We start from the raw sequence: 57,324 nt of genomic DNA on the forward strand, positions 1-57,324 counted from the left end.
GCTATCGCCGCCTGACCGAGTTCGGCGCCATCCGAAATCCCGAAGGCATCCAGACCATCGGCGAATTCCCCAACCTGACCGCCGCGATGCAGCGGGCCGGCTGGAGCGAGGTGCACATTCGGAAAATTCTGGGTGAGAACTGGCTGCGCGTGTTCGGCGAAGTCTGGCCGGGCCAGGCAGCATCAAAATAAGGAGCCTGCGATGAATCCCCAGCTGCCTATCGACGTCAACGAACAGACCGGCGTCTGGAGCACCGACGGGCTACCGATGCTGTATGTGCCGCGCCACTTCTTCATCAACAACCATCTGGCGGCCGAACGCGCGCTGGGCCGCGACACATACGCGCGCATCCTGTACGACGCGGGCCATCAATCCGCCTATTACTGGTGCGACAAGGAATCCCAGGAACACCGGCTCGCCGGCCTTGCCGTGTACGAGCACTACCTGATGCGGCTGTCTCAGCGCGGATGGGGCTTGTTCCGGCTGACCGACGCCGACCCGGCGGCGATGACGGCGCGTATTGAATTGCGCCATTCCGCGTTCGTCCTTGCCCAACCCCAGGCCAGCGGGAAGCTGTGCCATATGTTCTCGGGCTGGTTCGCGGGCGCGATGGACTGGGTGGCTGACCAGCACGGGGGCGTCACACGCGCGCAGTGCGTGGAAAGCCGCTGCGCAGGAGAGGGGCACGCCCACTGCGAATTCACCGTTCGCCCTGTCGCTGCCTGAGGCCGGCCATGCGCTATCCCCACTTGTTTGCGCCCCTGACGCTGAACCGCGTGGTGCTGCGCAACCGTATCGTCAGCACGGCGCATGCCGAGGTCCACGCCGAGCCCGGCGGCCTGCCGGGCGACCGCTACATCGCCTACTACGAAGAAAAGGCCAAGGGCGGGCTGGGGCTGGCCATCTGTGGCGGTTCCAGCCCCGTGTCGCTGGATAGCCCGCAAGGGTGGTGGCGGTCGGTCAACCTGACGACCGACCGCGTCATCGAACCACTGGCCCGGCTCAGCGAAGCCATGCACCGCCATGGCGCCAAGGTCATGATTCAGGCCACGCACATGGGCAGGCGCTCGGCCTGGCATGGCGAGCATTGGCCGCACCTGCTGACGCCGTCCGGCGTGCGCGAACCCGTTCACCGGGGCAACGCCAAGACGATCGAGGTGGAAGACATCGCACGCATCATCCGCGACTTTGCCGCGGCGGCCAGACGCGTGCAGCAGGCGGGCATGGACGGCATCGAAATATCGGCCGCGCACCAGCACCTGATTGACCAGTTCTGGAGCCCCCGCACGAACTTTCGCGACGATGCCTATGGCGGCAGCCTTGAGAACCGCCTGCGTTTTGGCATCGACGTCTTGAAAGCGGTGCGCGAGGCCGTAGGGCCGGACTTCTGTGTGGGGCTGCGCATGTGCGGGGATGAGTTCCACGAAGATGGGCTCGATCACGACGCGCTACGCGAGATTGCGCAAGCCATGGCCGAGACGGGCTTGATCGATTACCTGGGCGTGATCGGGTCAGGGGCCGACACGCACAACACGCTGGCCAACTGTATGCCGCCGATGGCGCTGCCGCCCGAACCCTTTGCGTATCTGGCGGCCAGTATCAAGTCGGCCGTGCATATTCCCGTGATGCATGCGCAGAGCATCCGCGACGCCGTGCAGGCCGAGCGGCTGCTGGCCGCGGGCCATGCGGACCTGGTCGGCATGACTCGCGCGCACATTGCTGACCCGCATCTGGTCATGAAGATCCGCGATGACCGCGAGGACGAGATCAAGCAGTGCGTGGGCGCCAACTACTGCATCGACCGGCAGTACGACGGCCTTGATGTGCTGTGCATCCAAAACGCGGCGACGGCCCGGGAAGTGTCCATGCCGCATATCGTTCCCCGGTCGCGCGGGCCCAGGCGAAAGGTGGTGGTGGTGGGCGCCGGCCCCGCGGGCATGGAGGCCGCGCGCGTCTGTGCCGAACGTGGGCACGATGTCGTCCTGTTCGAACGCAACGCCGCCATCGGTGGCCAGATATTGCTGGCCGCCAAAGCGCCCCAGCGCGAGCAGATGGATGGCATCGTCCGCTGGTTTGATCTGGAGCTCAAACGGCTGCGGGTCGACTGCCGGATGGGCACGCTCGCCACTCAGGAAGGCATCATGGCGGAACAGCCCGACATCGTGGTGCTGGCGACGGGCGGCCTAAGCCACGTGTACGAGCAGGTGTCATGGGGCGTTGCAAGCGGGCTGGCCGTGAGCGCCTGGGACATTCTTTCAGGCAAGAAACAGCCCGCGCGTAATGTGCTGGTCTACGACGGCATCGGTACGCACGCGGGCGCTGGTGTGGCGGATTTCATGGCAAGCCGGGGTTCATTGGTTGAAGTCGTCACCCCCGACCCCAAAGTGGCCGACGATGTGGGTGGCACCACGTTCCCGATTTTCTACCGCCGCCTGACTGCACAAGACGTCGTGTTCACGCCCAACTACTGGCTGGAACGCGTCAGTACCGAAGGCGACAAGACCATCGCCTTGCTGCGCAATGAATACACCGATGCGCGCGAAGAACGCGTGGTGGATCAGGTGGTGATCGAAAACGGCATCGTGCCTAACGACGCGCTGTACTGGATGCTCAAGCCCCAGTCGGTCAACTTGGGGCAAACCGATGTGCAGGCGCTATACGCCGCCGAACCGCAGCCGGCGCTTTCCGAAACGCTCGGCGACGGCCGCTATCTGCTGTTCCGCGTTGGCGATTGCATTTCGATGCACAACATCCATGCGTCCATCTACGACGCCTTGCGCCTGTGTAAGGACTTCTGATCATGGCACCCTTCGCCGCCGTCATTACGGGCCTGTTCTGGTTGTCGGTGTTGGGCGTCGCCGCGGGCGGGCTACGCCGTGCGGCGCTATGGCGCACCGGGCGCACGGCGCCCGTGCGCTGGCGGGATCTGCTTGCGGCACCCAAGCGCTACTTCGTAGACCTGCACCGGGTGGTGGCGCGCGACCCCTACATCGCTCGCACGCACATTGCGACGGCGGGCGCCGCCGTGGCGGCCATGGCGCTGGTGGCCGTGAACTACGGATTGGCGCTCTATTCGCCCGCGCTGGACCTGGCCATTGCGTTGGCGGCGCTGATCATGCTGGGCGGGGTAGGTTTTGTCTGGCACCGCCGCCGCACCCCGCCCGCCAGATTGTCACGCGGCATGTGGGACAGGCTGCCATGGATGCTGGGCGCGTTGGCGCTGGGCTTGTTGCTGCTGGGCGGCATTCCCACGCCGTTGTTGTCGGGGGCGGCAGGGTTGGCCACCGTCGCGCTGCTGGCGGTGGGCGCGTGGGAATTGACGGCGGGCATGGCGCGTGGCGGCCCGATGAAGCATGCGTTCGCGGGCTTGCTGCATCTGGCGTTCCATCCACGCCCCGAACGTTTCGGCCGAACATCGGCCGGGCAAAGGGCGGCGCTACGTCCCTTGGCGCTGGGCGGTGAACCCGGCGCTGAACGGCTGGGCGCGGGCCAGCCTTCTGCCTTTGCCTGGAACCAGCTGCTGAGCTTTGACGCCTGCGTGCAGTGCGGCAAGTGTGAAGCCGCCTGTCCCGCCTATGCGGCCGGCCAGCCGCTGAATCCTAAAAAGCTGATCCAGGATCTGGTCACGGGGATGGCGGGCGCGGCCACGCAACCCATCGTTCCCGGCCTGATCGCACCAGATTCGCTATGGGCCTGCACCACCTGCCGGGCGTGTGTGCACGAATGCCCCATGCTGATCGAACACGTCGACGCCGTGATCGACATGCGCCGCCAGCAAACGCTTGAGCATGGCGCCGCGCCGGGCAAGGCGCCTGCCGTGCTGGACAATCTGCGCGAGACCGCAAGCGCAGGCGGCTTCGACCTGAGCGCGCGCTTTCACTGGGCGGCCGATCTGGTCGTGGCCCAAATTCAACCCGGCAAGTCCGTGGATGTGTTGCTGATCGTGGGCGAGGGCGCGTTCGGCATGCGGTACCAACGTAGCCTGCGGGCGCTGGTGAAAGCGATGCAAGCGGGAGGGGTCGACTTCGCGGTGCTGGGCGTTCTGGAAACGGATACCGGCGACGTCGCCCGGCGGCTGGGCGACGAGGCCACCTTCCAGACCTTGGCCCATCGCCTGATCCGGACGCTGTCGGCGTTGACGTTCGACCGCATCGTCACGGCAGACCCCCACATTTTGCACAGCCTGCGCAACGAATATCCCGCGCTCGGCGGGCACTATCGGGTGTTGCATCACACCAGTCTGCTGTCGGCGCTGTTCAAGGCGGGCCGTCTTAGAGTCAAGCTGGCCGACCCGCCTCGGGCGCTGACCTATCACGACCCTTGCTATCTGGCCCGCTACAACGGCGAAACCGAGGCGCCGCGCGAGCTATTGCGTCATTTGGGGTTTCCCATCAAAGAGATGATGCGCCACGGGCTGAACGGGCGTTGCTGCGGAGGCGGAGGCGGCGCGGCGTTGACGGACATCCCCGGCAAGCAGCGCATTCCCGATCTGCGCATTCAGGATGCGCGCGATGCGGGCGCCGAGACCGTGGCGGTCGCCTGCCCAAACTGCACGGTCATGCTGGAAGGGGTGGTAGGCCCGCGGCCAGATGTGCGGGATATCGCCGAACTTGTCGCCGACGCCTTGGAGCCATGATGAACGCCATCCGCAGACTTCCCGCCCGCCGGCCGCATACGCTGACCGCGGCTGGCATCAAGCGCATTGTGCTGGAACGCGCTCAGCCTGACGGCATGCGCGCCAAGCCCGCGGCCGCGAACAAGCCCTTGCGCACGGACGGGTTTGCGTTGCGCGCCGTGTTGGCCGTTGCCCATAGCGATCGTGGCCAGCTGGATGCACACGCGCGCCAGGCCATCGCCGCCGCCGCTTTGCTGGCGCAAGCGGACACCGCCGTCCATCTGCTTGTGTTCGGCGAGCTGGACGCGGACGCCGCGCACTTGGGCGTGGACGCGCTGACACTCGTGCCGTCCAACACGGTTACCTCGGCTACCTCGTCCACCACTGCTACCTCAGCTACCTCGGCCACCCCGTCCACCCCGTCCACCCCGTCCACCCCGTCCACCCCGGCCATTCCGGCTACCTTGGCTCCGCCGGCCTATGCGCCTGACGTCGAACTGGCCATCTTGCTGACCCTGATCGACCGCATTCGTCCCATGCACATCTTCCTGCCCGACAACGGACTGCCGGATGGCGACCTTGGCCGTCGTCTGGCGGCGGCGACCCGCGACACGGTCGCCACGCACGTCGTGGCCTTGACCCACGAGGGCGCGGCAAGTGCGTACTCAGGCAACACTCGCATGCAATGGCGGGCGCTGTCTCGGGGCGTGCCGCGCATTGTGCTGCTGGCGCCCGATGTCGTCGACGAGCGCTTGCCGTTCATCGGGCATGGCAAGCGGGCGCAGCTCGCGCCGCTGCGAGCCAGCTCCGCCTATCGGGATCACGGCACCCGTTCGTTACCGGCCACGGAAGTCGACCTTCAAGAAGCTGACCTGATCGTCGGCGCGGGTAACGGCGTGCGGGATCTGACCGGGTTTCAGGGCTTGGCTGACGCGCTGGGGGCGGCGGTCGGCGCCAGCCGCGTGGCGGTCGATGACGGCCGCTTTCCGCGCAGCCAGCAAATCGGCGCCACGGGCAAGACGGTCAGCGCCAGCGCCTATCTGGCATTCGGCATTTCGGGGGCGGTGCAGCATCTGCAAGGCATCAAGAACTGCCGTCACGTGATCGCCGTGAATCTGGACGCCAGCGCGCCGCTTGTCAGACGCGCCGACCTGAGCATCATCGATGACACACAAAGCGTGGCCCAGGCGCTGCTGGCCGAGGTTCAGCGTGCGCGGGCCGCGCACCCCGCCCAGCAGGTGAATCATGACTAAGCTGCGCATCGCCGTGCTCGTTTCCGTCGGCGTCCACCCGGTCAGCGGCGCGGCGCGCTGGAGCCGTAATGACGCGCTCGCGCTATCCCTGGCGCAGGAGATGGTGAGGAGGGCGGCAGGCGAACCTGCGGCAGGCGACCCTGCGGCGGGCGGTCCTGCGGCAGGCGAACCTGCGGCAGGCGGTCCTGCGGCAGGCGGTTCTGCGACAGAGACGCCTGCGGCCGCCGACATCGATGTCATCCATGCCGGCGATCCCGCCGAGCCCGCATTGCGCGACTATCTGGCGCTGGGCGCGGCCTGCGTCGACGCCATCGAGGTGCCGTGCGGGCGCGACGTATTGGGCGCGCTGGTCGACCGCGTGCGCGGCTACAGCGTCGTGCTGTGCGGGACGCGGGCGGAAGGCGGTGAAGGCAGTGGCCTGCTGCCGTATTTATTGGCGCAGGCCTTGCATGTCCCGTTGTTGCCGGCGGTGCTGACCGCGCAGCTGCACGCGGACAGCGTCGTCACGCAGCAGTTCCTGCCTAAAGGCAGGCGGCGCGAAGTCGCCTCGTCATTGCCGGCCGTGCTGGCGGTGCATCCGCTGGCGCCGTTCGACGCACGCCATGTCTATGCCCGCCAACGCGCTGGCCACGTTGCCGCACGCGTCGCGCGCGTGGTGGGCGCGCCCTTGCCGCCGGCGCGGGTTGAACCGGCCGTGGTGCCGCCCGTCAAGCTGGCCGCGCGGGAGTCACGGTCGGGGCGGACGCGGCTGCTGGCCGCCACCACCATGCAAAGCCGCGGCGGCGCGGTGATCACCCAGGGCACCCCCGCTGAAAAGGCGCAGGCAGTCATTGCCTATCTGCGCCGTCACAGCCTGATCGACTATTGAGGTGGACGATGAATGCCTTCAAACAGATTCCCGTCGTTCCTGCGCGGGCGGACGATGCCATCCGCGCCCTGATCGCCAATCGGCGGCCGGGCTACAGCCTGGATGCCGATTTCTATCTGAGTCCGGCCGTCTTCGATCTCGACATGGAAGAAATCTTCGGCCGCCATTGGATCTTTGTGGCGGTCGAACCCGACATCCCCGAGCCGGGCGACTACATCACAGTGGATGTCGGCCGGCAGCCGGTGGTGATCTTGCGTGACGACGATGATCAGTTGCGCGCCTTTCATAACGTGTGCCGTCACCGGGGGTCGCGCTTGTGTTCGCAGGCCCAGGGGTCGGTGGGCAACCTGGTGTGCCCCTATCACCAATGGACGTACCGCCTGAACGGCAATCTGGCCTATGCCGAGCACATGGGTGAAGACTTTGACAAAAGCCAGCACAGCTTGAAGCCCGTGCGTATCGAGAGCTTGAGCGGCTTGATCTTCATCTGCCTGGACCCCGACGCACCCGAAGACTTTCAAGCCTTTCGCGAGCAGGTCGAACCCTATCTGCGCCCGCATCGAATTCGGGACTGCAAGGTCGCGGCGCAGGTGGACATCGTGGAAGACTGCAACTGGAAGCTCACGATGGAGAACAACCGCGAGTGCTATCACTGCGCCGCCAACCACCCTGAGCTGACCGTGTCGGTCTTCGAATTCGGCTTCGGCTACCAGCCGTCCCCCGCCAATGCCCGGCAGCTGGAACACTTTGCGCAAATATCGGCGCAACGCTGCCTGGAGTGGGAAGCGGCCGGCCTGCCCTCCGAAGAACGCGACGCGCTGGATGACCGCGTCACCGGCTATCGCGTGCGGCGTTTGCCTTTGGACCTGAGCGGGGAATCCCAAACGCTGGACGGCAATGCCGCATCGCGCAAATTGCTGGGCGATCTGGCGCGACCCGACCTGGGCGGGCTGTCGCTGTGGACGCAGCCCAACGGCTGGTTCCATTTCATGAGCGACCACATCGTGGCGTTCTCGGTGCTGCCGCTGGGGCCTGAGAAAACGCTGGTTCGCACCCGCTGGCTCGTGCACAAGGACGCGGAAGAGCACCGGGATTACGACATTGATCACCTGACTGCCGTGTGGCGGGCGACCAATGCGCAAGACCGTACGCTGGTGGAACTTTCGCAGCAAGGGGTGCGCAGCGCGGCCTATCAGCCCGGCCCCTATTCGCCGCATACGGAGGCGCTGGTGGAAAAGTTCTGCAACTGGTACATCGGCCGCCTGTCGGCGCGCTATCTGGATTGAGGTCTCGCCATGCCGCACGCGCTTCGACGCATCCATCAACCCGAGTTCTGGCGGCGCCTGCCATCGCTTTGGGACAGCGATGTCGAGGAATCCCTGCAATGCTGCCAGGTCAGGCAAGAGACGCACGATGTGAAGAGCTTCTTCTTCCGGTCGTTGGCCGGGCATGCGTTTCAGTTTTCACCCGGCCAGTTCCTGACCTTGGAGCTGGAAGTCGATGGCCAGCGCGTGAACCGTTGCTACACGATCTCGTCACCGCCGACCCGGCCGCACACCCTGTCGATCACGGTCAAGCGTGTGCCGGGCGGCACGGTGTCGAACTGGCTGCATGACCATCTGGAAGTGGGCGATTCGGTGCGCGTGCTGGGACCGGCCGGGGCTTTTTCGTCAGCGCTGCATCCGGCAGAGCGCTATCTATTTTTGTCGGCGGGTTCCGGCGTTACGCCGTTGATGTCGATGGCGCGCACGCACCGGGACTTATGCGATGACCGCGATACCGTATTCGTGCATAGCGCCCGAACGCCAGACGACATCATCTTCGGACGCGAACTGGCCTTGCTGGCGGCCAGCCAGCAGCGGTTTCGGGCGCATTTCATTTGCGAAGGGCTGGGTGAGCAGGGGGGCTGGCATGGCCTGACGGGCCGCATCACGCTGCCGCTGTTGCAGTTGATGGCGCCTGACTTCATGAAGCGCGAGATCTTTGTCTGCGGGCCAGCACCGTATATGCAGGCCGTCAGAGCGATGCTGCACGAAGCCGGCTTCGACATGGCGCGGCATCATGAAGAGAGTTTCTCGTTCGGCGCCTTGCCCGCGGCGCAACCAGCGCCGGGCGTGACGGAATGGTCCGCGCGAGCAGCTAACCCGGATTCCAACCCGGATTCACAGCCGGATTCACAGCCGGATTCAAAGCCGAATGCCAACCCGAATGCCAACGCCGCACCCGCCATCGCGTTCAGCATTGTTTTCCAGAAAAGCCAGCGCACCATTGAATGCGGTGCAGCCCAAGCCTTGCTGGACGCCGCGCGGGATGCGGGCTTGCGCCTGCCCGCGTCGTGTACGCAGGGCATGTGCGGCACATGCAAGGTGCGCCTGCTGGATGGCAAAGTCGACATGCGCCACCAGGGCGGGATACGCCAGCGCGAAATTGACCAAGGCATGGTGTTGTTATGTTGCAGTGTGCCCTTGAGCGATTTGCGCATCGACAAATGATGTTGGCCGATACTCATGCCTATGCAACATGCCCTCGTCCCTCTGCCTTCTGATACCTGCCCGCCGTTCGGTTCGCCTGCCACGGACTCCTGCGCGCTGCACTTCTGTTTTCTGCTGCTGCCGAAGTTCTCGATGATCGCGTTTGCCGGCGCCGTGGAAACGCTGCGCATGGCCAACTACGTCAGCCGGCGTGAGCTGTATCGGTGGTCTGTGATGACTCTGGACGGCACGGTGGTGCAGGCAAGCAATAACCTGCGGATATCGCCCGTGGCGACCCCGGCGCCCGATAGCGCCTTTGATGCCGTCTTCGTCTGCGGCGGTCTGCAGGTGCAGGACTACGTGTCCGATGCCTTGATCAAGCTGCTTAATAGCTGGGCGCGGCGGGGTGTCGCGCTGGGCGGGCTTTGCACCGGTAGTTATGCGCTGGTGAAGGCGGGGCTGATGTCGGGCTATCGCTGCGCGGTGCACTGGGAAAACCTGTTCGCCGTCCGCGAAGAGTTTCCCGCCGCTGAGCTGACCGAAGCCCTCTACGTCATTGACCGCGACCGCATGACCAGTTCGGGCGGCACCGCACCCATCGACCTGATGCTGCGCATCACCACGAAGCGGTTCGGGGCGGAGCTGGCTGACGCGGTGTCGGAGCAGTTCATTCTGGATCGAATCCGGCTGGCCACCGAGCGGCAGCACATTCCGATGGCGGCCCGTGTGGGCTTTAACCGCCAGGGGCTGGTCAAGGTCGGGCAGTTGATGGAAGCGCATATTGAAGACCCGCTGCCGTTCGAGGACATCGCCAGCCAGGTTGGGTTGTCGCAGCGCCAGTTGCAGCGCATGTTCAAGTACTACCTGGGCATGTCGCCGATGCGGTACTACCTGTGGTTAAGGCTGCTGCGCGCGCGCGAACTGTTGCTGCAAACCCGGATGTCCATCATGGGGGTAACGGTGGCGTGCGGGTTTCAGTCCCCCTGCCACTTCAGCAAGGCGTATCGCGCGCGCTTTGGCCATTCACCCACCAGCGAACGGCGGCTGATGCGCGGGTAACCACCGGCCGGGGCCGGCGGCGCGGCGCGGGGCGGGTCAGCGGGCGAGCATGGCGTGCGGATCAATCACGAACTTCTTGGGCGCGCCCGCATCGAACGCCGCATAGCCTTCGGGCGCGGCATCCAGTGAAATGACTTGAACGCCCACCACTTCGGCGATGTTGATGCGGTCCCAAAGAATGGCCTGCATCAGTGCGCGGTTGTACTTGATGACCGGCGTCTGGCCGGTATGGAAGCTGTGCGCTTTTGCCCAGCCCAGCCCGAAGCGAACCGACAAGCTGCCGCGCTGGGCGGCGGCGTCGGCCGCGCCGGGGTCGTCGGTGACATACAGCCCCGGGATGCCGATGCGGCCCGCCACGCGCGTCACTTCCATCAATGCGTTCAAGACGGCGGCGGGCGCTTCGGCCTGCGAACCGGCGGCGCCGTGGCCGCGCGCTTCGAAGCCGACGGCATCGATTGCGCAATCGACTTCGGGCGTGCCGAGCAATGCCGCGATCTGCTCGCCCAACGTGGCGTCCAACGACAAGTCGGCCGTCTCGAAGCCGACCTTGCGCGCATGCGCCAGCCGCAAGGGATTCATATCGCCGACGATGACTACCGCCGCGCCCAGCAGGCGGGCCGACGCCGCCGCCGCCATGCCGACCGGCCCCGCGCCTGCGACATAGACGGTGCTGCCGGGGCCAACGCCCGCGCGGACCGCGCCGTGATAGCCCGTGGGTAGAATGTCTGACAGACAGGTCAGGTCACGGATCTTCGCCAAGGCCTGGTCGCGGTCAGGAAAGCGCAGCAGGTTGAAGTCGGCGTAGGGCACCATGACATATTCCGCCTGGCCGCCGATCCAGTCGCCCATGTCGACGTAGCCATAGGCTCCGCCGGGGCGCGCCGGGTTCACCGTCAGGCACACGCCCGTGTCCTGTTCCTTGCAGGTGCGGCAGCGTCCGCAGGCCACGTTGAACGGCACGGACACCAGATCACCCGATCTCAGGGTTTCGACATCGCGGCCCACTTCGATGACTTCGCCCGTGATTTCATGGCCCAGCACCAGCCCCTTCTGAGCCGTGGTGCGGCCGCGCACCATGTGCTGATCTGACCCGCAGATGTTGGTGGACACCACCTTCAATATCACGCCGTGCTCGATGTTGCGGCCGCGCGGGTCCACCAGCTTGGGAAAGCTGATCGACTGCACCTCGACACGCCCGTCGCCAACGTAAACCACGCCCCTGTTCGCTGCCATGTCTGCGTCTCCTTACCTGGCCGGTTCAATGCGGGCGGGTGCCCGTCAATGTTCGATTTTGGCAAGCAGGCGGTCGCACAACCTGTCTGCAGGCGACACGAAGCGGCGGGTAGGCGACAGCGCATGCCAGGAGCCAGCCGGTGTCGCAATCAGGCAAGTTACCGTCCGGCGCGGCAAGGAGCGCCCCGCGCCTTCAGAGAAAAATGGATGCGTCGCGCATCGGTTGTTGCTGGCGCCGGATCTCCTCGTTTTCTCAAGGAACCACCATGAGCCGCTATTCCCTCTTCAGCCTGATCCGCAACGGGCTGTCGAACCATGAACGCTGGCCGCGCGCGTGGCGCAGCCCCGAGCCCCAGCCGGAGTATGACGTGGTGGTGGTCGGCGGCGGCGGGCATGGGCTGGCCACGGCGTATTACCTGGCGAAGGAACACGGCGTGAAACGCGTGGCCGTGTTGGAAAAGGGCTGGGTGGGTGGCGGCAACACCGCGCGCAACACCACCATCGTTCGCTCAAACTATCTGTGGGACGAGTCCTCGCAGCTCTATGAAAAGGCGATGCAGCTGTGGGAAGGGTTGTCGCAGACGTTGAACTACAACGTCATGTTCAGCCAGCGCGGCGTCATGAATCTGGCGCACACGCTGCAAGACGTGCGCGACACACAACGCCGCATCAGCGCCAACCGCTATAACGGCGTCGACGGCGAATGGCTCACCCCCGCACAGGTCAAGGAAATCGTCCCCTACATCAATCTAGATTGCCGCTATCCGGTGCTGGGCGCGTCGTTCCAACGGCGCGGCGGCGTGGCCCGGCATGACGCCGTCGCCTGGGGATACGCGCGCGCGGCCGACCGGCTGGGCGTAGACATCATCGAAAACTGTCCGGTGACCGGCATCCGCCGCGAAGACGGCCAGGTGCTGGGCGTGGAAACCGGCAAGGGCTATATCAAGGCGGCCAAGGTGGCGGTGGTGGCCGCGGGCCACTCCAGCGTCATCGCCGACATGGCGGGCATCCGCTTGCCGCTGGAAAGTCATCCGCTGCAAGCGCTGGTCTCTGAACCGCTGAAACCGGTCCTGGACACCGTCGTGATGTCGAACGCAGTCCACGCGTATATCAGCCAGTCCGACAAGGGCGACCTTGTTATTGGCGCGGGCATCGACCAGTACGTGGGCTACGCGCAGCGGGGCAGCTTTCATCTGATCGAAAGCACCTTGCAGGCGATCGTCGAAATGTTCCCCATCTTCAGCCGGGTGCGGATGAACCGGCAGTGGGGCGGCATTGTGGACGTGTCTCCCGACGCCTGTCCGATCATTTCCACCACGCCCATCAAGGGGCTGTACTTCAACTGCGGATGGGGCACGGGCGGTTTCAAGGCCACGCCCGGCTCGGGCTGGGTCTTCGCCTACACCGTGGCCAACAACGCGCCGCACCGGCTGAACGCCCCGTTCTCCCTTACCCGCTTCGAAACCGGCCATTTGATCGACGAACACGGCGCTGCCGCTGTGGCGCACTGACGACGGAGCTTGAGCATGCTGATGCTGACTTGTCCGTATTGCGGCCCCCGGGCCGAAACGGAATTCACCTGCGGCGGCGAAGCCGACATCGTCCGCCCACAAGATTGCGACACCCTGACCGACGCCCAATGGGCCGACTATGCGTTCATGCGCAAGAACGTGCGCGGCCGTGCGCGCGAGCAATGGCAGCACGCCCACGGCTGCCGCCGTTGGTTCCTGGCCGAGCGCGACACCGTCAGCCACGAGTTCCACGGGTTCCATACGTTTGAGCAGGCGGCGGGAGAGCGCAGATGACGCAGACGCATCGGCTGTCGAACCGCGGGCGGATTGACCCGTCCAAATCGGTCGAATTCACGTTCAATGGACGCACCTATTTTGGTTGCCAGGGCGACACCCTGGCCTCGGCGCTGCTGGCCAATGGTGAACATTTCGTGGCGCGCAGCTGGAAGTACCACCGGCCGCGCGGCATCATGACGGCCGGTGTTGACGAGCCGAACGCGCTGGTGCAACTCGAGACCGGCGCGCACACGGTGCCGAACCCCTGCGCGACCACCGTCGAACTCTATGAAGGCCTGCGCGCCAGCAGCGTCAATGCCGCACCCGACCTTGAACGCGACCGCATGGCCGTCTTCCAGCGTCTGGGGCGCTTCATCCCCGCAGGGTTCTACTACAAGACGTTCATGTGGCCGCAACGCTGGTGGCCGCGTTATGAACGGTGGATACGCAAGGCCGGCGGGTTGGGCCAGGCGCCGGCGCTGCCAGACCCCGATCACTACGACAAGCGCTACGCCCATTGCGATGTGCTGGTGGTGGGCGGCGGCCCGGCGGGCTTGGCCGCCGCCATGGCGGCCGGACTGGCCGGCGCGCGCGTGATCCTGGTCGACAACCAGCCCGAGCTCGGCGGCAGTCTGCTGGCCCTGCCGTCATTGATCAATGGCGCAGCCAACTCCGAATGGATTCAACGGATGCATGCCGAACTCCAGGGCATGAAGGAAGTCAGGATTCTGACGCGCAGCACGGCGTTCGGCTATCACGACCAGAACCTGCTGACGGTCTGTGAGCAACTGACCGACCACCTGCCGCCCGAGCAACGGCAGGGCGTGCGCCAACGCTTATGGAAGGTACGCGCCAAACAGGTGGTGCTGGCCACCGGGGCGCATGAGCGGCCCCTGCTGTTTGGCAACAATGACCTGCCCGGCGTCATGCTGGCGTCGGCGGTATCGACGTACTTGCGGCGCTACTGTGTCTTGCCCGGCCAGCGCGTGGTGCTCTACACCAATAACGATGGTGCCTACCGCACGGCGCTCGACTTGCGCGAGCACGGGGCCAACATCACGGTGATCGATCCCCGGCCAGCGGGGCGGGGCGCCTGGCCCGATGCCGTGCGCAGCGCCGGCATCGAGGTCCGCAACGAAACGGTCGTGCTGCAGGCGCGCGGTAAACGCCATGTGAAGGGCGTCGTTGTCGCCGCCTTCGCGCAAGGGCGTGCCGGTCCGGGCAACGAAAAGCTGGCTTGTGACCTGATCGCGGTGTCGGGCGGGTGGAATCCGGTATTGCATCTGCACGCGCAGTCCGGGGGAAAGACGCGTTGGGACGAGGCGCTGGCGTGCTTTGTGCCGGATGGGGCCACGCAGGCGCAGACAAGCGCCGGCGCAGCGAATGGCGAATTCCGGCTCTCGCAGGCGCTGCATGGCGGCGGCGTGGCGGGTGCGCAAGCGGCCATGCGGGCGGGCTTCGATACGGTTAGCCAGTTGTCCTGGCGCACGGTCGACATCTATCAAGACCCGTTGTTGCCGCTTTGGCAGGTGGCCGGGCCGGCGCTTGCGGCTCGGCGCGGCTTGCGGCGCAGCGCGACACAGTTCGTCGACTACCAAAATGACGTGACGGTGGCCGACATCCATCTGGCCGTGCGCGAAGGCTATCACTCGGTCGAGCACGTCAAACGCTATACCGCCATGGGCTTCGGCACCGACCAGGGCAAATTGGGAAACATCAACGGCGCGGCGGTGCTGGCCGACGCCTTGGGCCAAACCATCGCGCAGACGGGCACCACCACCTATCGCCCGAACTACACCCCGGTCACGTTCGGGGTGCTGGCGGGCCGTGAGTTGGGCGACTTCTTCGACCCCATCCGCAAGACCTGCGTGCACGAATGGCATGTGGCGCGGGGCGCGGTATTCGAAGACGTCGGCAACTGGAAGCGCCCTTGGTATTTCCCGCTACCCGGGGAAAACATGCACGCTGCGGTCGCGCGTGAGTGTCTGGCCGTGCGTAATGGCGTCGGCATGCTGGATGCCTCCACGCTGGGCAAGATCGACGTGCAAGGGCCGGACGCCGCCACCTTGTTGAACTGGGTCTACACCAATCTGTGGACCAAGCTCGAGGTGGGCAAGGGCCGCTATGGCTTGATGCTGGATGAGAACGGCATGGTGTTCGACGACGGCGTCACCATGCGCCTGGGCGAGCAGCATTTCCTGATGAGCACCACCACCGGCGGCGCAGCCCGCGTGCTGGCCTGGATGGAACGCTGGTTGCAAACGGAATGGCCCCATCTGGACGTGCACCTGACCACGGTCACCGATCACTTCGCCACGTTTGCGGTAGCCGGGCCGCTCGCGCGAAAAGTGCTCGGCAAGGTTTGCCACGATATCGATTTCTCGAACGAAGCCTTTCCCTTCATGACGTTCCGTGAAGGCACCTTGGCCGGCGTGGGCTGGTCGAGTCCGGCGCGCATCATGCGGATCAGCTTTTCCGGGGAATTGTCTTACGAGGTGAACGTGCCGGCCAATCTGGGGCGGCGCGTCTGGAACGCCTTGATGGAGGCCGGCCGCGAATACGGCATCACGCCTTACGGCACCGAAGCCATGCACGTGCTGCGCGCGGAAAAGGGCTTCATCATCGTCGGCCAGGATACCGATGGCTCCGTCACGCCGCAGGATCTCGGCATGGGCGGGCTGGTGGCCAAGTCCAAGGATTGCCTGGGCAAGCGTTCGCTCGCGCGCACGCACACGGCAGGCGGCAAGCGCAAACAGCTGGTTGGCCTGCTGGCACGAGACGCGTCCCTGGTGCTTCCCGAAGGCAGCCAGATCATGAACCAGCCCAGCCGCGCGCCGATTGCGCCGATGATCGGTCACGTGACGTCCAGCTACATGAGCCCCACGCTGAATCGCTCGATCGCGCTGGCGTTGGTGCAGGATGGCCACACAAGAATGGGGCAGCTCGTTGAAGTGGCGTTGCCCACCGGTGGATTCATGCCGGCCACCATTGGCAGCCCGGTTTTCTACGACCCCGAAGGAGGGCGTCAGCATGTGGACTGAATCGCATCAGGAATCGCCCCTGCACAGCCTTGCGCCCTTGCGCTCGCCCGTTGATTCGGAAGATGCCCGGCGTCTGCGCATCGTCGAGCGGCCATTTTTGGATTTGGCGGTATTGCGGGGTAATGCGCAGTCGCCTGCGTTCGTGCAGACGATTGAACGCACGCTGGGCACCGCGCCGCCCGTGGCGCCCAACACGGTGGCGCATGGCCATCGGTATTTGATGGCCTGGATGGGGCCGGATGAATGGTGGGTGCAATCGTTGATGCCCGCACGGCCCGCACTGGAGCCGACGCTACGCCCGTCGTTGCTTGGGCAATCCGCGTGCGTGGTGGACGTCAGCAGCGGGTACACGGTGTTGGAACTGCGCGGCGAACACGCGCGCGACGTGCTTGAGAAGGGGTGCCCGCTGGATTTGCATCCTCGTGTGTTCGGCGCCGGGCAATGCGCGCAAAGCCATTACTTCAAGGCCGGCGTCATGGTGCGTGCATTAAACGATGGCGGCGTAGAGGCCGTGGTGCGCCGCAGTTTTGCGGACTATGTGGGCCGAATGCTGCTGGACGCCGCCCGGGAATATCAGCCGTGAACATGCCTGCGGGATCTTCCCAAGGCATTCCGTGGCATTCCGAGCGCGCATGAAAAAAGGGCCCAGAGGCCCTTTTTCAATGATTCGCAGCAAGGCGGTAAACCGGATGCTGCCAATCCAAATATGGAGCGGGAGACGAGTCTCGAACTCGCGACCTCAACCTTGGCAAGGTTGCGCTCTACCAACTGAGCTACTCCCGCGTACGCTGCTTATTTTGCAAGCGAGGCGGAAGTATACCCAATTTTTAGAAAAATGCACGCCGAATAAAAAAATGCGTCATGACGCCAGGGGACGCCCCGGTTTCGCCAAGGGCGCGCCGACGCCTGTCTGCGCCTGAGTGTGAGCCCGAGCCTGATCCGGGATCTGAGCCTGAACCTGGCGTTGCTGGCGCACCCGCAAGCGCATGCGCGCCAGCGTGTCATCCCGGCTGACGTAGTGGTGCCACAGCGCCGCACCGATATGCAGCGCCAGCAGGCCATACAACATCCAGGCCAGCACGTCATGCGCCCAGATCGCGGTAATGACAAGCGCGGGGTCGGCCGCCACCAGGCGGGGGAATTCCAGGCCGGTCAGCGGCAACGGGATCGCAAAGCCCTTGGCGTTCACGATGATCCAGCCCAGCAGGCATTCCGCCAGGATGAACGCATAGATCGCCAAGTGCACGGCATGCGCGCAAGCGTCCTGCATGCAGAATCCGGCCGCTGCGGCGCGGCGGCGCGTCATGCGCACAAGCGCGCGCGCCAGCGTGACCAGCAATAGCGCCATGCCGCAGCCAATGTGCAAGATCATCACCCATCGCATCGGGATGGCGGTGTGGCTCACCAGCAAATGGCGAATTTCCCCGCTGAGCGCGAGCACGGCCATCAGGCTGACGCTCAGCCAATGCAGGGCGATCTGCGCCCGGGTATAGGCCTGTGCGGCCACGGGGTCGAGGGGGCGGGCAACGCCGGGATTCATGGATCTTCCTTCTAGCGGGGCCGGGCTGCGCACGCGAAGGGCGAGGCAGGGCCAAAGAGGCGTGATTGAAGCGCCCCATGCCCCGCCGCACCACCTTCCTCAACGCTTCTTCAAACCGGTTGAAGTTCTTTTTAGAAACGTTGAGGCACTGGGGTGCGCATGGAAATATGCGGTCCTGCGAAGAGATTTCCCGTCATTGATGCGGTCCGGCAACGCCGGCGCATGGAACCACCATCGTTCTTCACGGTGCTGGCCTCTTCTTGCCTTCCACCATGAGTTGCCGCCACGCGGCATTCCTCCATTCAGAAAAGCGGACACATGAAGACACTTAACTTCCGACGCCGTCTCGGCTTGCAGCAAGGCTTTACCTTGCTGGAGCTGCTGGTCGTGCTGTTGATCATCGCGTTGCTGGCCGGCTATGTCGGCCCCAAGCTGTTCTCCCAGGTCGACCGGGCCAAGGTGAAGGCGACGCAGGCGCAGATGAAAACGCTGGGCGACGCCCTGACGCAATATCGCCTGGACGTGGGCAGTTATCCGACGACCGAGCAGGGATTGCAAGCATTGAATAAACAACCTCAAGGCACGCCCAACTGGCACGGCCCGTATCTGGCGAAGGACGTGCCGGCGGACGCCTGGGGCCGTCCGTATATCTTGAACGTGCCGGGTCGCAGCAGCGATGCCGAGGTGGTGTCTTATGGCGAAGAAGGCCGGGCGGGAGGCAACGGTGAGTTGGTCTACGGCCTCTAAATCGACGGCGCTTGCCGCGCTGGCCGCGCTGACGTTCAGCACGGGCGCCGCCGCCAACTGCTGGCAGGAATCGGGCGACCGCCACGGCGTTGATCCGCTGTTGCTGTATTCGATCGCCAAGGTGGAGTCGTCGCTGAACCCGCGCGCCGTCAATCAAAACACCAACGGCACGCAAGACGTCGGGCTGATGCAGATCAACAGCATCCATCTGACGTGGCTGGCCAAGCGGGGCATCACGCGCCAGCAACTGCTGGACGAGCCGTGCCTGTCCATTGATGTGGGCGCCGAAATTCTGGCCGATTTCATCAAGCGCTATGGCTACACGTGGCGGGCAGTGGGCGCCTACAACGCCGGTGGCGCGGATTCCCGCGAAGAGGCGCGCAAGCGGTATGTGAAGCGCGTGTGGCAACACTACCTGGTTCTGGCGCAGGCGCGTGACGACAAGGTCCGCCAGGCGCAACTGGCGCGGCAATGACATGAATGAGTTCCGAATCAGCCTGCTCAGGCAGGGAGAGGTGCGCGTGCAGACCGTGCGCGCCGTCAACGAAAGCGAAGCGCGTGCGCAGGTCGGCGAAGCCGACGGCATGGTGCTGGAGGTCAAGCGCGCGCCCGCCGGCCGGCGTCATGCCGCGCAGCGCAAGCAGGGCTTCTCGTTGGGCTTGCTGCTTCAGGAACTCTCAACCTTGCTTGAGGCCGGCCTGGCCTTGATCGAAGCGCTGGAGGCCTTGAGCGACAAGGCGGGCCAGGGCAACAAGGCGCTGCAAGCCACGCTGACCGGCGTGCTGCGGTCGCTCTATCAGGGCTTGCCGTTGTCCAAGGCCATGCAGGCGCAGCCTTCGGTGTTTCCGGCCTTGCTGGTGGCGACGGTGGCCTCAGCGGAAGGCAGCGGGCAGTTGCCGACGGTGCTCAAGCGCTATCAGTACTACGAGCTGCGCATCGAGAACATCCGCAAGAAAGTGGTGGGCGCGCTGGTGTACCCGCTGGTGGTGATTGCGGTGGGCTTCGGCATTTTGCTGTTCATGCTGTTTTTCGTGGTGCCGCGCTTTGCCGTTGTCTTCGAAAGCATGCGCGAACTGCCGGCGACGGCGGAAGCGATGCTGTGGTGGGCAAGGCTCGTGCAGTCCGACGGCGAATGGTTGGGCGCCGGCATCGGCGCGACCCTGCTGGTCACCGCGCTGGTGCTGCGCACGCAACGCATGAAGGCGGCGTTGATGAATCTGTTCTGGCGTATGCCCAAGCTGCGTGATGTGGGCAACCTGTTCGTGCTGGCGCGTTTTTATCGCACGGTCGGACTGCTGATCGAGGGCGGAACGCCTGCCCTGCAGGCCTTTGAATTATCCGAGCGGATCTTGCCCGCCGCCTATGCGCAGCGCCTGGAGCTGGCGTTGCAGGAGTTGCGGGCGGGGCGCCCGGTGGCCGAGACCTTGACGCGGCACGGGTTGACGACGGCGGTGGCGGAACGGCTGCTGCGCGTAGGAGAGCAAAGCGGAGACCTGGGCGGCATGTGCGAACGCATCGCTCAGTTTCACGACGGCACGCTGGACCATGCCATCGAAGTCTTTGGAAAAGTGTTCGAACCATTGTTGATGCTGGTGGTGGGCGGCCTGGTCGGCGCCATCGTCATCTTGCTGTACATGCCCATCTTCGAGATGGCGGGGAGTCTGGGATGAGTGGCAGTCAAACAATCGAATTCAATCACGACGACACGAACGCGGCGGCGGCTGGCGAGGCCTGGTGGCTGTGGCAAGAGCAGGCCGCTGAACGCAGCGTGGCGCTGTCCGAATACCTGAATGAAGAGCTGGCGCGCCGTCCGGAATTTCTGACGCCGCTTGCGCAAGCGCTGGGCATGCAGGCGCTGAGCGCCGAGCAGTGCCGCCAGGCGTCACCGCGCTTTGATGCGTTGTCGTTGACCGAGGCGCTGAATTGCCGCGCCGCGCCCTTGGATGTTGATGGCGAGCTGCTGCTGGCGTTGGCCGATCCGTTCTCGCGCGCGGCGCGTCTGAAGCTGCAGTCGATGTTCTCTGGCCGCGTGCTGCGCTTTGCGTTGTGCCCGTCGGGCGTAGTGGACGCGTGGCTGAAGCAGGCGGAGGCCAGCGAGCGGGTGATGGACGGCGTGGCCGTCGACATGGAAGACGATTCGCTCGCCAAGGCGGTTGAGTCGATTTCCCTGGCGTCGCTGGCGAAAGACGAAAGCCCCGTGATTCGCCTGGTCAACATGACGCTCTACGACGGGCTGCAAAGCCGTGCCAGCGATATCCATCTGGAGTCGGATGAAGAAGGCTTGTTGATCCGCTACCGCATCGATGGCGTGATGCTGCGCATCCGTCAGGTGCCGGGGCAGGTGACCGCCAACCAGGTGATGTCGCGCCTGAAGGTGCTGTCCAGCCTGGATATCGCTGAAAAGCGCGTGCCGCAAGACGGCCGTTTCAAAGTTGTGCTGCAGGGGCGGGAAGTGGATTTTCGCGTGTCGATCATGCCGGGCAACCACGGCGAGAACGCCGTGTTGCGTCTGCTGGATCGCTCGCAACGGGGTGACAAGCTCAGCCTGGACACCCTTGGGTTTCCGGCGGAGACGGCGCGGCGCATTCGTGCGCTGGCGCAATTGCCGTATGGGCTGACGCTGATTACCGGCCCGACCGGCAGCGGCAAGTCCACCACGCTGTATGGCGCGCTGTCCGAGCTGAACAGTGGTGACGAAAAGCTGATCACCATCGAAGACCCGGTGGAATACGAGATGGCCGGCATTCTGCAAATTCCGGTCAATGAGAAAAAAGGCCTGACCTTCGCGCGCGGCCTGCGATCGATCCTGCGTCACGACCCGGACACGATCCTGGTGGGCGAAATTCGCGACGCCGAGACGGCCGCCATTGCGGTGCAGTCGGCGCTGACGGGGCACCGGGTGCTGTCGTCCGTGCACGCCAATGACGCGTTCAGTGTGATCGACCGCTTTCTGTACATGGATGTGGAGCCGGCCACGTTTCTGGAATCGCTGAACGGCGTGGTGTCGCAGCGGCTGGTGCGGCGCTTGTGCCCCCATTGCGCACCCAAAGATGAGGCGCGTGCGGGGCCGGGCTGCGAGGCCTGCCGTCACACCGGCTTTCTTGGCCGCATTGCGCTGGCTGAAGTGCTGCGGCTGGATAGCCGCATGAAAAGTGCGCTGCTGGACCGCTCGCCCGAGCGGCGCCTGGAAGCGCTGGCGCACTGCGCTGACTATCAATCGATGCGTGACGCCGCCCACGAAGCGGTGGCGCGTGGACTCACCACTTATCAGGAGGTTTGCCGTGCTGTCGCTATGGAATGAACAAACCGTGCTGATCGACGCCGAACACGCGAGCCTGCTCGCGCCGGGCGTCGCGTTTGATGACCGGATGAAAGTCCTGCACGCCGGGGACCCCGCGACCGCCGTGGCGTCGCTGCTGGGCGTCGTCGAGCGGCGCGGGCCGCGCTGGCGCAATCGTTTGAACGTGTGGCTGGGGTACCCCTGGTTTCATGGCCAGTTGCTGGCCTGGCAGCCGGGTTTGAAGGGAGGCGACAGCCACTGGTGCAACTATGCGCAGGCCTTGCTGCGTGAGCGCGGTATTACGGGCTCGCTGCGCGTGCGCCTGGGGGCCGCGCGTTACGGTCAGGCACGCCTGGCCTTCGCGGCCGACGCCACGATGCTGGATGCGCTGGAGCGCAAAGTGGGCGAGCAGGGCTGGACGGTAGCGGGATGCCGCGACGTGCTGTCAGCCAGCGTGCAACGCTTTCGCGGCGCGCTCAGCCATGCCGGCCAATGCCTGGTGCTGGCCGAGCGTACGGCGATGACCTGTTTGTGGCAGTCCGAGCAGGGTTGGCAAGACATGATCACGTTGCAGATGTCGCCTGGGCAATCCGCCGATGCGGGCATTGCCGCCGCGCAAGCGCTTTGCGCCCGCACGACCCCGGCGCAATACGGCTGGGTATCGACCCTTTCCCCGCAGCAGCTTCCTCCCGCGGCGAAAGCGCGCTGGCTGGGCTTTCCGCATGCAATGTTAGCGGAGCGCACATGGCCGGCTTGAATAGAAACACGCCCGACTTCGGCAAGCGCAAGACCGCGAATCCGCTCGCGATCGCGGCGGTGCTGCTGCTCTTGGCCGTCGGCTTGCTGAGTGCCTGGCGCGAATGGGATGTGGCGGCGCTGCGCAGCGAAGTGACCCAGCTGGATGACCGGCTTGCCAACCAACGCATGCTGCATGAGCGCGAGTTGCGCCGCATGCAGGCGCAGTCGCCCGAAGAACGAAAGGTGGATGCCTTGTTGTCGGCGCAAAGCGCCGAAGACCGGCTGCGGCCGAAGTTGCTGCGCGCAATTGAGGCGGCCTGGGCGCCGCGGATTGCGGTCATGAACCTGAAGATTGAATTGGCGGGAAAGGCCGCGTCGTTGGAACTCATGACCGCGGATCTGAGCGAGATCTTTGCGTTCGCCGCGCGCATGAACGAACCCGAATCGGGCATGCGCGCCACGGTGATGCGCCATGGCATCAAGTCGGGCGATCCTAACCTGGCCACGATGGCCACCGTACGGGTGGAGCTGCGATGAATGCCTTTCGATCACTCAAGTTGCGTGTTGCCGCCATGCGGCAGGGCAATGGACTGGCATGGCTGCGCTGGCATGGGCAGCGCTGTGCGGAGCGCCTGGGCCGCGGCGGCATGTTGGCCCTGGCCGCTGCGCTTGTCTTGCTCGCCCACTTCATTGTGGTGCTTTGGCCAGAGAAGAACGAACTGCAGAACCGGGCCATGGAAATGTATGGGGAACTGCACGCGTGCAGCCCGTCGATCGAGCCGCCTGGCAATGACATGACTGCGCTGCGCGTGCAGATGCGGCTGGACCCCGACCAGCGCAAGCTGGAAATCATGGGTGAGCTGCTGCGCGCGGGCCTGCTGCTGGTGGATATTCAGTATCAGGGCGAAGACACCATTCAGGGCCGGCTGCGCCGCACATCGCTGGATATTACGGCCATCGGTTCGTACCAGGACGTGTCCACGGGGCTGCGCAAGCTGGCCGAGCATCCGCTGCTGCGCCTGGAGTCGCTGGCGCTGGACAGGCAGAGGCCGGAAAACATGCTGGTCAACATAAAGATGCGCTTGAGCATGTTGGGAGTCGTGTAATGAAGCGCCTGATGAGAGTCACATTGGGAGCGATGCTGCTGGCCGCCGCGACGTCGGCAGCCAGCAATGACGCGGCCAGCAATGAAGACGTGGTGAACGAAGCTGCTGTGATTGACGCAGTCGTCAATGAAGCAGCCGGCGGTGACGCAATCGGCAGTGACGCAGCCGCCGATGAAGCAGCCGGCGATGAAGCAGTCGTCAATGAAGTAACCGCCGATGAAGCAATCGGCAATGACGCAACCGCCAATGAAGCACCCGCAGATGCAGCCGTCGGTTCTGAGGACGCCCGCGTTGAGGAACCCGCGATCCCGCAAGAAGTCGACCTGTTTCCGTCGCAGCCTTGGGCGTCGCTAGTGGGCGGCAATGCGCCGCAAGCGCCAAACGGCGCGCCCGGTTCGGACACGTCGCAGGCGGCGGAACCAGATGCCTTGGCGCCGGAACAGGCCAAGGGTGAGCCGGAGCTTGTGCGGGTTCCCATTCATGCCGTCGGTGAGTGGATCGATGACGCGCACCGCATTGTCGTGCTGGAGAGTCAGGGCCAAACCTATCTGCTCTGCCAGCGTTGCAGCATCGCCGACGCCTTGCGGCCGGGCGACACGGTTGCGCAGCAGTACCAATTCAAGGCATTGGAGCCCTCGCGCGCGGTGCTGATCGACCCGAAAGGGCGAGAACAACACGTCGACCTGGCGCCCTTGGCGCAGTAGACCCGGCGCCTGCGGGCGCACGCCGCCCATGGCTGGCGTCACGTCAAATTAGGAAAGAAAATGATGAGCTTCAAACCTGCCGCACTGGCGGTTTCACTGACCGTCGCGCTTAGCGGTTGCGCGGCGCCCGAGTCATTCAAGCGGGCGCTGGGCGCATCGCCACCCCCGACCGCCTCCGAGCGTCTGGCCGCTGGCCGCGCACAACTGGCCAACAATCCCAACGACATCGAAGCGAACAAGAACGTGGTCCGCGACGACATCGCCGTGGCGCGCGAGATCCTGCAACGTGTGCGCGTGAAGATGGAAGCGGGCGACGAGCAGGAAGCGTTGGAAGAGGTGCGCGAACTGCTGGCGATGAACCCGGGCAACATGCGCGGGCAACAGTTGAAGGCGCAGCTGGAGCAGCGTATCCATCTGAAAGAAGAGCTGGCCGAGGCCGCCGCCATGCAGCACGACCGTCCGGCCGAAGCGCTGTACAAGGTCAACCGCATCCTGCAAGAGCAGCCGGGCTATGCGCAGGCCGAAGCGTTGCGCAACCAGATGCAGCGCCGTGATGCGGGGCGCAACGCTGCCCGGCCCAGGCTGGCTGACGCCATGCGCAAGCCGGTGTCGCTGAACTTCAAGTCGCAGCCCATTGTGCAGATTCTGGACGCGATCTCGCTGGCGGCCGGCGTGGACTTTGTGCTGGACCCGGACGTGCAGACGACCATGCCGGCCAGCATCATGGCCCGGCAGACCACGGCGGAAGACGCGATCAACCTGCTGTTGCGCACCAATCAGCTGGAAAAGAAGGTGCTGGACCAGCACAGCCTCTTGATTTACCCGGCGCGCGCAGACAAGGAAAAGGAATACCGCGAGCTCATGGTGCGCGTGTTCTACCTGGATCAGGCAAACGCGACGCATGTGCTGGCGGCCTTGCGGCAGATCAGCGCGCCGAAGAATGTGCATCTGGATGAGCGCGCCAACGCGGTGCTGGTGCGCGACACGCCAGAAGTCATGGCGGTGGTGGAGCGGGTGGTGGCGGCGCTGGACATCGCGCAGTCGGAAGTGACGATGGACGTGCAAGTCCTGGAAGTGAACGCCAATGACGAGCTGGAAGTCGGCGTTGACTACCCCAGCGATCTACGCTTTTCGATTCTGCCGCAAGGCGAAAGCGGCAGGGTCACCGTGCGCGACCTGCTGAACCTGAACCAGGGCAAGGTCGGCGTGGGCAGCCGCAATGATCTTTCTGTGGCGCTGAACATGCTGCAAAAGCGGGGCAAGACGAAGGTGCTTGCCAATCCGAAGATCCGGGTGCGCAACATGGAGAAGGCCAGCATCAAGATCGGCGAAAAGGTGCCGGTGGTGACGACGACGAACGCCAACGGCGTGGTGACGGAATCGGTGAACTATCAGGATGTGGGTTTGATCCTGCAAGTGGAACCGCGCATCAGCCTGAGCAACGAAGTCAGCGTCAAGGTCAGCATGGAAGTCAGCAACCTCAAGGGTGAGGTCAAGACGGCGGGCGGCGGCATCGTCTACCCGATGAGCACCCGTAACGCTGAAACGGTGATGACCGCACGCGATGGTGAAACCCAGGTGCTGGCCGGCCTGGTGAACCAGCAGCAGACGCGCAGCAGCAGCGGCTTGCCGGGCCTGAGCGTGATGGGATGGCTGGGCAGCCTGTTCGGCGGCCAGAAGAAGACGGATCAAACCACCGAGATCGTCTTGCTGCTGACACCCCACATCGAACGTTCGATGGCGCTGCCGTCGGCCTCCGACAGCTACTTCCCGTCGGGCACGGAGTCGCGCGTTACGGTGGTTCCGATGACGACGCAAGCCCCGGCGCCCGCACCGGCGGCGCCGGCTGCGGCGGCGGGTGAAGCGTCCCCGGCGCTGGATGCGGCGCTGGCGAAGCCGCCGTTCTAAGGCGCCAGCATGCGTAAGCAATCCGGGTTCACGTTGATCGAGATGCTGGCGGCAATGACGTTGCTGGCCTTGCTGCTGAGCGTGGCGGTGCCGTTCTCGGCGCTGGTGAAGCAGCGCGCCAAGGAAACCGAACTGCGCCACAGCCTGCAAGTCATCCGAAACGCAATTGACGCCTATTACCAGGCCAGCCGCGAAGGCAAGATCGAGAAGTCGGTGGACCGCAGTGGTTACCCGCCTGATCTCGACAGCCTGGTCAAAGGGGTGCAGGACAAGACAGACCCCAATGGCGGCAACATTTACTTCCTGCGCCGCCTGCCCGCGGACCCCATGTGCGAACACTGCGAGGGACGCGCGGCGGCCGACACCTGGGACACGCGCAGTTATGACAGTTCGGCGGAATCTTTTTCGTCGGGCCGAGATGTATTTGATGTGCGGTCCAAGAACCGCCGAGAGGGTATCAATGGCATTCCATACACGGCGTGGTAGGCGCGCATGCGCCGGCTTCACACTGATCGAGCTGCTGGCCGTCATGGCCATCATCGGCGCGTTGATGTCGCTGGTTGCTCCGTCATTCCTGAAAAGCAACGACCGCGCACGCGAAACCGTGCTGCGGCACAACCTGCAGGCGATCCGGCATGCGCTGGACGACTACCGCGCGGATCATGGCGGCAATCCGGACACGCTGGAAGCGCTGGTCTCTGCCCGCTATCTGCGCGAGTTGCCGATGGACCCGGTTACGGGTCGGCGTGATAGCTGGCAGCCGCAGCGTGGGGAAGAGAGCGGGGTGAATGACGTGATCAGCGGCGCCAAGGGCACCGGCCTGGATGGGCTTGATTATGCAAGCTGGTAGGCGCGGCGGCGCGCGTGAGGAAGGCTCGGCGTACCTGGCGATCTTGATGCTGGTGCTGGCCGTGTCCACCGGCCTGGCTGCGGTGGCGCAGCCCTGGCATACGAAGAAGCTGCGCGAACAAGAGGCGGAATTACTGTTCATCGGCAAACAGTTTCAGCGGGCCTTGGCGTCTTACTACCGGTCAGGCACGGCGCCCGCCTATCCGAAGACGATGGAGGCGCTGCTCAAGGACGACCGGGTGTCGTTCACGCGACGGCATTTGCGCCGTGTGTACACGGACCCGATCACGGGCAGCCAGGAATGGGGCATCGTCAAATCGCCAGACGGAGGAATCATGGGCGTGTACAGCCTGTCGGAACGCGCGCCGCTCAAGCAGGATGGCTTTGATGCGGAACTTGGGGACTTGTCGGGCAAGTCCAGTTATCAGGACTGGAAGTTTGTTTTCTTCGACGCAATGTGATCGTTGGGGGGAACTCCATGCGGAGAGGGAGGTCTTGATAAAGCGCCAGGAAATCAAGGGCCAGGAAATCAAGCGCTAGGGAATCAAGCACCTGGGGGTCAAGCATCCCGGTTCGCGTGAACAGATGGCCAGAACACAGATAGTCAAAAGATTGCGAATTTTCGTCAGATTTTGATAATTGTCTTGCGCCTATTTTCTTTGAGAAAGTTCTTATTGTTGCTGCTATCCCTGCATGAAATCATTCTTCCGGGGTATCAAATGTGATTGCCGGAATAGAAAAATAGTCATTCGGGAATTGCCGCCAATAGGAAATCTACTGAATGATCGTCGCGATTCTCGAAGACTCTCCCGCTCAGGTTGAGTGGGTTACCAAGCTGCTGCAACGCCATGGCCATCAGGTCTACACACGAGGCGATGGCGACAGCTTTATCGCCTTGCTGAAAACGCAGCCGGCTGACGTCGTGCTGTTGGACTGGGAAGTGCCGGGCGCCTCCGGCATGGCCGTGCTGAAGTGGGCGCGCAGCAATATGTCGCCCAAGCTGCCCATCCTGATGGTGACCCAGCGCGACGACGAAGAAAGCATCGTTCAGGCGTTGAACCAGGGCGCTGATGACTACCTGCAAAAGCCCGTGCGTGAACGCGAACTGCTGGCGCGCATGACTGCGCAGTTGCGCAAGTCGCAACGGGACGAAGCCAATAGCGCGCTATTCCAGGTGGGGCACTTCGCCTTCAACCTGGAAGCCAAAACCGTCACCGTCGATGGGCGTCCCGTTAACTTGCCGACGCGTGAATTTGATTTGGCCACGCTGTTGTTCAGGAACCCCGGACGCATCATCACCAAAGATGCGCTCAGCAAACACATCTGGGGCACGGCTGATCGCAAGTACGACGCCAGCTTGGCGACTTACGTCAGCAATCTGCGCTCGTCGCTCGGCCTGCGCTCGCGTAATGGCTACGTGATCGCCACCGTCTACAACTACGGCTATCGCTTGGAACGCATGCATTGATTCGCGGGCCGTCTTTACGGCTTTGCTGAGTGTTCAGCCACGGTGGCCGTGGCATCTGTGTTTCCCCCCCCCCCTTCTGACTTGCCGCTTTCGCGCCGCCGGCTGATTTCCGCCGCGATTGCGCTCGCGTCTCCCTGTTCCCGAATCGACTATGAAACTGTTACTTCAGCCTTTCCTGCGCTTGGGCGCGAAAAAGAACGATGCGCTGCTGTTTTGCAACCTGGGCATCATCTTGCTGTGCTTCGCCATGCCCACGGGTGACCACCCCATCACCTCGGCCGCGCCGGGCGTGTGGGTGGACCTTGGCATTCTGGCCTGCCTGGCGCTGGTGTTCGTCATGTCGGGCCAATCGCGGCTGCGTCTTCGCGCCTTGGCGTGGTTGGTCGGCTTTTGGATTGTGGCGGCCGTGGTGGTGATCACCGCGCGCACCTGGACGCCGATGTTCGCACCGGTATGGGGTGGCGTGCTGGCCTATTGCTGTGTGGCGCGGTGGCGTTTTGAAGCGGCGCGATCGGCGCGCCGCAAGCGTGTTTTGAAGCAGGCGGTGGCAGCGGCGGATGCTGCCGCGCAGTCGCCCGCAGCCTGTCAGAAAGACACCGCGCGTGACCGCGAAGTGATGCTGCAAATGATGCACGACCTGCGCAGCCCTTTGTCGACGGTGTTGGTGATGCTTGAAAAGCAAAGCGCGCAAAGCAATGACCCGCAGCAAGACGAGTTCGTGGACTCGGTGCGTGACCTGGTGCAGTACAGCTTGTCGGTGGCGCAAGACTGCATGTACGTGTCGCGCGCTGAACGCTTGGACAAGGCAAAATTTTTGCCCGTGTCGTTGCAAGATCTGGGGCGCGAAGCGGTGGATCAAACTGAACTTCTGGCCGAACGAAAGTGCATCGACATCCGTGTCCGCGAATGCTCGGAAACGATGTGGGTGGCGGGCGACTACTGCATGTTGTTGCGCGCGGTCGTGAATGTGCTGGATAACGCGATCAAGTATTCGGGCCCGTCTTCACGGATCACGTTGACGGTGCAGCGGCAAGGTGACATGGGCCGCATCTGCGTAGCGGATCAGGGCATCGGCATTCAGGACGTTGATGTGCCGAAGCTTTGCCAGGCGTTCTACCAGATTGAATCCGATGGACGGCGCGGCGACGGCGTAGGCCTTGGGCTGTCGCTCGTCATGGCGGTGGCCGATGCGCACAGTGGAAATCTGTCGGTCGAATCGCGGCCGGAAGCAGGCAGCATTTTTTCGCTGACATTTCCATTGATGCACAAAGAATCGAACGAAAAAAAATGTGCGGCAAGGCGCGAGAAATTCAGTGCAAGCCTGCATCCTGCCTCATGAAAAAGCGCCTTTACGGCGCTTTTTTTTAGACTGTGTTGAGAATGGTTTTGGTGATGAAAGCGGCGCGGAATAATGGCATCGCTTCGCGGGTTTCGTGCATTTTTCCGATGCCAGTCGCGTGCATAAACACATCCCAAAAATAAGGATATTTGATGAAGAAAACTTCCCTGCGCGGCGCAGCCGGCAAGCTGGCATTGCCGGTTGCCGCCCTGACCCAGGCTGTGTTGATGGCCATGGCGCCGACCACGGTGTCGGCCCACGGTTCGATGATCGATCCTCCCAGCCGTGAATACGGTTGCAACACGCACGACACGCCTTGGAACAGCCCCAAGCATTCGGGTTGCGGCAAGATCGCCAATCTGGCGGGCAGCTGGCAGTCCAACGCCATTCTGGGCGTGAAGAGCAACCACAAAGACCACATCCGCGACGGTCTGCTGTGCGCCGGTGGCAAGGAAAGCTGGAAGGAACTGGACGCCAACCACGAATGGCCCACCACGGTCGTCACGCCTGACGCCAACGGCAATGTGCAGTTCAAGTACATGCAGACCGCAGCTCACGTCAGCACGTACTTCAAGACCTACATCAGCAAGGACAGCTACGATCCCAAGCGCGGCCTGCGTTGGGACGATCTGGAACTGATTGGCGACACCGGCTTCCTGCCGCGTCCGGCCAACAACTCGATCACCCCGCTCGACGTCAAGATCCCCGCCCACTTCACTGGCAAGCGCGTGATCTACAGCGTGTGGCAACGTGACCCCAGCGACAACGCTGAAGGTTTCTACGCTTGCTCGAACGTGGAAGTGATGCCCGCCAACGTGCAATGGCAAGCCAGCGGCGCGCTGCAAGGCGGCCAGGTGGATACCGGTTCGAAGATGACCCTGCGTGTGTTCGATCTGAGCCGCACGGGCGATCTGGAAAGCCATTCGATCATGGTCAAGGCCGGTGAAGAAAAGGCTGCCCAGTGGATGTACGCGCTGGCCAAGGAAGTCAACAGCAAGTCGTCCGTGATCCGGGTTGGCAAGATGGGGACGAACGGCCAGGTCGCGCCGCAGCAAAGCGACACCGAAAACCAGGTCTATGGCCTGAACAAGAAGGTGGGTTTTGCGATTGATCAGAAGGCTCCCGAGCCGGTCGATCCCCCGCCCGTCGTCATCAACCCGCCCAAGGCTGAACTGACTGGCCCGGCAACGGCCAAGGCTGGCGAGCGCGTTTCGCTGTCGGCCAAGGGTTCGAACAACGGTGGCGGCAAGCTGACGTACCAATGGACCGCTCCGGCTGGCATCACCGCTTCGGCGCTGAACCAGGCTGACCTGAGCTTCACCGCTCCGGCCCAGGCGCAAGACAAGTCCTACTCGTTCACCGTCAAGGTCACGAACGAAAAGGGTTCGTCGAGCAAGTCGCATTCCGTGCTGGTCAAGAAGCAGGAACAAACCGGCGGCGGCACTGACGGTGGCAACACCGGCGGTGGTACCGATGGCGGCAACACCGGCGGCGCCGGCACGTACCCGGCCTACAAGGAAGGCACGACGTACGCCGCGGGCGACAAGGTCTCGAACGGTGGCAAGAACTACCAGTGCAAGATCTGGCCCTACACCGCATGGTGCAGCACCTCGCCGTTCCACTACGCGCCCGGCAAGGGCCTGAACTGGGACCAGGCTTGGGACCTGATCAAGTAATTCTGCTTGATCGCAAGTCATAGCGGTTATCGAAAATCGTAAAAAAGCCGTGGGTAATAAGGCGGCGCCAAGCAGTAATTCATCCCTCGCACGAAAGTGCGGGGGATTTTTTTTGGGAGTGCTTCAAGCGATTCAAACAGGGCGATGCAAGTGTGGTTAAAGCGCTTTGAGAAAGCATTCAACAACTTTGAGTGCGAGTCAGCTTGCGGCCGAGAATGGTCTCACTGCGCGGAACAGGCTCGTTCATGCAGTGATTCTTCAACTCTCTTCTTATAAATAGATACCAATGAGATCTTTCAAACTTACGTTGCTCGGTGGCGTGGTACTGGCTGCAATGTCCGGTACGGCTTTGGCGCACGGCACCATGTCTTTTCCGAAGGCGCGCGTTCTGCACTGCTACGCGGGTAGTCAGAGCGAAGGCTGCCAAGCCTACAAGGCGCAAGGCGGCAGTGTGTACGACTGGCGCGAGATCTGGCAGAAGCCGGGTGGCGAAGCCACGTTCCCGACCACGCCGGGGGATCGGCTGTGCGACGGCGGCACCAAGGCTTCGCATCGCGGCCTGAACGCACTGGCCCAATGGCCCGTGACGACGCTCAAGCCGGACGCCAATGGCAAGGTCACGCTGAAGTGGAACCACACCGTGGCTCACCGCACGAAGTCGATTCAGTTCTTCGTGACGAAGATGCCGTACGACTCCACCAAGCCGCTGCAATTCTCCGACCTGGAAAAGTTCTGCGAACAGCGCGACTTCACGCCGGCGATCGCGGGCGAAAACCGTGAACAGGAATACAGCTGCACGTTGCCCCCGGGCAAGACGGGCCGCCACCTGATCGTTAGCGTGTGGAACACGAACCACGTGGGCGACGGCGTCACCTCGGGTGAATCCTATCGCGCGTGCGGCGACGTGAACATCGAAGGCACTGCCAACATCAACCTGCCGACCGACATCGGCGCGCTGTACAAGATCGGCCAGCCCGTGGCGGGCGATTCGCTGGTGTGGCGCCTGGCTGACCCCAAGCGCAATGGCGAATACCTGGAACAGTTGCGCGTGCCGCTGGACGCGAACGCCATCCAGGGTGAGCGCTGGACGAAGGCCTTGGGCGATGCGGTCAACAGCACGTCGCAACGCGTTCGTGTTGGCCTGCTGGGCGCTGACGGCAAGACCGTGACCGCCACTGAAGGTCTGGACAAGTCGCACGTCTACTCGATCGACGGCAACAAGTACCACTTCGCCGTGACCAAGGAATCGGCGCAGGTTGAGCCGCCGCCTCCCGAAGTGATCGCGCCGCAATCGGCCATCGCTGGCCCCGCCATTGCGCAGGCCGACCAGAAGGTGCAGTTGTCCGGCGCGGCGTCGACGGGCAGCGACCTGAAGTTCTCGTGGACCGTTCCGGCCGGCATCAGCGCCGCCGTGAAGAACCAGCCCACGCTGAGCTTTGTTGCCCCGACGCTGACGAAGGACCAGCAGTACTCCTTCAAGCTGACGACCAGCAACAGCAAGGGCGCCTCTGACGCTACCCACGTGGTCACGGTCAAGGCCAAGCCGGTCGTGGATGGTGGCAACAACGGTGGTAACGAAGGCGGCAACAACGGCGGCAACGACGGCGTCACTGATGGTTCCGTGCAGGCCTACAAGGCTGGCACCGCCTACAAGCCGCTGGAGCGCGTGACGAACCTGGGCAAGGTCTACGAGTGCAAGCCGTGGCCCTACACCAACTGGTGCGGCCAGTCGCCGTTCCACTACGAGCCCGGCAAGGGCCTGTACTGGAGCCAGGCCTGGAACCTGATCAAGTAAATCACGGGCGTTAAAGGGAACCGTTGCGCATTGCGCAGCGGTTCCTGATTGACGCGAGCCCCCTTTCGATTCAGGAGGGGGCTTTTTCTTATCGCGCCTTTTTATCTGGCGGTTAGCCGGATCGCGGAAGACTTATGAAAAAGACTATGCACTTGTCACTGCTCGCGCTGTTGTTTAGCGCGGGCTTCACCCCGGTTACGCACGCCGCGCAAGGCGACGAACCCCGTCCCATTTTTGTTCGACTGAAGGCGGAAGCGCCAGACCCGGCGCTGCGACGCGCGGCGAGCCCCGAGAGTCAGCAGGCCATGGACGACCTCAAGCGCCTGACGCCCGCCATGCATCCCTTGGTAGCGCTGTCGCCGATGACGCGCAGCGTGGAAGACGTCGAGGCGCTGGAACGCCATAACCTGCTGCGCTATTACCAGATTCCTGCTGAAGCCTTGCAAGGCGTTGACGCCGAGGCCCTGGTCGCGCAGCTGCTGTCCAATCCGCTGGTCGAGAGCGCGCAGATCGAGCCCGTTCCGGTGCCAATCGCGCAAGATGCGCAATTTGGGGCTGAACCCGCCAGCAGCATCTCGGGCATTCCCGACTACACCGATTGCACGGGCGCCTATTTGTCTCGTTGCCAAGCCCACATGGGGCCGCCTGGACAGTCGGCGGTTTGGAAGCTGGGCGGCGTCAATGCGTTTGAAGCCCAGCGCATGACAGGCCACTACGGCGATAACGTTCGCCTGTTCTCGAACGAAATCGACCATTGGGACTTTGATCACATCGACCTGCCCAAACCCTTCATGGTGCATAACCTCGGCTCGGGAGTGACCGGGTCTCACGACACCATGTCAGCCGGGATCATGTTCGGCCAGAGCAACGGCTTTGGTGTCACTGGAATTGTGCCGAATGCGCAGGCGGGCTACACGAAATACAGCGTTGCGGGAATGATCGACTTGCGCCACGTGCTGCGCGCCGGAGACGTGCTGCAGATTGGCGTGCACTACGGCTGGGGTAATGGCTGCGGTCCCAACATCACTTGCTACCTGCCGGTCGAGAACGTTGACGCCGTCTTTGATGCGATCTCGTATCTGGTGAAGGAAAAGGGCGTGCACGGTATCCTGGCGGCCGCGAATGGCAACGCCAACCTGGATGACCCGTGGTTCAAGGGGCGATATGACCGCCGGGTGCGGGATTCCGGTTCGATTTATGTCGGAGCGGCCAATCCGGGCACCGGAGCTCGCGCGGGATTTTCTGAGTACGGTAGCCGGGTCGACGTGTTCAGTTGGGGCGGGCAGGTGACCACCACGACGTGGGCGGACGGTAAGCACGATTTGTACACGTTAAAGTACTCCGGCACATCGTCTGCCAACCCCATCATTGCGGGTAGCGTGGCGTGGTTGCAGAGCCTGGCTCGCGAACGCGGCCTGGGCAACATTCCCCCCAAGACCATGCGCCAGATTCTGGTGGACAGCGGCAACCCGTTGCCCGTCGTGGACCCGGTCAGAAACATCGGCGTGCAACCGGACCTGGTGCGTGCGGCAGAACTGCTGGGCGGCGACGCCATGGGTGGGGAACCTCCGCAAGCCTACTTGACCGGACCCGCCACCGCACAGGCAGGTGACAAGGTTGTCTTGTCAGCAGCCAAGTCCAGCGGCAAGGAACTGTCGTATGCGTGGAGCAGCCAGCCGGCGCTGACGTTCGCCAAGCAAGGCGCCGAGGCCAGCTTCGTCGCCCCGGAAAGCACGCAGGACGTTTCCTATCGTATCTCGGTGAAGGTGACGGACTCGCAAGGCCGCACCGCGACCACGCATCATGGCGTTCAGGTCAAGGCGAAGGCCGCGGTCGGCGTGTGCGCGAAGGCGCCTGCATGGGAGGCAAAGAAGATCTACAACGTCCCGAACGAAGCCGTTTCCTACAAGGGCAAGCTGTATCACCAGAATTACTGGAACGTGGATGCAGCGCCGGATGTGAACTCGGCGCCGTGGGGCAAGCCCTGGAAGTCGCCGGAAGATTGCGATGTGACGCCTGCACCGATTCCGCTGCCTGTTGCCAAGATCAGCGGGCCAGTCGAAGCGAAGGCAATGGAACGCGTGACGTTGTCGGCTAGCGCGTCGACGGGCCAAGGGCTGAAGTTTGTCTGGACCAGCATGGATGGCATGGCGCTGGATGCCGCGGGTAATACCGCGTCCTTCACGGCGCCGCCTTTGGGTGCGGACCGCAGCTTTACGTTCAAGCTCGCCGTCACCGACGAACAGGGCCGCACCGCAACGGCCAGCCATATCGTGAAGGTCAAGGCCAAGGAGCAGATCCCGGAAGTGATCGCGCCGTTAGCCAAGCTGAGCGGCCCGGCCAAGGTGCGCGCGGGTGAGCGTGTCACGTTGTCCGGCAAGGCGTCGGTGGGTACCGACCTGCGTTACCGTTGGACGGCGCCGGCAGGCATTTCGGCTGCCGCGTTGGATCAGGCCGACCTGAGTTTTGTGGCGCCGGCGGCCACGAAGGACACGCCGTACCGCTTTACGCTGACGGTGAGCAACGCGCGCGGCGAGGCCCAGGCCAGCCATACCGTTACCGTGACGGCTCAGCCGGCGGTTGGCGGCGTGCCGCAGTACCAGGTTGGCACGACCTACAAGGCGGGCGATAAGGTCCAGAATGGCGGCAAGACCTACGAGTGCAAGCTCTGGCCGTATGAAGGCTGGTGCAGCGCCTCGCCGTCGCACTACGCGCCGGGGACGGGTTCGCACTGGCGTGACGCCTGGATTCTGCGCTAAGCGTCAGAAGGCTATCGTCTGATGTTCCAGCCCCTGCCGGGTTCTCCCGGCAGGGGCTTTTTCATGGGGGCGCGGGTTGGGGATTGCGGGTTGGGGATTACGGGGTGGGAATTATTCGCGCATTTCGCAGATGACCCGGTGCGTGCGCAACACCTGCTTGGCGTCCAGATAGCAGAGCATCACATCGTTTTCCAGGCAGGCCAGCGTGGCGGCGCTAGCCAGCTCCGGCGGCAAATGGGAAAGGTCAAACGCAATGCGTTCGTCGGGTCCGGCCTCTCGGCGGATTTGTTCGAGGATGTGGCCTAGCCGCGTGTATTGCTGGTGGATGTCGGGGGTGTCCGGCAGAGCGCGCGCGCGCAGCCGAATGCCGATCGCCGCGCAGGGCGCCTCAAGCGGTGTGAGTTCGTTGGGCTGCAGATATAGGGCGTGCAGCGTATGCAAGGGCGGGCGCCCGCTCATTGGCAGCGCATCCAGCAGTGCCTGGCCGCCTGTGGCGCGCGTCACCAGATGCGCCATGGCAGGCGCCGCGACGGGCTGGCTCAAGCGATATAGATGGCGGCGCTTGAAGTGGTGCACGGCCAGTGTGGACGTGGCGAACATCAGGAACAACGCGGCCAGCAGCGGCACCAGCCAGATCATCAGGCTGGGGTGGTCGGTGAACGGATGCTGGTAGTTCTCGACGGCCTGCGGGTACAGGTATCGCAGCAGCGGCTTGAACATCAACCCTTCGTTCAATGCATCCGTCACCCAGCTGATCAGTACGACGGAGCTGATGGCGTAGCCCGCGGTTTTCAAGCGGTGCAGCAACACGGACCGGCTGATGCTTATCATGGGGCAGGCTAATTGGCGGCAATGGCGTCGACAATCGGCTCGTGGTTTTCCTGGCGCTCCAGGAACTTGCTGGCCATTTCGGTATAGAAGGCCTCGAACAGCACGGCGATATTGACGAAGTGCTCGCGGATACGCCGTCTGTCTGCTTCGGTGTTGGCAAAGGTCGACAACACGCTCCAGACGAAATCGATGTGCTCGTCGGCGATGTCGTGGCTGACGTGGGCGGATTGGCCCCTTGCTGCGCCATCGCCAAAGTTGCGTTCGATATTGCTGATCCACTTCGGCTGTGTCTTGTTGGCCAGCGATTCGATCAGGTAAGCGCTGCACAGCGAGGCCAGCGGGCGGCCTTCATGCTCGAGTCCGTAATAGAAATACCCTTGGAGCAGCTTCGTCGACAGCAGCGGGTCGGTGGAATAGATCTCTTCCTTGGTCACCCCGATGCGTTCCAGGTCGTTGGCGAACAGGCTGTCGTGAAGCATTTCTTCTTCGGTGTATCCCGCCCATTTCTTGGCCAGCACCGGATCGGTCTTCGTGAAGTAGTGGACCGTCAGGGCGTCAATCACGCGCTTCATACGCAGGCGCAGGATGATCTCGATGACATGCCGTTTGTAGTATTCCGGGTCAATGGCGTTGCTGGTTAGCAGATGATCGGCGCCCTTGACCGTCTGGTAGAAGCGCGTCAGCCGGCGTTCAAGCAAGGCATCGATTTCGGCGCGGAAGTCGGGGGTCGAAACAGGAACAGGGAGCGTCATCATGGGAAGTCGCCTGAAGAGGGGGTTGCGCAAGGACTCAAATGTCCAGAGTAGGTGCGGCGCCCGCATTCGAACAGATGACCTTTCTGATGTTGCTGCGCAAACCGTTATGGGCGTTTGACCATACAGTTTGGGGTATGCTCGGCCGAGCCGCTCTGGTGCAGCGTTCAACACGTGTAAGCGAGGGAGGTTCGACGCGCAGCGTATGTTCACACTCGATAGACAGGGACGAGGCACGCTCGTCGATCAGATTTACGAGGGCGTGCAAGGGCTGATCCATGTCGGCCACTGGCCCGTGGGCGCAAGGCTTCCGTCAGTGCGGCGATTGGCCAGCGATCTTGATGTCAGTATCTTCACCGTCTCGTCGGCCTATTCGCGGCTGGTCTCGGATGGTGTGCTGTTTTCGCGCGTGGGCGCCGGTTTTTTCGTGGCGCTGCCCAAGCCGGAAATCCTGAACGCGGAACACCCGGGCGCCGTGCAGCGGCCCGACTGCGCGGCAAATGTTGTGTTGAACGCGGTTGATCTCGGCAGATATGCCGTGCCTGCGGGGTCTGGATTCCTGCCGGAAGATTGGCTGGAAGACGCCATTCCGCCGGCGGTGGTTGGCCGCTTGATGCGCCAGGAAGTGTCCATTTCGACACCGGTCTCGGTGATGGGCTTGCCGCTGTTGCGTGAGCAGATCGCATCACGCCTGGCCAACATCAGGATCAATGCTCAGCCCACGCAGATTGTGACGACCTGCGGCGCAACGCATGCGTTTTCACTGGTCAGCGGGATGCTGCTGGGGCCGGGCGACACCGTGGTGGTTGAAGAGCCGGGCTATATGATGCACAAGGCGCAGCTCGTGAAAACGGGAGCGTCCATCGTGTCGGTGCCGCGCATGGCTGACGGGCCGGATCTGGACATGCTGGAAGCGGTGGCCAAACAGTACCGCCCCAAGGCGCTCGTGATTCAGCCCGTATTGCACAACCCGACGGGCCTCACACTGTCGCCCGCGTGCGCGTATCGCCTGCTGATGCTTGCCGAACGCTATGGCTTTTATGTCATCGAAGACGACGTATTTGGCAGCCTGTGCACCGAACGCAATCTGCGCCTGAGTTCGCTGGATGGCTTGAGCCGCGTCTTCTACATCAGCAGCTTCACCAAAGTGCTGAGCCCCGCCTTGCGCGTCGGTTTCGTCGCGTGTCCGCCGGCATTCTGCGAACCCATCATCGAGGCGAAGATTCTGTCGGTGCAGCACAGTTCGTCATTGCAAGAAACAATCGTGGCGCATGTGTTGCGCTCGGGACGCTATCAGGCGCATCTGAGCGCCTTGCGCGGGCGCATTCTGAGGGCGCATTCGGCTGCGCGATTGGCCTTGTCCGAGGTGGGGGTGGCATTCGACGGGCCGCCCAACGATGGGCTGTTTCTTTGGGGAAGGCTGGGCGCGCAGGTTGATATCGACGGGCTTATTGATGCCGCATTTCGCGATGGGATCTTTCTGCTGAGAGGGACGCTGTTTTCGGTCCGGGGCGATTTCGAGCGGCATATGCGCTTCAATATCGGCTATTCGAGCGACCCGCGTCTGTGCGCGTTGCTGGATCGCTTTCGTGTCGGCGTGGCCTCGGAGTCTATGGCCACGGACGCACGGGCACGAAAAAGACAGGCATGAAAAAAGGGCCCGTAGGCCCTTTTTAATGATTTGCAGAACTTCTGAAGAAACGCTGCAAATCTGAATTTGGAGCGGGAGACGAGTCTCGAACTCGCGACCTCAACCTTGGCAAGGTTGCGCTCTACCAACTGAGCTACTCCCGCATGGGTTCCGACTTAGCACTGCTCAGAACCTGTTTTCTTATTCACTCTGATCAACTTGGTTATCGATCAGAAGGCGCGCATCTTACATGATTTTTTTGAGTTTGTCATGAGCCTGATGTCTTTTTGCTTTTTTCGCCGAGATCTCTTTGCAGAGCGGCTGTTGAAAAAGGCAGTGAATTCAGACCCAAACACTCAATCAAGTAATATGAGCGAAGACAGAAACTATAGCACAACCCGTAGCACCCATGTCAAATCCTTCTGCTATCAACCCGGCGCCAAGCGCGCTGATTCCCATCACGCAAGACCTGAGCCGGCTCAATACGCTGGGGCTGGCCTCTCAAGCCCAGGCGTTCGTGTCGCTGGACGATGTGGCGCAATTGCCCGCCTTGTCGGCTTTGGCGCGCGAAGCAGAATCGTTGCTGGTGTTAGGCGGGGGCAGCAATGTGGTGCTGCCCGAGCGAGTGCCGGGTCTGGTGGCCAAGGTTGCGTTAAAGGGCGTGCGTTTGCTGGAATCCCGGCCGGATGCCTGGATCATCGAGGCCGCTGGGGGCGAGAGCTGGCATGGCTTCGTCGAAACCTGCGTGAACAACGGATGGGATGGCCTGGAAAATCTGGCGCTGATTCCCGGTACCGTAGGCGCGGGCCCGGTGCAGAACATCGGCGCCTATGGCGTGGAGTTCGAAGAACGCTTTCACAGCCTCACGGCGTGGGATGTGCCGGCCGCAAGCCTGGTCGAGATGAGCGCGGCCGATTGCCGTTTTTCCTACCGTGACAGCGCTTTCAAGCACGATGCGCCCGGGCGCTGGATCATCGTCAGCGTGCGGTTCGCGCTGCCGCGCCCGTGGCAGCCGGTATTGGGATATCCCGACCTGCAGCGCCATGCCGCGCTGGCCAAAGGGGCGCCCACCGCGCGTGGCATTTTCGACGCGGTCTGCGAGATTCGCCGCGCGAAACTGCCCGACCCCGCCGTGACCGGTAATGCCGGCAGCTTCTTCAAGAACCCCATCGTTGCAGCCAACGTGCGCGATGGCTTGGCGGAGCGCTTTCCGGGGCTGGTCTCGTATGCGCAGCCCGACGGCCGCTACAAGCTGGCGGCAGGCTGGCTGATCGATCAGTGCGGCTGGAAGGGGCAAGCGCTGGGTGCGGCCGGTGTGCATGACCGGCAAGCGCTGGTGCTGGTAAACCGCGGCGGCGCCACGGCGGCCGACATCATGGGCCTGGCCCACGCCATCCAGGCGGCGGTGCAGGCGCGTTACGGCGTCAATCTGGAACCCGAACCCGTCGTGGTGTGAACGGCGCCTGGCAGACGAAAAAAAGGACCCTCAGGGGTCCTTTTTGATAGGCGCGAGCCCGAGCCCGAGCCCGAGTCCGAGCCCGAGCCAGAGCCAGGCTTAGAGCCCCAGCACCGACTGCATGTCGTACAGGCCGTTGTGCTTGTCTTCCAGGAAGCGCGTGGCGCGCAGCGCGCCTTCGGCGTAGGTCGCGCGGCTGCCCGAGCGGTGCGTGATTTCGATGCGTTCGCCGATGCCGCAGAACGACACCGTGTGATCGCCCACGATATCGCCGCCGCGCAGCACCGAGAAGCCGATGGTGCCGGGCTTGCGCACGCCGGTGTCGCCGTGGCGGCTCCAGGTGGCGACATCAGGCAGCGCCACATCCCAGGCCGACGCAATGGTTTCGCCCATCTTCAAGGCCGTGCCAGAGGGCGCATCAACCTTGTTGCGGTGGTGCGCTTCGAACACTTCGACGTCGTAGCCGGAATTCAGGATACGGGCGGCCATGTCCAGCAACTTCAGCGTGGCGTTCACGCCCACGCTCATGTTGGGCGCGAACACGATGGCGATCTTTTGCGCGGCGACTTCAATCGCGGCGCGGCCGTTGTCGTCGAACCCAGTCGTGCCGATGACGGCGCGCGTGCCGTGCTTGACGCAAGCTTGCAGGTGTTCCAGCGTGCCTTCGGGGCGCGTGAAGTCGATCAGGCAATCAGCGTTGGCCAGGGCGTCGAGATCATCGGTGATGAGGACGCCCGTCTGTTTGCCCAACGGTGCGCCGGCATCCTGGCCCAGGGCGGTTGAACCCTTGCGGTCCAGCGCAACCGTCAGTTGCAGGTCGGTGGACTTGAGGATGGCGTCGATCAGCATTTGGCCCATACGGCCGCTGGCGCCGGCAATTGCAATACGCATGAAAAAAATCCTTGGGGTTACCGGAGCGGCTCGGGCGCGTTGCCGGGCTGGCCGGGGTACTGGTTCAGCGGGCTGACGGGGGCGGCGGAGTCACGCTTTTGCAGCGCTTCGTCTTCCTTGATCCGCTCCATGTCCCGGTCCAGGCGCGTGTCGGCCTTTTCGTCCGCCGTGCTGCTGGGCGTATTCAGTTGATACGGCTGCAGGTCGGGTTGCTTGTCGCCTTCCCAGCGGGTCAGGCGGTCGTTCTCGAACCAGACGGTGAACTTGCGTTCACGGGCTTCGCCGTAGCCGGGCTTGTAGTAGTAGGGGTAGTCCCAGCGGTTGGCGTGCAGGACGCTGGTCAGCGTGGGGCTGCCCAACGCGAAGCGCACTTGCTCGCGCGTCATGCCCGGCTGCAACAGGGAGACTTGCTCCTGGGTGATCCAGTTGCCCTGCTGGACACCGGCTTTGTAGGGGAAGCCCCACTTGTCCCCCGAGCAACCGGCAAGAGCGACGGCCAGGGCGGCAACGGCCAATCCGGTCTTCAGTGAGCGGGAGGGAATTCGTGCAATCATGGACACTACGCGCCCCTATTATTTGGAAGCAGACAAAACCGTTATCATAAAGGTTTCATAAGGATAGTTCCGCGGGGCGGCATGAATTCAGGTGAGCCGGCTCGCGGCGCACCCCAATCCTTGCCCATGCCAACGCGGACGGAGAGCGATTACACCATGAGCGACCAAAGCGAACTGAAGAACATGGGTTTGAAGGCGACGTTTCCGCGCCTGAAAATTCTTGATATTTTCCGCAAATCCGACCAGCGGCACCTTAGCGCCGAAGACGTTTACCGCGCCCTGATTGGCGAAAACGTCGAAATTGGCCTGGCAACGGTCTATCGCGTGCTGACGCAGTTCGAACAAGCCGGCATTCTTGCCCGCAGCCAGTTCGACAGCGGCAAGGCCGTGTTCGAGCTCAATGACGGCGATCACCACGATCACCTGATTTGTACGAATTGCGGCACGGTGGTCGAGTTCTCAGACCCGGACATCGAAAAGCGCCAGCAGAAGATTGCCAAAGACAACGGCTTTGCGCTGGAAAGCCATGCCATGGTGCTTTACGGCATCTGCGGCAGCTGCATGAAAGGCCGCTAATCCGCTAGCGTCCGCCCCACGGTCCGTGGCCGCGCTCACTGCGGGCCAGTGAGATCAAAAGCCCCTCATATTAGTAGGGGCTTTTTTTATGGGCGCCATCTATAAAAAAGCCCCCGGGCCTGAGCGCGGGGGCGGTCTGTTTTTCTAGCCGGTGACGCACCGAAGGCGTCATTCACCCGCGGGGTGGCGGAATCCTTCAAGCATCTCGCGCGCGTGTTCTCGCGTGGTGGCGGTGAGCTTGATGCCACCCAGCATCCGGGCGATCTCTTCGACGCGGTCGGCTGCGTCCAGCTCTTCGATGCTGGAGCGCGTGGTGCCGCGTGATTCGGTCTTGCTGACCAGGAACTGGTTGTTGGCGCAGGCGGCCACTTGCGGCAAGTGCGTGACGCACAGCACCTGATGGCGTTCGCCGAGTTCGCGCAAGAGTTTGCCAACCGCTTCGGCTACCGCGCCGCCAACACCGCTATCGACTTCGTCGAAGATCAGCGTGGGCACGCGAGCCGCGCGGCTGGCGATGACGGACAGCGCCAGCGAAATACGCGATAGTTCGCCGCCCGAGGCCACCTTGGCCAGGGGGCGGGGCGTGGTGCCAGCATGGCCGGCCACCAGGAATTCCACTTGTTCATTGCCATGCGCGGACGGCGCGGAAGCGGCCAGCGTGGGCTCAAACTTGCCGCCTTGCATGGCCAGCGTCTGCATGGCCAGCGTGACTTGTTTGCCGAGGTCTTTTGCGACCTTGCGGCGGGCCGTGGTGAGTTTCGCCGCGGCCGTGTCGTACTGGGCCTGCGCCGTGACGGCTTGGGCGCGCAGCGCGTCGATGTCGCCTGCGGCCTGCAACGCGGCCAGTTCGGCGTGCAGCGCATCGCGCAACTCGCACAAGCCATTGGGTTCGGTGCGGAATTTGCGGGCGGTTTCGAACACCAGGCCTAGCCGCGCTTCCACGTCGGCCAGCCGCTTCGGGTCGAGATCGACGCGGCTGACGTAATTGTTCAGGTCAGACACGGCTTCGCTGATGGCGATGCGAGCCGATTCCAGTTCGTCATACACGCCTTGCAGGCCGGGGTCGTGCCGAAGCAACTGCTGGATGCGGGAGTTGGCGGAGGTCACGCGGTGATGCGCGGAGTCGCCTTCGCCGTCCAGTGCTTCAAGAATTTGCGAGGCGCCGTCCAGCAGCGATTGCGAATGCGACAGCCGCGTGTGCTCGGATTGCAGCGATTCCCATTCGTCCGGGCCTAATGCCAATTGGTCCAGCTCGTCGACCTGCCATTGCAGGCGGTCGCGTTCGGTGGCCAGGCTGGCCGCATCTTTTTCGGCCGCTTCCAATTGCCGCGCCAGCGCGCGCCACTGCTTCCATGCCTGGCCGACGGCTTGGCGCAGATCGCCATGGCCGCCGTGGGCGTCGAGCAAGTCGCGTTGGGCATCAGGGCGCATCAGGCTTTGATGGGCGTGCTGGCCGTGGATATCGACCAGGCTATCGCCCAGTTCGCGCAGTTGTGCGACGGTGGCCGGCGTGCCATTGATGTAGGCGCGGCTGCGGCCTTGCGCATCGATTACGCGGCGCAGCGACAGTTCGTCGTCCGCATCAATCTCGCGTTCGGCCAGCCAGGCGTGCAGGGATTTGGGCGTGTCGAAGACGGCGGTGATGTCGGCGCGCGCAGCACCTTCGCGCAGCATGCTGGCGTCGCCGCGTTCGCCCAGCGTCAGTGCCAGCGCGTCCACGAGGATGGATTTGCCCGCGCCGGTTTCACCAGAAAAGACGGTAAAGCCGGGGCCAAAATGGATTTCCGTTTGTTCGACGATGACGAAGTCGCGGATATGCAGGGTGCGCAGCATGTCGGGGCGCTTACTACTCTACGTTGTCGGTGGCCTGGGGCATCAGGTTCCAGTGCAGCTTGCGGCGCAGGGTGGAAAAGAAGCTGTAGCCTTCAGGGTGCACGAAGCGGATGGTGTACGGCGCGCGCTGCACGACGATGCGGTCGCCGGGTTGTAGGTCGGACCAGGTTTGCATGTCGAAATGCACACTGGCGCCAACTTCCACGCGGCCCATTGCCGTCAGTGTCATGTTCAGCACGCCCGTGTCAGGTATCACGATAGGGCGGTTTGACAGCGTTTGCGGGGCCACGGGCACCAGCACCATGGCGTTCATGCCGGGATGCAGGATGGGGCCGTTGGCAGACAGCGCATACGCGGTTGAGCCGGTGGGCGTGGCGATGATCAGGCCGTCGGCGCGCTGCGTGTACATGAAGGCGCCGTCCAGCTCGACGCGCACTTCGATCATGCCGCCGCGGCCGGCGCGGTTCAGCACGACGTCGTTCAGCGCCGACGCGGAATACATTTTTTGATCGCCGCGCCACACGCTGCCTTCCAGCAGCATGCGTTCTTCGATCTGGAAGCTGCCTTCCAGTACACGCGCCAGCGCGCCGTGCGCGTCTTGCAGCGGAATGTCGGTGATGAAGCCCAATCGGCCGTGGTTGATGCCGACCAGCGGCACGCCATAGGGGGCCAGATGCCGGCCCGCGCCCAGCACGGTGCCATCGCCGCCCATCACGACGGCCAGCGAGGCATTCTGGCCAATCTCTTCGAGGGTAGCGACGGGGTATTCGGTCAGGCCGGTGTTGCGCGCGGTGTCCGCATCGATAAGCACGTGCCTGCCCGCTTGCGTCAGCGCGTGCGCAAGTGCTCTCAGCGGTGTGTCCAGGCCGGTGTCCTGGTATCTGCCGATCAGGGCGACGGTAGGAAAGTGCATGGCTGCGTGCGTATCAAAAAGGCGGAATCCGAAAGCCAAAACGTGCCCCGAATGGGCGGTTTAGCCGATTATATGGGGCCGCATATCTGCTTGCGGGACAAAAATCGCCTTAATTGGAAAAGATTCCCTAAAATACCTGCTATGGATGACCGCGCACGCGCACTACTGAAAGCGTTGATAGAACGCTACATCGCCGATGGGCAGCCCGTCGGCTCGCGGACGCTATCGAAAGTCTTCGATTTGTCCCCAGCCACCATCCGCAATGTCATGGCGGATCTTGAAGAGCTGGGGCTGATCCACAGTCCGCACACCTCCGCCGGCCGGGTTCCCACGCCGCGGGGCTATCGCATGTTCGTCGATTCCCTGCTTGCGGTGCAGTCCTATCAGCTGCAACCCCACAACATGGGCGAAATGCTGTCGGCCGCCGAACCCACGCGCGCCGTCAACGCGGCCGCCGCCTTGCTGTCGAACCTGACGCAATTCGCAGGCGTGGTGCTGACGCCCAAGCGCGCTCAGGTGTTCCGCCAGATTGAATTCATCCGCCTGTCCGACAAGCGGGTGCTGCTGATCATCGTCACGCCCGATGGCGACGTCCAGAACCGCATCCTCTTTGTGCAGCGCGATTACGTCGAAGCTGAATTGCTGGAAGCCGGCAATTTCTTCAACATGCATTTCGCCGGCAAGTCCTTCAATGCGGTGCGGCAAACGCTGTCGACCGAGCTCGCCCAACTGCGCGAAGACATCTCACGCCTGATGCAGGCGGCGGTGGAAGCCAGCGCGGAAGCGGCGGAAGATGGCGACGCCATGATCATTTCCGGCGAACGCAAGCTGCTTGACGTGACGGACATCGCGTCCGACATGGACCGCCTGCGCAAAATGTTTTCGCTGTTCGAAAAGAAGACCGACCTGCTGCAACTGCTGGACGTGTCCAGCCGCGCGCAGGGCGTGCAGATCTACATCGGCGGCGACTCGCAACTGGTGCCGATGGAAGAAGTGTCGGTCATCACCGCGCCTTACGGCGTGGACGGCAAGGTGGTGGGCACGCTGGGCGTGATCGGCCCCACCCGCATGGCTTACGAGCGCGTCATTCCCATCGTGGACATCACGGCGCGCTTGTTGTCCAACGCCCTCAGCCACAACCAGTAGTTCCATTCAAAGCTACATCCTCCTTGCGGAGGAAGGGGAGTTTTTGTGTTTCTTCGCCTGTTCAAGTATCTATGGCCTGAACGCTATCTGCCGGAAACCGAGCAGGACGACCCCTTCAACGAAGATCCGCCGCCGCGTGGCCTGGACAAGATCGGCGTGCTGCTGGTGAACCTGGGCACGCCGGACACCCCCAGCAAGAAGGACATCAAGAAGTACCTGGGCGAATTCCTGTCCGACCCGCGCGTCATCGAAATTCCCCGTTATTTGTGGAAACCCATCCTGCACGGTCTGGTGCTGACGCTGCGCCCGAAGAAGCTCGCGCCGCGCTACGCCGGCGTGTGGCTCAAAGAGGGTTCGCCGCTGATGGTCTACAGCCAGCGCCAGGCGGAAGGCGTGCGCGCGGCCTTGCAACAGTCTGGCATTAATGCCGTCGTGGAATTGGGGATGCGCTATGGCAATCCGTCGATTCCCGATGCGATGACACGATTGCGCGCCGCTGGCTGCGAACGCATCCTGACCGTGCCGCTGTATCCGCAATACGCCGCGAGCACCACGGCCACCGTCGTGGATGCGGTCACCCGCCATGCGGGGCGGCTGCGCGATCAGCCAGAACTGCGCTTCACCAAGCGTTTCCATGAAGACCCGGCCTGGCTGGACCCATTGGCGGCCAGCATCGAGTCCTTTTGGCGCGAACGTGGCAAACCGCAGAAGTTGGTAATGAGCTTTCACGGCCTGCCGCGCTATTCGATCGAATTGGGCGACCCGTATTACCGCGATTGCATGGAGTCGGCGCGGTTGTTGTCGCAACGCCTGTCGCTGCCGCGTGAGCAGATCGAAGTCACGTTCCAAAGCCGCTTCGGCACTGCGCGCTGGCTGGAGCCGTACACCGAACCTACGCTTAAGGCGCTGGCTGCCTCGGGCATTACCGAGGTGGATGTGGTGTGCCCGGGATTTGTGGCAGACTGTCTGGAAACGCTGGAAGAGATCAGCCTTGAATGCCGCGACGCCTTTATCGAGGCGGGCGGCAAGCAGTTCCGCTATATCCCGGCGCTGAACGACGATCCCGACTGGATCGCCGGCTTGGCCAGGTTGGTGGAACGGAACTTGCAGGGGTGGCCTCTGACTGCCCAGCCCATCACGGACTTGAAGGAGAAGGCGCATGCACCATGATCCCAAGAGCGACAAGGTTGTAAAAAAGGGGACGGTTTCCACCCCGGTAGATGAGGATCAGGTCGAGCACGATCTGGATGAAGCGCTGGCCGAGACCTTTCCTGCCAGCGATCCCATCGCGATCCGGTCAGAACCCGACGAAGACGATGCGCGCGTGGACCGTGCTCTGAAAGAGAGCTTCCCGGCCAGCGACCCCGTCGCGCCCGCCACGCCCCACAAGAAGTAAACGCCTCCGGCCACGCCGCCGCCCGGGCGGATGCCGTCAGGGAATATTTCGCTTTCCCGGGCTTGAAATAGGGGTATTGGCCCCCATTCATGTCTGCGAAAGCCATTCTTTTTGGAGGATTCCCCATGACGGCACCCCACGAGCCTGTAGATCAGACGCCCGAAGCCGGCCAGAACGCCGGCGCGGCCCCCGCCGCCCAGGACGCCGCACAGGCCGAGCTGAACGAGTTGCGCGCCCAACTGGACGCCGCCCAGGCTACCGTCAATGAGCAGCACGACCAGCTTCTGCGTGTGCACGCCGAAGCTGAGAACGTGCGCCGCCGCGCCCAGGAAGAAGTGTCCAAGGCGCGCAAGTTCGGCATCGAGTCGTTCGCCGAAAGCCTGGTTCCGGTCAAGGACAGCCTGGAGGCCGCACTGGCCCAGCCTGACCAGACCGTTGCGACGCTGCGCGAAGGCGTCGAAGTGACCTTGAAGCAGCTGAGCGCCGCCTTTGAGCGCAATCTGCTGAAAGACATCGCCCCGGCGCAAGGTGACAAGTTCGACCCGCACCTGCATCAAGCGATTTCGTCCATTCCCCACGAGCAGCCCGCCAATACCGTGGTGCAGCTGCTGCAAAAAGGCTACGTCATCGCTGACCGGACGCTGCGTCCGGCGCTGGTGGTGGTGTCTGCCGGTCAGGGCTGAACCGCCTCGCGCGCACCATGACCGATCCCCGTTTCGATCCGGCTCAGGTTTTCCAGGTGTTCGGCATGCGTCATGTTGACACCGCGGGATTCGATGCCGCCGTGGTCCAGGCGCCGGGATCGGACTTGCGTTGCGTGTTTTTGTGGGGGCAGGATTGCTATAACTGCAATCTTTTCAAGCAGGCGGCGCTGCTGCATCAAGCCACCTTGCTTGAGCTGGGCCTGACGTGGTTCGAGGCCGATGTCTATGCCGACGAGCCCCTGGGCCGCCGCTTTTCCCTGCATGGTGTCCCCACTTTTGTGCTGTACCGGGCCGGCAAACGGCTCGGTCGTATCACCGGTTGGCCCGGATTGCCCCAGTTCACGGCGGCAATTCATCGGTTGCAAGACCCGAATGCGGAAAATTCCAGCAAGGCGTCTTGAAAAACCCTGCGAGTAGCCCCAGTTATGTGGGGACAAGAAGTTTCTCTCTATTTTCATAGATTCAATTCAAGGTAACCCACCATGAGCAAGATTATTGGCATTGACCTGGGCACGACCAACAGCTGCGTAGCTGTCATGGACGGCGGGCAGGTCAAAATCATTGAAAACGCGGAAGGCGCTCGTACCACCCCCTCGATCGTTGCCTACATGGACGACGGCGAGACCCTGGTTGGCGCACCCGCCAAGCGCCAGGCTGTGACCAACCCGCGCAACACCCTGTACGCGGTGAAGCGCCTGATCGGCCGCAAGTTCGAAGAAAAAGCGGTGCAAAAGGACATCAACCTGATGCCCTACACCATCGCTCGCGCCGACAACGGCGATGCCTGGGTGGAAGTGCGCGGCAAGAAGATGGCGCCTCCCCAAGTGTCGGCCGACGTGCTGCGCAAGATGAAGAAGACCGCCGAGGACTACCTGGGCGAAGAAGTGACCGAGGCCGTCATCACGGTGCCCGCTTACTTCAACGACAGCCAGCGCCAGGCCACCAAAGACGCCGGCCGCATCGCCGGTCTGGAAGTCAAGCGCATCATCAACGAACCCACCGCAGCCGCGCTGGCGTTCGGCCTGGACAAGACCGAAAAGGGCGACCGCAAGATCGCCGTCTATGACTTGGGTGGCGGCACGTTCGACGTGTCCATCATCGAAATCGCTGACGTTGACGGTGAAAAGCAGTTCGAAGTGCTGTCGACCAACGGCGACACCTTCCTGGGCGGCGAAGACTTCGACCAACGCATCATTGACTACATCATTGCCGAGTTCAAGAAGGAACAAGGCGTTGATCTGTCGAAAGACGTGCTGGCGCTGCAACGCCTGAAGGAAGCGGCTGAAAAGGCGAAGATCGAACTCTCGTCGGCTCAGCAGACCGAAATCAACCTGCCGTACATCACGGCGGATGCCTCGGGTCCGAAGCACTTGAACCTGAAGATCACGCGCGCCAAGCTGGAAGCGCTGGTTGAAGAACTGATCGAACGCACGATCGAACCCTGCCGCGTCGCCATCAAGGACGCTGGCGTGAAGGTTTCCGACATCGACGACGTGATCCTGGTCGGCGGCATGACCCGCATGCCCAAGGTTCAGGAAAAGGTGAAGGAATTCTTCGGCCAAGATCCGCGCAAGGACGTGAACCCGGATGAAGCCGTTGCCGCTGGCGCCGCCATTCAAGGTTCCGTGCTGTCGGGCGACCGCAAGGACGTGCTGCTGCTGGACGTGACGCCTCTGTCGCTGGGTATCGAAACCCTGGGCGGCGTGATGACGAAGATGATCCAGAAGAACACGACGATCCCGACCCGGTTCTCGCAGACCTTCTCGACCGCTGACGACAATCAGCCGGCCGTGACGATCAAGGTGTTCCAAGGCGAGCGCGAAATAGCCGCGGGCAACAAGGCCCTGGGCGAGTTCAACCTTGAAGGGATTCCGCCGTCGCCGCGCGGCATGCCGCAGATCGAAGTCACGTTCGACATCGACGCTAACGGCATCCTGCACGTGTCCGCCAAAGACAAGGGCACCGGCAAGGAAAACAAGATCACCATCAAGGCCAACTCGGGTCTGTCGGAAGACGAGATCCAGCGCATGGTCAAGGATGCCGAGGCCAACGCCGAGGAAGATCACCGTGTTGCCGAGCTGGCTCAGTCGCGCAACCAGGCCGACGCGCTGGTGCACGCCACCCGCAAGTCGTTGACCGAGTACGGCGACAAGCTCGAAGCTTCCGAAAAGGAAAGCATCGAAGCCGCCATCAAGGACCTGGAAGACACGCTGAAGGAAGGCGACAAGGCCGCGATCGACGCCAAGGTGGAAACCTTGTCGACCGCATCGCAGAAGCTGGGCGAAAAGATGTACGCCGACATGCAGGCTCAACAAGCCGCCGGCCAGCAACAAGCGGCCGATAACGCGAAGCCGGTAGACGACAACGTCGTCGACGCCGACTTCAAGGAAGTCAAGCGCGACCAATAATGGCCGGGCGCTGACCAGCCTCTGCCGCCCGGTAGCCGGAGAAATCCGCCTACCGGGCGTACTCATTCTGTAGCACTGAAAAGATGGCTCGTTTTTGAGCCCACGGATCATGGCAAAACGCGACTATTACGAAGTCTTGGGCGTAGCAAAAAACGCCGCGGACGACGAACTCAAGAAGGCCTATCGAAAGCTGGCCATGAAGTACCACCCGGATCGCAATCCGGACAGCAAAGAAGCCGAAGAGAAGTTCAAGGAAGCCAAGGAAGCCTACGAGGTCCTGGGTGATGAACAGAAGCGCGCCGCGTATGACCGCTATGGCCATGCGGGCGTCGACCCCAACTCCGCCGGCATGGGCGGGGCGGGAATGGGCGGCGGTTTTGCCGACGCCTTTGGCGACATTTTCGGCGAGATCTTTGGCGGTGGCGGCGGCGGTGGCCGTCGCGGCGGCGGCCCGCAGGTGTACCGCGGCGCCGACCTGAAGTACGCGCTGGAAATCACCTTGGAACAGGCCGCGGCCGGTTTCGATACCGAAATCCGCGTCCCCAGCTGGGAAAACTGCGATACCTGCCACGGCTCTGGCGCCAAGGCTGGCACGTCGCCCAAGACCTGCCGCACCTGCGGTGGCTCGGGCGCCGTGCGGATGCAGCAAGGCTTCTTCAGCGTGCAGCAAACCTGCCCGACCTGCCACGGCAATGGCAAGGAAATCACCGACCCGTGCCCGTCTTGCGACGGCGTGGGCCGTATCCGCCGCAACAAGACCCTGCAGGTCAAGATTCCGGCCGGTATCGATGACGGCATGCGCATCCGCTCCAGCGGCAATGGCGAGCCGGGCATCAACGGCGGCCCCCCGGGCGACTTGTATGTGGAAATCCACATCAAGCAGCACAAGATCTTCCAGCGCGATGGCGACGATCTGCACTGCGAGCTGACCATCCCGTTCACCACGGCGGCATTGGGTGGCGAGCTTCAGGTGCCCACGCTGGGCGGCAAGGCCGAGATCTCGATTCCCGAAGGCACCCAGTCGGGCAAGACTTTCCGGCTGCGCGGCAAGGGTATTCGCGGCGTGCGCGGCAGCTATCCGGGCGACCTGTATTGCCACGTCGTCGTGGAAACGCCCGTGCGCTTGAGCGAAGACCAGAAGAGCATCCTGCGCCAGTTCGAGGCCTCGCTGAACGACGGTGGCGATCGCCACTCGCCGCAAAGCAAGTCCTGGACGGACCGAGTGAAGGAATTCTTCAGCTGAAAGGGCTGAAGGGCCTGTGGAAAAGCCGCGACGAGATCGCGGCTTTTTCTTTTGGGGATTCGTTGGGCTTTCATTGGGCGCTTTGCCCATCTTACGTAATAAAAAGGCCGCAGCTTTACGCCGCGGCCTTGGTACTGCTACTGCTTCGTACTGCTAGTGCTACGTACTGCTAGTGCTTCGTACTGCTACTACTTCGTACTGCTAGTGCTACGTACTGCTAGTGCTACGTACTGCTAGTGCTACGTACCGCTACTACTTCGTACCGCTACTACTTCGTACTGCTGCTACTTCGTACCGCTACTACTTCGTACTGCTAGTGCTTCGTACTGCTACTACCTCGTACTGCTACTACCTCGTACTGCTACTACTAGGTACTGCTACTGCGGTTGCCGCTGTACCGGAAGAAACCGGCCTCAAGCCATGATGCCGCCTGAGGCCGGCCGGGCTACAGCAAGCAGCTCACCGGGTGATCGGCGGGTATTCGAGTTCGCCGAACGTGTATTGGCCGCTGGCCTTGGCTTGAGCCAGTTCCTGCTGGACTTCGGCGCGGGTCTTCACGCTGGCCGGAGCCGCAACGACGGGCGGGTATTGCAGTTCACCGAACGTGTATTCGCCGCTGATCTTGGCTTGTTGCAGCTGCGCTTGCACGTCTTGCGAGGTCAGGCTGGCCGCTTGGGGTTGGGCGGGCGGATAGTCCAGTTCGCCGAAGGTATATTGACCGCTGGCCTTGGCTTGCTGCAATTCGGTCGCGACTTGTGCGCTTGTCTTGGCTTGTTCAACGCCGGCGGCTTGGGCGCCAACGCCAACCAGGGCTAGGGACAGAAGCAGGGTGGTGGTTAGGGTTTTCATGGTGAGACCTCCAATTCGTTTTTAGTGGGGACCGAATCCGGCGGCCCTCCGTCGTGGTTCGTTGTTTGTTCCCGATGACTGAATTGTGCGCGTCATCCCACCTGGGATAAACCCGTATTCCTTGAAAACATCTTTCCAAATAACCGAGTAATAAGTTATTTGTGAAAAAAATTCCCCACCTATGGCATGGTTATGCGGATTCAAAGGCCTGGCTGCCTGGGAACCCGGATTTCATCGTGCAAAAAAAAGCCCCTGCACAAGGCAGGGGCCGGTGTTGCGAGAAGTGCTCAGCGGATCAAGGCGTTGCCTTCTTTTTGAAGTCGCCCGCCACGGCGGTGCTGAAGCCGTCAGGCCGCAGATATTTGCGCAGGGCGGCGTTGACCGCTTCGGGTTTCAGCGCCGAGATCTTTTTGTCCATCTCGGCCGACCATTCGAATGTGCGGCCGCGTTGCAGGTAGTCCAGCCACGTGCTGGCCAGGATGTCGTCCTGCGCGCGTGCCAGGTTGCGGTAGTTCAGCAGCGCATTGATGCCGTCGGAAATTTCCTTGTCCGAGAAGCCTTCTTTCAGCACGCGGGCCAATTCCTCGTTGATGGCCTTCTCCAGGCGCTCGCGGTTTTGCGGCGCGTAGATGGCGTACATGGTCCAGCTGGCGCTGGGTTCGAACGACGAGACCGACAGCGAGCTGCGCACGTTGTACGACAGCCCTTCGGTTTCACGCACGCGGTTCCACAAGCGTGACGTTTCCGACGCGCCGAACAGGTAGTTGGCCAGGTACAGGGCCGCGTAGTCGGCGTCCGTGTCTTGCAGCTTCAGCGGCATGCGCGAGATATAGAAGGCGTTGGCCTTGTCGGGCGTGTCGATGTCGAACTGCTTGGCGGGAATGTCGCGGTAGGGATTGGGCACGCGGGTGTAGGCGGGCGCCTTCTTCCAGCCGGCCAAACCGGTCTTGATGGCCTTTTCCACGGCTTCCGGCTCGAAATCGCCAACGGCCGAATACTCGATCTTGCCCGCGCCATAGAACTTGGTGTGGAACTTGACCAGGGCGTCGCGGTTCAGGCCGCGCACGCTGGCCAGCGCTTCGTCAAACGTGGGCACATAGCGCAGGTCATCGGCAGGCCACGGGTTGTCCTGGCGAGCCAGGGCGCGGCCGGCCAGCGCCGAGGGCTCGGTCATGGCGTTCTGGATCGAGGTCTCGATCTGGCGTTGGTATTCCTCGAGCTGTTCCTTCGGGAAGTTCGCGGTGCGCACGATCTCCAGCGCCAGCGCGGTCAGTTCGGGCAAGTTTTCGCTCTTGGTCGACATCGCGACTTTGAGCGTGGTGCCGCCGCCGCTGAAGCCAAGCTCGGCTTGCAGCTTGTCCAGACGGTCCTGGATGTCCTGGCGCGACAGCTTGGCCGTACCGCGGGTCAGCAGGTCGGCGACGGCGCTGGCGTTCACGCGTTGGCCGCGCAGGTCTTTTTCATTGCCGAACTGGATCAGCATCTGCGCCTGCACGCGGTTGCCGCGCGTGGCCTTGGGCAAGAGCGCCAGTTGGACGGGGCCGTTGGGCAGGTCCAGCTTCTTGCGCTGGGTGAGCTTGTCGATATTTTCCGGCGTGGGATCAAAGGCGGATGCGGCCTTGAAGTCGGAATCGCCCTTGTAGTCCTTGAAAACGGCAGTCAGGTCTTCACGCTGCAATTGCGGGGCGCGCACCGGCTTTTCGGTGGGGATGTAGCGGCCTTCAATGCGGTTGCTTTGCACCAGATACGTGACAGCGGCCTTTTGCACGTCGGCCAGCGAGGCCTTGCGTGCGCGGTCGCGCTGCAGGAAGAACAAGCGCCAGTCGCCCGCGGCGATCGCTTCAGACAGCGCCACGCCCACCTGCTCGGGATCGCTATAGGTCTGTTCCCACGCGGTCAGCCATTTGCTGCGCGCGCGGTCCAACTCCTGTTGTGTGAAGGGCTTCTTCGCCAGCGTTTCCAGCGTGCTGGTCAGCGCCGTCATGGCGGTGTCCAGGTTCTTGCCGGGGGGCAACTGCGCGCCGAACATCGCCAGGCCCGGGTCGCGGTTTTCCATGGTGAAGCCAAACACGCCCGAAGCCAGCTTGGTGGCGACCAGCGCGTGATACAGGCGGCCCGACGGCGTGTCGGACAGAATGACGGTGGCCAGGTCCAGCGGCACGAAGTCTGCGCTGCCGGCAGCAGGGATGTGGTACATCGCGGCCACCAGCGGGGTGCCGCCCGTGCGCCGCAAGGTCACCGAGCGTTCGCCGTCTTGCGTGGGTTCCACCGTGTATTCGGGCGGCAGCTTGCGTTCGGGCTTGGGCAGCTTGCCCAGCGTTTCCTGAATATCCGCCAGCGTAGCTTGCGGGTCGAACTTGCCGGCCACGATCAGCACGGCGTTATCGGGCTGGTAGTACTCGTGATAGAAGGCGCGCAGTTGGGCGATGTCGACGTTTTCAACGTCGGAGCGCGCGCCGATGGTGTTCTTGCCGTAGCTGTGCCACTGAAAGGCGGCGGCCTGCATCTTCTGCATCAGGATGCGGGACGGGCTGTTTTCGCCACTTTCCATTTCGTTGCGGACGACGGTCATTTCCGAGTCCAGGTCTTCCTTGGCGATCAGGGAATTGACCATGGCGTCGGCCTGCCAGCCCAGATACCACTTCAAGGTGTCGGGGTTGGCGGCGAAGCTGGCGAAGTAATTGGTGCGGTCGCTGGAGGTCGAGCCGTTGGCTTGCAAGCCGCGGCGCGAGAATTCGCCCATGGCGTTGCGGGTGGTGGACGTGCCTTTGAACAGCATGTGTTCAAGCAGGTGCGCCATGCCGGTCTGGCCGTAGTTCTCGTTGCGCGAGCCCACCAGGTACGTCATGTTGACGGTGGTGGACGGCTTGGATTCATCGGGAACCAGCAGCACTCTCAAGCCGTTGGCCAGGCGGTATTCGGTAATGCCTTCAATCGAGGCGGCCTCCGAGACACCCGCCGGGAGGGGCGCGGCGCCGGCCTGAAAGGCCAGGAAGGATGAGAACAGCAGCACACCCAACGGGCGCGGCAGCTTCGACAGGGACAGGCGCATGGCAGACAATTCCTTTGGCATGGCAGAATCCGTTGGAGTGTATACGTTGGCAATGGTTCAGGGGCTGCCACCCCGTAGCGCAAGGCAAGGAAGTGCAACATGTCTCTATCTCTGGAAGTCGAAACGCCGCGGCTTGTGCTGCGCCAATGGCGCGCCGATGATCGCAAGCCGTTCGCGGCAATGAACTCAGACCCCCGCGTCACCGAGTTCCTGCTGCCGCTGTCCGAGTCCGAAAGCGATGCATTGGCTGGCCGCCTGGCGGCGGGCATTGATGAACATGGCTGGGGCTTTTGGGCGGTTGAGGCGCCCGGCGTGGCGCCGTTTGTCGGTTTTGTGGGCATCAAGCCGATGCCGCCGACGCTGCCGTTTGCGCCAGGCGTAGAAATCGGCTGGCGTCTGGCGCAGCCGTACTGGGGCCGGGGCTACGCCAGAGAAGCGGCCGAGGCCGCGCTGCGCGTGGGTTTCGAGCAGGTGGGCCTGCACGAAATCGTGGCCTTCACGGCGGTGGGCAACCAGCGTTCACGGGCGGTGATGGAGAAGCTGGGCATGCTTGCGGATGCCGACCTGTTTGATCATCCCGCTGTGGCGAAGGGGCACCCGTTGCAACAACATGTGCTTTATCGCCTGCCGCGGGAGCATTGGATGCGAACAAAAAATGGTGACGCCGACCTAGGCGGCATGCCGGTTGCAGCCGCATAACGGCCCGAAAACCGCGTCGTCATAGGGTGTTGCATTGCAATATCCTTAGTGCACAAGGCAAATTTGAGGTCGGCAGGTTCGCGGGTGTAAGCTTTTGAAGACGTAGTAGCTGTTGCCGACGGGATGCGCGACAGCCGTCTACCGGCTTCCCGTCC

Annotated in this window: 51 protein-coding genes and 2 tRNA genes (1 of these 53 cut by a window edge); 41 read left to right on the top strand and 12 right to left on the bottom strand. The window is 63.1% G+C overall.

The features are described from left to right. The 9 genes in view from HV765_RS20970 to HV765_RS21015 are tightly spaced (at most 21 nt apart) and all read left to right on the top strand, a layout consistent with a single transcriptional unit that may run on beyond the window. Positions 1–191, top strand: the end of a protein-coding gene (locus HV765_RS20970; RefSeq protein ID WP_175170828.1) for a dipeptidase. 796 nt of this gene lie to the left of the window's left edge; only the last 191 of its 987 coding nucleotides appear in the window; the start codon falls outside the window, past its left edge; the stop codon is at positions 189–191. 10 nt (positions 192–201) lie between these two features. Continuing rightward, a complete protein-coding gene (locus tag HV765_RS20975; protein WP_054424504.1) occupies positions 202–726 on the top strand; it encodes a 4-vinyl reductase in 525 nt (174 codons plus the stop codon). 8 nt (positions 727–734) lie between these two features. After that, positions 735–2,798: an NADH:flavin oxidoreductase gene (locus tag HV765_RS20980; protein WP_175170829.1), complete on the top strand. Its 2,064-nt coding sequence runs from the start codon at positions 735–737 to the stop codon at positions 2,796–2,798. A gap of 2 nt (positions 2,799–2,800) precedes the next feature. Then, positions 2,801–4,636 carry a DUF3483 domain-containing protein gene (locus tag HV765_RS20985; protein WP_175170830.1) on the top strand — a complete coding sequence of 612 codons (1,836 nt, stop codon included), beginning with the start codon at positions 2,801–2,803 and terminating at the stop codon, positions 4,634–4,636. Then, positions 4,633–5,868, top strand: a complete 1,236-nt coding sequence (locus HV765_RS20990; RefSeq protein WP_254600658.1) for an electron transfer flavoprotein subunit alpha/FixB family protein — start codon at positions 4,633–4,635, stop codon at positions 5,866–5,868. Before HV765_RS20985 ends, HV765_RS20990 begins: the two co-directional genes overlap by 4 nt. A 1-nt stretch (position 5,869) precedes the next feature. Beyond that, entirely contained in the window at positions 5,870–6,736 is an 867-nt protein-coding gene (locus HV765_RS32305; RefSeq protein ID WP_254600669.1) for an electron transfer flavoprotein subunit beta/FixA family protein, read from the top strand. An 8-nt stretch (positions 6,737–6,744) separates the two neighbouring features. Next, the gene (locus HV765_RS21005; RefSeq protein ID WP_054424494.1) at positions 6,745–8,022 is read left to right on the top strand and encodes an aromatic ring-hydroxylating oxygenase subunit alpha; all 1,278 of its coding nucleotides are present in this window, start codon (positions 6,745–6,747) and stop codon (positions 8,020–8,022) included. A 9-nt stretch (positions 8,023–8,031) separates the two neighbouring features. Further along, positions 8,032–9,228, top strand: a complete 1,197-nt coding sequence (locus HV765_RS21010) for an FAD-binding oxidoreductase (RefSeq protein WP_175170831.1) — start codon at positions 8,032–8,034, stop codon at positions 9,226–9,228. A 21-nt stretch (positions 9,229–9,249) separates the two neighbouring features. After that, positions 9,250–10,266 carry a helix-turn-helix domain-containing protein gene (locus HV765_RS21015; protein WP_082387116.1) on the top strand — a complete coding sequence of 339 codons (1,017 nt, stop codon included), beginning with the start codon at positions 9,250–9,252 and terminating at the stop codon, positions 10,264–10,266. 36 nt (positions 10,267–10,302) lie between these two features. Here the strand turns inward: HV765_RS21015 and fdhA are convergent, their stop codons facing one another. Beyond that, a complete protein-coding gene (gene fdhA / locus HV765_RS21020; RefSeq protein ID WP_175170832.1) occupies positions 10,303–11,499 on the bottom strand; it encodes a formaldehyde dehydrogenase, glutathione-independent in 1,197 nt (398 codons plus the stop codon). 266 nt (positions 11,500–11,765) lie between these two features. Between fdhA and HV765_RS21025 the strand changes: the two genes are divergently transcribed. From HV765_RS21025 to HV765_RS21040, 4 genes are read left to right on the top strand one after another with little or no spacing between them, the layout of a single operon-like run. Next, on the top strand, positions 11,766–13,010 hold the full coding sequence (locus HV765_RS21025) for a sarcosine oxidase subunit beta family protein (RefSeq protein ID WP_175170833.1): 1,245 nt from the start codon (positions 11,766–11,768) through the stop codon (positions 13,008–13,010). Between the two features lie 15 nt (positions 13,011–13,025). Next, a complete protein-coding gene (locus HV765_RS21030) occupies positions 13,026–13,304 on the top strand; it encodes a sarcosine oxidase subunit delta (RefSeq protein WP_054424487.1) in 279 nt (92 codons plus the stop codon). Beyond that, complete coding sequence (locus HV765_RS21035; RefSeq protein ID WP_175170834.1) at positions 13,301–16,327, top strand: sarcosine oxidase subunit alpha family protein; 3,027 nt, start codon at positions 13,301–13,303, stop codon at positions 16,325–16,327. Before HV765_RS21030 ends, HV765_RS21035 begins: the two co-directional genes overlap by 4 nt. Then, positions 16,317–16,910 carry a sarcosine oxidase subunit gamma gene (locus HV765_RS21040; RefSeq protein WP_175170835.1) on the top strand — a complete coding sequence of 198 codons (594 nt, stop codon included), beginning with the start codon at positions 16,317–16,319 and terminating at the stop codon, positions 16,908–16,910. Before HV765_RS21035 ends, HV765_RS21040 begins: the two co-directional genes overlap by 11 nt. Positions 16,911–17,034: 124 nt before the next feature. Here the strand turns inward: HV765_RS21040 and HV765_RS21045 are convergent. Then, a tRNA-Gly gene (locus tag HV765_RS21045) sits at positions 17,035–17,110 on the bottom strand. A gap of 76 nt (positions 17,111–17,186) precedes the next feature. Then, positions 17,187–17,867 carry a cytochrome b gene (locus HV765_RS21050; RefSeq protein WP_175170836.1) on the bottom strand — a complete coding sequence of 227 codons (681 nt, stop codon included), beginning with the start codon at positions 17,865–17,867 and terminating at the stop codon, positions 17,187–17,189. Positions 17,868–18,185: 318 nt separating this feature from the next. On the opposite strand from HV765_RS21050, the gene gspG reads away from it, so the two are divergent. The 17 genes from gspG (at position 18,186) to HV765_RS21135 (ending at position 36,236) form a co-directional block, all read left to right on the top strand. Further along, positions 18,186–18,614 (top strand): type II secretion system major pseudopilin GspG, encoded by a 429-nt coding sequence (gspG, locus tag HV765_RS21055; RefSeq protein ID WP_054424480.1) that lies wholly within the window; start codon positions 18,186–18,188, stop codon positions 18,612–18,614. Next, complete coding sequence (locus HV765_RS21060) at positions 18,592–19,089, top strand: lytic transglycosylase domain-containing protein (RefSeq protein ID WP_245636356.1); 498 nt, start codon at positions 18,592–18,594, stop codon at positions 19,087–19,089. The genes gspG and HV765_RS21060 overlap by 23 nt, the downstream gene beginning before the upstream one ends. Position 19,090: 1 nt before the next feature. Continuing rightward, positions 19,091–20,284 carry a type II secretion system F family protein gene (locus HV765_RS21065; RefSeq protein ID WP_175170837.1) on the top strand — a complete coding sequence of 398 codons (1,194 nt, stop codon included), beginning with the start codon at positions 19,091–19,093 and terminating at the stop codon, positions 20,282–20,284. Beyond that, on the top strand, positions 20,281–21,915 hold the full coding sequence (locus tag HV765_RS21070; RefSeq protein WP_254600660.1) for a GspE/PulE family protein: 1,635 nt from the start codon (positions 20,281–20,283) through the stop codon (positions 21,913–21,915). Before HV765_RS21065 ends, HV765_RS21070 begins: the two co-directional genes overlap by 4 nt. Beyond that, positions 21,896–22,651, top strand: a complete 756-nt coding sequence (locus HV765_RS21075) for a hypothetical protein (RefSeq protein WP_175170838.1) — start codon at positions 21,896–21,898, stop codon at positions 22,649–22,651. Before HV765_RS21070 ends, HV765_RS21075 begins: the two co-directional genes overlap by 20 nt. Beyond that, entirely contained in the window at positions 22,639–23,169 is a 531-nt protein-coding gene (locus HV765_RS21080) for a hypothetical protein (RefSeq protein WP_054424476.1), read from the top strand. The genes HV765_RS21075 and HV765_RS21080 overlap by 13 nt, the downstream gene beginning before the upstream one ends. After that, a complete protein-coding gene (locus tag HV765_RS21085; RefSeq protein WP_175170839.1) occupies positions 23,166–23,738 on the top strand; it encodes a hypothetical protein in 573 nt (190 codons plus the stop codon). The genes HV765_RS21080 and HV765_RS21085 overlap by 4 nt, the downstream gene beginning before the upstream one ends. Then, complete coding sequence (locus tag HV765_RS21090; protein ID WP_175170840.1) at positions 23,738–24,442, top strand: hypothetical protein; 705 nt, start codon at positions 23,738–23,740, stop codon at positions 24,440–24,442. The genes HV765_RS21085 and HV765_RS21090 overlap by 1 nt, the downstream gene beginning before the upstream one ends. A gap of 60 nt (positions 24,443–24,502) precedes the next feature. Continuing rightward, positions 24,503–26,350, top strand: a complete 1,848-nt coding sequence (locus HV765_RS21095; protein WP_175170841.1) for a secretin N-terminal domain-containing protein — start codon at positions 24,503–24,505, stop codon at positions 26,348–26,350. A gap of 9 nt (positions 26,351–26,359) precedes the next feature. Then, positions 26,360–26,836: a type II secretion system protein gene (locus HV765_RS21100; protein WP_054424468.1), complete on the top strand. Its 477-nt coding sequence runs from the start codon at positions 26,360–26,362 to the stop codon at positions 26,834–26,836. Beyond that, complete coding sequence (locus HV765_RS21105) at positions 26,811–27,200, top strand: type II secretion system protein (protein ID WP_054424466.1); 390 nt, start codon at positions 26,811–26,813, stop codon at positions 27,198–27,200. Before HV765_RS21100 ends, HV765_RS21105 begins: the two co-directional genes overlap by 26 nt. Then, positions 27,187–27,660 (top strand): type II secretion system protein, encoded by a 474-nt coding sequence (locus HV765_RS21110; RefSeq protein WP_175170842.1) that lies wholly within the window; start codon positions 27,187–27,189, stop codon positions 27,658–27,660. The genes HV765_RS21105 and HV765_RS21110 overlap by 14 nt, the downstream gene beginning before the upstream one ends. 320 nt (positions 27,661–27,980) lie before the next feature. Then, positions 27,981–28,667 (top strand): response regulator transcription factor, encoded by a 687-nt coding sequence (locus tag HV765_RS21115; RefSeq protein WP_175170843.1) that lies wholly within the window; start codon positions 27,981–27,983, stop codon positions 28,665–28,667. Positions 28,668–28,818: 151 nt separating this feature from the next. Further along, positions 28,819–30,006, top strand: coding sequence for a sensor histidine kinase (locus HV765_RS21120; protein WP_054424459.1), 1,188 nt, complete (start codon positions 28,819–28,821; stop codon positions 30,004–30,006). Between the two features lie 152 nt (positions 30,007–30,158). Then, on the top strand, positions 30,159–31,682 hold the full coding sequence (locus HV765_RS21125; RefSeq protein ID WP_175170844.1) for a lytic polysaccharide monooxygenase: 1,524 nt from the start codon (positions 30,159–30,161) through the stop codon (positions 31,680–31,682). A gap of 364 nt (positions 31,683–32,046) precedes the next feature. Continuing rightward, positions 32,047–33,477 (top strand): lytic polysaccharide monooxygenase, encoded by a 1,431-nt coding sequence (locus HV765_RS21130; RefSeq protein WP_175170845.1) that lies wholly within the window; start codon positions 32,047–32,049, stop codon positions 33,475–33,477. A gap of 134 nt (positions 33,478–33,611) precedes the next feature. After that, positions 33,612–36,236 carry a S8 family serine peptidase gene (locus HV765_RS21135; protein ID WP_175170846.1) on the top strand — a complete coding sequence of 875 codons (2,625 nt, stop codon included), beginning with the start codon at positions 33,612–33,614 and terminating at the stop codon, positions 36,234–36,236. 111 nt (positions 36,237–36,347) lie between these two features. Here HV765_RS21135 and HV765_RS21140 read toward each other — a convergent pair whose 3' ends face one another. Both HV765_RS21140 and HV765_RS21145 read right to left on the bottom strand, forming a co-directional pair. Then, positions 36,348–37,067: a hypothetical protein gene (locus tag HV765_RS21140; protein ID WP_054424452.1), complete on the bottom strand. Its 720-nt coding sequence runs from the start codon at positions 37,065–37,067 to the stop codon at positions 36,348–36,350. An 8-nt stretch (positions 37,068–37,075) separates the two neighbouring features. Continuing rightward, entirely contained in the window at positions 37,076–37,822 is a 747-nt protein-coding gene (locus HV765_RS21145) for an iron-containing redox enzyme family protein (RefSeq protein WP_175170847.1), read from the bottom strand. 202 nt (positions 37,823–38,024) lie between these two features. Between HV765_RS21145 and HV765_RS21150 the strand changes: the two genes are divergently transcribed. Continuing rightward, on the top strand, positions 38,025–39,470 hold the full coding sequence (locus HV765_RS21150; RefSeq protein WP_175170848.1) for an aminotransferase-like domain-containing protein: 1,446 nt from the start codon (positions 38,025–38,027) through the stop codon (positions 39,468–39,470). Positions 39,471–39,537: 67 nt separating this feature from the next. Here HV765_RS21150 and HV765_RS21155 read toward each other — a convergent pair. Beyond that, positions 39,538–39,613, bottom strand: a tRNA-Gly gene (locus HV765_RS21155). Positions 39,614–39,858: 245 nt separating this feature from the next. On the opposite strand from HV765_RS21155, the gene murB reads away from it, so the two are divergent. Then, a complete protein-coding gene (gene murB, locus HV765_RS21160) occupies positions 39,859–40,905 on the top strand; it encodes a UDP-N-acetylmuramate dehydrogenase (RefSeq protein WP_175170849.1) in 1,047 nt (348 codons plus the stop codon). 99 nt (positions 40,906–41,004) lie between these two features. Here the strand turns inward: murB and dapB are convergent, their stop codons facing one another. Together dapB and HV765_RS21170 are read right to left on the bottom strand one after the other, a co-directional pair. Next, positions 41,005–41,796 (bottom strand): 4-hydroxy-tetrahydrodipicolinate reductase, encoded by a 792-nt coding sequence (gene dapB / locus HV765_RS21165; RefSeq protein ID WP_054424443.1) that lies wholly within the window; start codon positions 41,794–41,796, stop codon positions 41,005–41,007. A 17-nt stretch (positions 41,797–41,813) separates the two neighbouring features. Further along, a complete protein-coding gene (locus HV765_RS21170; protein WP_054424441.1) occupies positions 41,814–42,350 on the bottom strand; it encodes an outer membrane protein assembly factor BamE in 537 nt (178 codons plus the stop codon). Between the two features lie 156 nt (positions 42,351–42,506). Between HV765_RS21170 and fur the strand changes: the two genes are divergently transcribed. After that, complete coding sequence (gene fur / locus HV765_RS21175) at positions 42,507–42,926, top strand: ferric iron uptake transcriptional regulator (protein WP_054424439.1); 420 nt, start codon at positions 42,507–42,509, stop codon at positions 42,924–42,926. Positions 42,927–43,094: 168 nt separating this feature from the next. Here the strand turns inward: fur and recN are convergent, their stop codons facing one another. Together recN and HV765_RS21185 are read right to left on the bottom strand one after the other, a co-directional pair. Then, on the bottom strand, positions 43,095–44,759 hold the full coding sequence (gene recN / locus HV765_RS21180) for a DNA repair protein RecN (protein WP_054424437.1): 1,665 nt from the start codon (positions 44,757–44,759) through the stop codon (positions 43,095–43,097). 13 nt (positions 44,760–44,772) lie between these two features. Then, the gene (locus HV765_RS21185; RefSeq protein ID WP_054424436.1) at positions 44,773–45,672 is read right to left on the bottom strand and encodes an NAD kinase; all 900 of its coding nucleotides are present in this window, start codon (positions 45,670–45,672) and stop codon (positions 44,773–44,775) included. A gap of 141 nt (positions 45,673–45,813) precedes the next feature. Here HV765_RS21185 and hrcA point away from each other — a divergent pair, with 141 nt between their 5' ends. The 7 genes from hrcA (at position 45,814) to dnaJ (ending at position 52,569) form a co-directional block, all read left to right on the top strand. Beyond that, positions 45,814–46,818 (top strand): heat-inducible transcriptional repressor HrcA, encoded by a 1,005-nt coding sequence (gene hrcA / locus HV765_RS21190; protein ID WP_006223542.1) that lies wholly within the window; start codon positions 45,814–45,816, stop codon positions 46,816–46,818. A gap of 45 nt (positions 46,819–46,863) precedes the next feature. Next, a complete protein-coding gene (gene hemH / locus HV765_RS21195; RefSeq protein ID WP_175170850.1) occupies positions 46,864–47,988 on the top strand; it encodes a ferrochelatase in 1,125 nt (374 codons plus the stop codon). Further along, positions 47,978–48,214 carry a hypothetical protein gene (locus HV765_RS21200; protein ID WP_054424433.1) on the top strand — a complete coding sequence of 79 codons (237 nt, stop codon included), beginning with the start codon at positions 47,978–47,980 and terminating at the stop codon, positions 48,212–48,214. The genes hemH and HV765_RS21200 overlap by 11 nt, the downstream gene beginning before the upstream one ends. Positions 48,215–48,339: 125 nt before the next feature. Beyond that, on the top strand, positions 48,340–48,897 hold the full coding sequence (gene grpE, locus HV765_RS21205) for a nucleotide exchange factor GrpE (RefSeq protein WP_054424431.1): 558 nt from the start codon (positions 48,340–48,342) through the stop codon (positions 48,895–48,897). Between the two features lie 17 nt (positions 48,898–48,914). Then, positions 48,915–49,319, top strand: a complete 405-nt coding sequence (locus HV765_RS21210) for a thioredoxin family protein (protein ID WP_054424428.1) — start codon at positions 48,915–48,917, stop codon at positions 49,317–49,319. A gap of 81 nt (positions 49,320–49,400) precedes the next feature. Then, a complete protein-coding gene (dnaK, locus tag HV765_RS21215; protein WP_054424426.1) occupies positions 49,401–51,326 on the top strand; it encodes a molecular chaperone DnaK in 1,926 nt (641 codons plus the stop codon). A 109-nt stretch (positions 51,327–51,435) separates the two neighbouring features. Further along, positions 51,436–52,569 carry a molecular chaperone DnaJ gene (dnaJ, locus tag HV765_RS21220; protein WP_054424424.1) on the top strand — a complete coding sequence of 378 codons (1,134 nt, stop codon included), beginning with the start codon at positions 51,436–51,438 and terminating at the stop codon, positions 52,567–52,569. 459 nt (positions 52,570–53,028) lie between these two features. Here the strand turns inward: dnaJ and HV765_RS21225 are convergent, their stop codons facing one another. Both HV765_RS21225 and HV765_RS21230 read right to left on the bottom strand, forming a co-directional pair. Beyond that, complete coding sequence (locus tag HV765_RS21225) at positions 53,029–53,418, bottom strand: DUF4148 domain-containing protein (protein ID WP_054424421.1); 390 nt, start codon at positions 53,416–53,418, stop codon at positions 53,029–53,031. Between the two features lie 295 nt (positions 53,419–53,713). After that, on the bottom strand, positions 53,714–56,470 hold the full coding sequence (locus tag HV765_RS21230; protein ID WP_175170851.1) for a M16 family metallopeptidase: 2,757 nt from the start codon (positions 56,468–56,470) through the stop codon (positions 53,714–53,716). A gap of 99 nt (positions 56,471–56,569) precedes the next feature. Here HV765_RS21230 and HV765_RS21235 point away from each other — a divergent pair, with 99 nt between their 5' ends. Beyond that, positions 56,570–57,169 carry a GNAT family N-acetyltransferase gene (locus tag HV765_RS21235; RefSeq protein ID WP_175170852.1) on the top strand — a complete coding sequence of 200 codons (600 nt, stop codon included), beginning with the start codon at positions 56,570–56,572 and terminating at the stop codon, positions 57,167–57,169. Positions 57,170–57,324: the final 155 nt, after the last annotated feature.

This window comes from Achromobacter kerstersii (assembly GCF_902859595.1).
In the GTDB taxonomy this organism is placed as follows: Bacteria; Pseudomonadota; Gammaproteobacteria; order Burkholderiales; family Burkholderiaceae_B; genus Achromobacter; species Achromobacter kerstersii.

Bases quoted from the DNA above. Each gene is read 5' to 3' on its own strand.
- HV765_RS21025 (WP_175170833.1), top strand. From the start codon at position 11,766: ATGAGCCGCTATTCCCTCTTCAGCCTGATCCGCAACGGGCTGTCGAAC.
- dnaK (WP_054424426.1), top strand. From the start codon at position 49,401: ATGAGCAAGATTATTGGCATTGACCTGGGCACGACCAACAGCTGCGTA.
- dnaJ (WP_054424424.1), top strand. From the start codon at position 51,436: ATGGCAAAACGCGACTATTACGAAGTCTTGGGCGTAGCAAAAAACGCC.
- HV765_RS21185 (WP_054424436.1), bottom strand. From the start codon at position 45,672: ATGCACTTTCCTACCGTCGCCCTGATCGGCAGATACCAGGACACCGGC.
- HV765_RS21080 (WP_054424476.1), top strand. From the start codon at position 22,639: ATGGCCGGCTTGAATAGAAACACGCCCGACTTCGGCAAGCGCAAGACC.
- HV765_RS21125 (WP_175170844.1), top strand. From the start codon at position 30,159: ATGAAGAAAACTTCCCTGCGCGGCGCAGCCGGCAAGCTGGCATTGCCG.
- HV765_RS21225 (WP_054424421.1), bottom strand. From the start codon at position 53,418: ATGAAAACCCTAACCACCACCCTGCTTCTGTCCCTAGCCCTGGTTGGC.
- HV765_RS21015 (WP_082387116.1), top strand. From the start codon at position 9,250: ATGCAACATGCCCTCGTCCCTCTGCCTTCTGATACCTGCCCGCCGTTC.
- grpE (WP_054424431.1), top strand. From the start codon at position 48,340: ATGACGGCACCCCACGAGCCTGTAGATCAGACGCCCGAAGCCGGCCAG.
- HV765_RS21135 (WP_175170846.1), top strand. From the start codon at position 33,612: ATGAAAAAGACTATGCACTTGTCACTGCTCGCGCTGTTGTTTAGCGCG.
- HV765_RS21230 (WP_175170851.1), bottom strand. From the start codon at position 56,470: ATGCGCCTGTCCCTGTCGAAGCTGCCGCGCCCGTTGGGTGTGCTGCTG.
- HV765_RS21030 (WP_054424487.1), top strand. From the start codon at position 13,026: ATGCTGATGCTGACTTGTCCGTATTGCGGCCCCCGGGCCGAAACGGAA.
- recN (WP_054424437.1), bottom strand. From the start codon at position 44,759: ATGCTGCGCACCCTGCATATCCGCGACTTCGTCATCGTCGAACAAACG.
- HV765_RS21145 (WP_175170847.1), bottom strand. From the start codon at position 37,822: ATGATGACGCTCCCTGTTCCTGTTTCGACCCCCGACTTCCGCGCCGAA.
- fur (WP_054424439.1), top strand. From the start codon at position 42,507: ATGAGCGACCAAAGCGAACTGAAGAACATGGGTTTGAAGGCGACGTTT.
- HV765_RS21115 (WP_175170843.1), top strand. From the start codon at position 27,981: ATGATCGTCGCGATTCTCGAAGACTCTCCCGCTCAGGTTGAGTGGGTT.
- fdhA (WP_175170832.1), bottom strand. From the start codon at position 11,499: ATGGCAGCGAACAGGGGCGTGGTTTACGTTGGCGACGGGCGTGTCGAG.
- HV765_RS21140 (WP_054424452.1), bottom strand. From the start codon at position 37,067: ATGATAAGCATCAGCCGGTCCGTGTTGCTGCACCGCTTGAAAACCGCG.
- hrcA (WP_006223542.1), top strand. From the start codon at position 45,814: ATGGATGACCGCGCACGCGCACTACTGAAAGCGTTGATAGAACGCTAC.
- HV765_RS21010 (WP_175170831.1), top strand. From the start codon at position 8,032: ATGCCGCACGCGCTTCGACGCATCCATCAACCCGAGTTCTGGCGGCGC.
- HV765_RS21100 (WP_054424468.1), top strand. From the start codon at position 26,360: ATGCGTAAGCAATCCGGGTTCACGTTGATCGAGATGCTGGCGGCAATG.
- HV765_RS21095 (WP_175170841.1), top strand. From the start codon at position 24,503: ATGATGAGCTTCAAACCTGCCGCACTGGCGGTTTCACTGACCGTCGCG.
- HV765_RS21005 (WP_054424494.1), top strand. From the start codon at position 6,745: ATGAATGCCTTCAAACAGATTCCCGTCGTTCCTGCGCGGGCGGACGAT.
- HV765_RS21085 (WP_175170839.1), top strand. From the start codon at position 23,166: ATGAATGCCTTTCGATCACTCAAGTTGCGTGTTGCCGCCATGCGGCAG.
- HV765_RS21105 (WP_054424466.1), top strand. From the start codon at position 26,811: ATGGCATTCCATACACGGCGTGGTAGGCGCGCATGCGCCGGCTTCACA.
- HV765_RS21070 (WP_254600660.1), top strand. From the start codon at position 20,281: ATGAGTGGCAGTCAAACAATCGAATTCAATCACGACGACACGAACGCG.
- HV765_RS20990 (WP_254600658.1), top strand. From the start codon at position 4,633: ATGATGAACGCCATCCGCAGACTTCCCGCCCGCCGGCCGCATACGCTG.
- HV765_RS21040 (WP_175170835.1), top strand. From the start codon at position 16,317: ATGTGGACTGAATCGCATCAGGAATCGCCCCTGCACAGCCTTGCGCCC.
- HV765_RS21150 (WP_175170848.1), top strand. From the start codon at position 38,025: ATGTTCACACTCGATAGACAGGGACGAGGCACGCTCGTCGATCAGATT.
- HV765_RS21130 (WP_175170845.1), top strand. From the start codon at position 32,047: ATGTCTTTTCCGAAGGCGCGCGTTCTGCACTGCTACGCGGGTAGTCAG.
- HV765_RS20975 (WP_054424504.1), top strand. From the start codon at position 202: ATGAATCCCCAGCTGCCTATCGACGTCAACGAACAGACCGGCGTCTGG.
- HV765_RS21200 (WP_054424433.1), top strand. From the start codon at position 47,978: ATGCACCATGATCCCAAGAGCGACAAGGTTGTAAAAAAGGGGACGGTT.
- murB (WP_175170849.1), top strand. From the start codon at position 39,859: ATGTCAAATCCTTCTGCTATCAACCCGGCGCCAAGCGCGCTGATTCCC.
- HV765_RS21065 (WP_175170837.1), top strand. From the start codon at position 19,091: ATGAATGAGTTCCGAATCAGCCTGCTCAGGCAGGGAGAGGTGCGCGTG.
- HV765_RS20985 (WP_175170830.1), top strand. From the start codon at position 2,801: ATGGCACCCTTCGCCGCCGTCATTACGGGCCTGTTCTGGTTGTCGGTG.
- HV765_RS21235 (WP_175170852.1), top strand. From the start codon at position 56,570: ATGTCTCTATCTCTGGAAGTCGAAACGCCGCGGCTTGTGCTGCGCCAA.
- HV765_RS21210 (WP_054424428.1), top strand. From the start codon at position 48,915: ATGACCGATCCCCGTTTCGATCCGGCTCAGGTTTTCCAGGTGTTCGGC.
- HV765_RS21170 (WP_054424441.1), bottom strand. From the start codon at position 42,350: ATGATTGCACGAATTCCCTCCCGCTCACTGAAGACCGGATTGGCCGTT.
- HV765_RS21090 (WP_175170840.1), top strand. From the start codon at position 23,738: ATGAAGCGCCTGATGAGAGTCACATTGGGAGCGATGCTGCTGGCCGCC.
- HV765_RS21050 (WP_175170836.1), bottom strand. From the start codon at position 17,867: ATGAATCCCGGCGTTGCCCGCCCCCTCGACCCCGTGGCCGCACAGGCC.
- HV765_RS21035 (WP_175170834.1), top strand. From the start codon at position 13,301: ATGACGCAGACGCATCGGCTGTCGAACCGCGGGCGGATTGACCCGTCC.
- HV765_RS21120 (WP_054424459.1), top strand. From the start codon at position 28,819: ATGAAACTGTTACTTCAGCCTTTCCTGCGCTTGGGCGCGAAAAAGAAC.
- HV765_RS21110 (WP_175170842.1), top strand. From the start codon at position 27,187: ATGCAAGCTGGTAGGCGCGGCGGCGCGCGTGAGGAAGGCTCGGCGTAC.
- gspG (WP_054424480.1), top strand. From the start codon at position 18,186: ATGAAGACACTTAACTTCCGACGCCGTCTCGGCTTGCAGCAAGGCTTT.
- dapB (WP_054424443.1), bottom strand. From the start codon at position 41,796: ATGCGTATTGCAATTGCCGGCGCCAGCGGCCGTATGGGCCAAATGCTG.
- HV765_RS20980 (WP_175170829.1), top strand. From the start codon at position 735: ATGCGCTATCCCCACTTGTTTGCGCCCCTGACGCTGAACCGCGTGGTG.